We start from the raw sequence: 57,671 nt of genomic DNA, 5'->3' as shown, positions 1-57,671 counted from the left end.
CTCGACAACCCCGGCGGCTTCCTGTCCAACCTGATCGCCGCGGTCAAGGGCGGCTTCTCGGCCTTCGTCGGCAACATCTGGGGCCATCTCAAGAAAGGCTTCATGAAGTGGCTGTTCGGCGCGCTCAGCAGCGCCGGCATCGAGATCCCCGGCGACCTGTCGCTGGTCTCGATCCTCAAGCTGGTGCTCGGCGTGCTCGGCATCACCTACGACCGCATGCGCGCCAAGGCGGTGAAGCTGCTCGGCCCGACCGCGGTGACGGTGATCGAGAAACTGGTCGGTTACCTGCAGACCCTGATCGGCGGCGGCCCGGCCGCGCTGTGGGAACAGGTCAAGGGCGATCTGTCGAGCCTGAAGGACATGGTGATCGGCGCGATCCAGGACTGGATCGTCACCACCATCGTGCAGAAGGCGGTAGCCAAGGTCGTGTCGATGTTCAACCCGGCCGGGGCGATCATCCAGGCGATCATGATGATCATCAACGTGGTGATGTTCGTGATCGAACGCGCCGCGCAGATCATGGAATTCGTCGAGTCGGTGATCAACTCGATCCATGCCATCGCCACCGGTTCGATCGGCGGCGCGATCAGCAAGGTCGAACAGGCGCTGGGCAACGCGGTACCGATCCTGATCGGCTTCCTGGCCGCGCTGATCGGCCTGGGCGGCATCAGCGCCAAGATCAAGGGCTTCATCACCAAGGTCCAGGCCAAGGTCGATCAGGCGATCGACAAGGTGCTCAAGAAGGCCGCCGATTTCGTCAAGAAGCTGTTCGGCAAGTTGACCGGGAAGAAAGGCGAGCCGCCCGCGGAAGGCAGTGAAGAGCACAAGAAGGCGGTGGCCGCCGCGCTGGCCATGCTCGACAGCGAAACCCAGGCGCGCAGCAAGAAGCAGCGCATCGAGAAGAAGGAAGCGCAACAGGTCGCGGCCAAGGTCAAAGGTGCCCACAAGATCCTCAAATCGCTCACCGTCATCGACGGCAAGGACAACTGGGACTACGAATACGTCGCCAGCCCGCCGAAGAAGTACAAAGGCGCGCACAAGGGCTCGGGCGTTCTCAAGATCGTCAAGGTCAGCGTCAAGGACCCCAACACCAAGAGCCTGCTGGCCAAGGCCAAGGCGGCTGTGGTCAATCGCGGCGCGGCTTGGGCCAGCGCGGCCAAATTGCTGGTCGACAAACTGCTGCGGCCAAAGATCGAGAACCGGGTCGGCACGCCGATCGAGCCACGCGACCAATACAGCGGCAAGGATTCGGCGCAGTACCTGGCGCGATTGAACTACGAGAAGAACCTCAGCGCCGCCGCCAATCCGTTCAGCAACCGGCCCGACGCGACCGCCGAGATCATGACCCCGACAGGCACCCCGAAAGCGGTGGCCCAGGTGATCGTGTTCGAGTTCACCGTGGTCGAGGATTTCTATGCCACCGATGCGCAAGGCAAGCCGGACAAATTCGCCTTGCACAAGATCACCCAGTACTTCACTACGGTGTCCAACCTGATCAGCAAGTACGGACCGGATACGCCGATCACTTACTACTTCGTGGCGCCGCGCGAACCCACCGACGACACCAAGGACTACATCGTCGGCGTGCTGAGGGACAAGGGTGCGAAGAATGTAAAAGTCGTCTGGATCGTCAGTTGATGGACGCGAACCGGCAGTCGACCATATCCTCCATTGACGGCCTGCGGGCCTTCAAGGACAGGCACGAGGGTGTCAGCGCCGTGGTCTGCGGCTGCGGCCCCTCGCTGCTGGAACTGCCGCGCCCGCACGAGCTGCTGACCATCGGCGTCAACGACGTCGGCCGCCTGTTCGACCCGACCTATCTGGTCGTGCTCAACCCGCGCCAGCAGTTCAAGGGCGATCGCTACGCCTTCGTCGAGCGTTCCAATGCGCAGGTGCTGTTCACCCAGCTCGAACTGGGCGCGGTGCGGCCGCCGGTGGTGCGATTCCGCCTGGGCCAGTACGGCGGCGTCGACGCCGAGGCCGACGGCGCGCTGCATTACAGCCAGAACTCGCCGTATGTCGCGGTGCGCCTGGCCGCGCTGATGGGCGCGCGCCGGATCGGCCTGATCGGGGTGGATTTCACCGACGATCATTTCTTCGCCATGACCGGGCGGCATTCGCTGGCCGGCCGCTTGAAGGAAATCGATGCGCAATACGGCCGGTTGGGCGCGGCGTTGCGGCGCGGCGGCATCGAGTTGATCAACCTCAGTTCGATCAGCCGGCTCACCGCGCTGCCGCGCGGGCGTATCGACGACGCGGGCTGGTACGAACGCCCCGCACCGACGGCCTCGGCCGCCCACGTCGCCGCATCGACCGAGCCCGTCGCCCTCCCCGCACCCGCCCGCATCGCGCAGGCCCGGAGCCCCAGCATGAAAGTCGCGATCGAAAAACGTTCCGCCGGCCTGGTCGGCGATCTGCTCGACACCCTCGCCCGCTCGGCCGCCGAACTGGGCCACACCGTCGTGCGCGATCCGCGCGGCTGCGCGCGCAATCCGCGCGTACTGTCGATCGTCTGGAACGGCCGCGGTTACAGCACCGCCGGCCCGACCCTGTATTGCGAACACGGCTGGCTGCCGCGCTGGGATTATCAGATCAGTCCTCGCGGCATCAACGCCGACTCGCATGCCGCGCCGTTCGCGTGGGACGGCCAGCCGCTCGATGCCGAACGCGATGCGCAGCTCGAACGTCGCCTGAACGCGATCAAGTCGACCGCGTTCAGCGGCTACTACCAATACATGCAGGCCACCGGCCCGGCCGCGAGCAACCTGCCGGCGCAGTTCCTGCTGGTGCCGCTGCAGATCGAGTCCGACACCAACATCGTCCGCCATGCGCCGGCGCGGCTGCGCACGATGCAGGCCTTGATCGATCACGTCTCGCGCCTGGACCCGCCGTGGCCGGTGATCTTCAAGCAGCATCCGGCCGACGCGCGCACCGGCAATCGCCATCTGCGCCTGCAATTGCGTCGCAAACACGACCTGCTGTGGCCGCAGACGCGCGGCAACATCCACGAGATGCTGCGCGGCGGCGCATGCCGCGGCATTCTCACCCTCAACAGCAATGTCGCCCACGATGGCTTGCTGTGGGACGTGCCGGCGATCGTGCTGGGTCGCAACGTCTGGCCCAGCCGCGGTGCGAACTCGCCGCTTCTGACCGAGCCGTTCCTGAGCGAAGCGCCGCGCGATTGGTCGCAGTTGCAGGCCAGCGTCGACGAGCCGCAGGCGCGCGCCTGCCGTCGCGCGTATGCGCAGCATCTGATCGCGCATCAGGTCAGTCTGGCCGAAGCGGCCGATCCGCAACGCGTCGCCGGCCTGCTGGAACTGGCGCTGCGCGAACGGCCGATGCCGCGCACCGGTTCGGTGATCGTGCGGCCGCCGCCGCGCGCGATCGCGACCCGCACCGCCAAGCCGCAACCGCCCGCGCTGCCGGTGATCAACGTGGTCGCCGAACACAAGGGCTGGCTGTTCGAACATTGGAAACAGGCGCTGGCGGCGACGCCGCTACCGGGCCATCGGGTCGCGCCGAGCGAACGTCCCCTGGCCCAGGCCGATGCCTGGATCTTCCTGCGCGCGAGCGAATCCGGCCGCGCGCCCGATCCGATGCGCAGCCTGGTGCAGTTGCACGATCTGGGCGGCGCGGAGTTGTACCGATCCGGCGGCGTGCGCGCCGACGTGGCGCGCTGCGGCGGCCTGATGCTGGCGCACGCGGATCAGCAGCAGGTGCTCGAACAGGCCGGCATCGATCTGTCGCGGCGACGCTGGCTCATGCAGCCGGTCGGCTGGAGCGATGGCGCGCAGCTGTCGATCGGTCGTGACGGACCGGCCCAGATCGGTTGGGTCGGCCGACCCGGCAAGCGGTCGCTCAATGCCGCGCCGGACAGCGACCCCAGCGGCCTGAGCGAATTCATCGCCGCGGTGAAACTCGCGCGCCAGCCGCTGCGGGTGGTGCTGGCCGGCGAGCGGCTCGACGCGGCCGCGCGCGAACTCAAGCGCGCCGGCATCGACTGCATGCTGTGGCCGATGTCGCGCTATCCCCTGGCGCGCTGCGCGCAATGGATCGCGCGCCTGGACGCGGTGGTCGTCAACGGCCGCACCGATTGCAGCCCGTGGCCGCTGTTCGACGCGCTGCGCGCCGGTGTGCCGGTGATCGCGCCGCATGTGGGCTGGGCGCCGCAGTTGCTCGCCGACGGCGAACGCGGCCGGCTGGTCGACGATGTCGCCGCGATGGCGCGGGCGATCGATGACCTCCTCGTGCAGCGCGAAACATGGCAGCAACGCCGCCGACAGCTGCCGCCGCAATGCCCGCAGTTCGGCATGCGTGCCTGGCTGGATGCGAACCTGCGCCTGGCCGCTGAACTCGCGCAGGGCCAGGCCGGGGACAGACGGCGGGCGGTCGCATGAAATCGCTGGCCCGCCCCACGCGCGCCCGGCGGCTGGCGCACGTCGCCGCCAAACCGCCGGCGCCGCCGTGGCTCGGCGATCAGGCGCTGTCGTTGCTGCTGCGCGACTACGCCTTCGACAGCGTGCTCGACGTGGGCTGCGGCAACGGCCGTCAAGCCGAGCACCTGCGCGCCCACGGCAAACACGTCACCACGATCTCGTTCGAAGCCTACGGTGGCTTCGCGCCGGATTTCGTCGGCGATTTCGACGACTACGCCAGCGAGCGACGCTTCGATGTGGTGTGGTGCTCGCACGCGCTGGAGCACCAGCCCAACGTCGGCCGCTTCCTGCAACGGTTGCTGCACTTCGCCAAGCCCGACGGATGGCTCGCGATCACCGTGCCGCCGGCGCGGCCGCGCATCGTCGGCGGGCATCTGACCCTGTGGAACGCCGGATTGCTGCTGTACAACCTGATCGTCGCCGGCGTCGACTGCCGCGACGCGCGGCTCAAGACCTACGGCTACAACCTGTCGGTGATCGTGCCGGCGCGGCGCGCGCAGTTGCCGGCGCTGCGTCACGATGCCGGCGACATCGAACGGCTCGCGGCGTTCTTCCCCATGCCGGTGCGGCAAGGCTTCGACGGACGGATCGAACAGATCGGCTGGGATCGGGCGCCATTGCGCTGACGGTCGCGTCTCGCGGCGCATCGCGTCGCCCAACACCGCCGCCGATCACGCAATCGGCCATTGAATACGATTGCAGCGCTCCATGGTGCGCTGCGGCTACGCCGTAGAGTCGATCGCGCGCCACGCCGGGCGCGCAGCGGAACTCAGTGCGATGCACACTGCCAAACACGCATGGATCATGGCCGCCGGATGGATGCTCGCATCGCTGCTGGGTCTGCACGCGGGCGCGGCGCAGGCCGCCATCGACAGCCAGCAACTGGGCGCGCGCTACGACGCGGGCCAGGCCAATCTCGACTTCCGCGTGTATTCCTCGCGCGCCACCCGGATCGAAGTGTGGCTGTACAAGACGCCATCGGGCGCGCAGGAAGTCGCCAAGCTGGTGATGACCAAGGACGCGGCCAGCCAGGTGTGGTCGAAGTCGGTCGCGGTGACGACGATCAAGAACAGCTACGGCATCACCGGCACGGTCTACTACGGCTATCGCGCCTGGGGGCCTAACTGGCCGTACAACGCGGCCTGGACCAAGGGCAGCGGCAGCGGTTTCGTCAGCGATGTCGACAGCGCCGGCAACCGCTTCAATCCGAACAAACTGCTGATCGACCCATATGCGCGCGAGATCAGCCAGGACCCGAACACCGCCGCCTGCACCGACGGCACCATCTACGCCAGCGGCGCGACCCATCGCAACAAGGACAGCGGCGCCTGCGCGAGCAAGAGCGTGGCCTTGCTGGCCGACACCACGTCGTTCGGCAGCAAGCCTACGCGCGCGCTCAAGGACGAGGTGATCTACGAAGTGCATGTGCGCGGCCTGACCCGCAACGACGCCAGCGTGCCCGCCGCCGAACGCGGCACCTACCTCGGCGCCGCGCGCAAGGCCGCGGCGCTGGCCGCGCTCGGCGTGACCGCGGTGGAATTCCTGCCGGTGCAGGAAACCCAGAACGACCAGAACGATGTCGATCCCAACTCGACCACGGACGACAATTACTGGGGCTACATGACCCTGAACTATTTTGCGCCCGATCGCCGCTACGCCTTCGACAAGAGCGTCGGCGGCCCGACCCGCGAATGGAAGGCGATGGTCAAGGCGTTCCACGACGCCGGCATCAAGGTCTATATCGACGTGGTCTACAACCACACCGGCGAAGGCGGCGCCTGGGGCGGAACCGACGGCCTGACCGTGTACAACCTGCTGTCGTTCCGCGGTCTCGACAATCCGGCGTATTACTCGCTCAGCAGTGATTTCCAGCATCCGTGGGACAACACCGGCGTCGGCGGCAACTACAACACCCGCCATCCGATCGCGCAGAACCTGATCGTCGATTCGCTGGCCTACTGGCGCGATACGCTCGGCGTGGACGGTTTCCGTTTCGATCTGGCCTCGGTGCTCGGCAACAGCTGCCAGCACGGCTGTTTCAACTTCGACAAGACCGACAGCGGCAACGCGCTCAATCGCATCAGCGCCGAACTGCCGCCGCGCGCGGCCGGCGGCGGCGCCGGCATCGACCTGATCGCCGAGCCGTGGGCGATCGGCGGCAATTCGTATCAGGTCGGCAATTTCCCAGCCGGCTGGGCCGAGTGGAACGGCTTGTACCGCGACGCGCTGCGCAAGAAGCAGAACAAGCTCGGGGTCGAAGTGGTCACGCCCGGCACGCTGGCCTCGCGTTTTTCCGGTTCCAGCGATCTGTACGGCGACGATGGCCGCAAGCCCTGGCATTCGATCAACTTCATGGTCGCCCACGACGGCTTCACCTTGAACGATCTGTATGCCTACGACAGCAAGCAGAACAACCAGCCCTGGCCGTACGGCCCGTCCGACGGCGGCGAAGACCACAACCTCAGCTGGAACCAGGGCGGCGTGGTCGCCGAACAGCGCAAGGCCGCGCGCACCGGGCTGGCCTTCGTGATGCTCAGCGCCGGCGTGCCGATGATGACCGGCGGCGACGAAGCGCTGCGCACTCAGTTCGGCAACAACAACACCTACAACCTGGACTCGGCGGCGAACTGGCTGTACTGGACGCGCAGCAGCATCGAGGCCGACCACGAAACCTACACCAAGCGCATGATCGCGTTCCGCAAGGCGCATCCGGCGCTGCGTCCGGCCGGGTTCTATTCCGGCGTGGACAACAACGGCAACGTCATGGAGCAGCTGCGCTGGTTCAAGCCCGACGGCGCGCAGGCCGACAGCGCGTATTTCAACGGCAGCGATAATCATGCGCTGGCGTGGCGCATCGACGGCAGCGAGTTCGGCGACAGCGCGAGCGCGATCTATGTCGCCTACAACGGCTGGTCGGGCCCGGTGAATTTCGTCCTGCCGTGGGCGGGCAACGGCAAGCAGTGGTATCGGGTGACGGATACGGCGACGTGGAACGAGGGTCCGAATACGGTGGCCTTGCCGGGCAGCGAGACGTTGATCGGCGGGGAGAATACGACGTATGGGATGCAGGGGCGGTCGGTGTTGGTGTTGGTTGCCAAGGGCGGGGGTATTGGGTTGGCGTTAGGGGTTAGGAGGTAGGAGTTAGGGGTTAGGAGTTAGGAGTTAGGGGTTGGAGGTTGGAGGTTGGAGGTTGGAGGTTGGAGGTTGCACCTGGAACCTTGGACCTGGAACCTTGGACCTAGAACCTAGAACCTAGAACCTAGAACCTAGAACCTAGAACGTTGGACGTTGGACGTTGGACGTTGGAGGTCAGGAATTGGGCATTGGGTTTCAGTTGTCGGTTGTCGGGTAACCGGTAACCGAGAATCGTCCAGGGCTTCAGCACGACACCTAAATTCGTCATTCCCGCGAAGGCGGGAATCCAGTGCCTTTCGTGCGAGAACGCTTGAAGTCACTGGATTCCCGCCTTCGCGGGAATGACGTTCTGGTGGGGTGGCGCTGAAGCCTCTGGATGTTCGGCTCTACCGAAGAAAAGCAAAGCCGGCCTTCGCGGAAATGACAACCCAACGACATGACGCTGAAGCCACTGGATTCCCGCGTTCGCGGGAATGACGTTCTGGTGGGATGACGCTGAAGCCTCAGGATGTTCGGCTCTGCCGAAGAAAAGCAAAGCCAGCCTTCGCGGAAATGACAACCTAACGACATGACGCTGAAGTCACTGGATTCCCGCGTTCGCGGGAATGACGTTCTGGTGGGATGGCGCTGAAGCCTCAGGATGTTCGGCTATTCCGAAGAAAAGCAAAGCCAGCCTTCGCGGGAATGACGACCTAACAGCATGACGCTGAAGTCACTGGATTCCCGCGTTCGCGGGAATGACGTCATGGCGGGATGACGCTTGAGTCCCTGGATTCCTACCCTCGCGGGAATGACGTCAACAAGGAACGCCGCGTGTCTATTCCCGCGGCTTCCGGCAAACAGAAGTGAGCGAACCTCACTCGCCCACCCCGCTGTAACACCGCCATGACACCCCCGGCGCTACGTTGGGCGCCCCGCCTCCACGCACCCAAGGAGTTCCCTCATGTCCAGCAAACCCACCATCGTTCTCGTCCACGGCGCCTGGGGCGACGGCTCGCATTGGCGGCATGTGATTCCCCTGCTGCATCAGGCCGGTTATCCGGTCAAGGCCGTGCAGAACCCGCTGACTTCACTGGCCGACGACATCGACCGCACCCGGCGCCTGGCCGAAGCCCAGGACGGGCCGACGATCCTGGTGGGGCATTCCTACGGCGGCGCGGTGATCAGCGGCGCCGGCCATGCCGCCAACGTGGTCGCACTGGTCTATATCGCCGCGTTCGCGCCCGATGAAGGCGACAGCCTCGGCGGCATCTTCGGCCGCCGCGAGGCGCCCGCCGGTGCGGCGATCATCCGTCCCGATCAGGACGGCTTCCTGTGGCTGACCCAGGACGGTTTCCACGCCAACTTCAGCGCCGATCTCGACGAGAGCGAAGCGCTGGTGATGGCGGTGGCGCAAAAGCCGATCGCCGGTCGTTGCTTCGCCGACGCAGCCGGTGCGCCGGCGTGGAAGGCCAAGCCCAGTTGGTACCAGGTGTCGAGCCAGGATCACATGATTCCGCCGGCCACCCAGGCCGAGATGGCCGCGCATATCGGTGCGAAGAAGACCATCACCCTGGATTCCAGCCATGCCTCGTTGGCGTCGCATCCGCGCGAGGTGTTCGCTTTGATCGAGGAGGCGGCGAAGGCGACGGTGGGGTGAGGTCGTTGGTCTTTACGAGGTAATGCGGTTGGCGTCGTGGCCGCTGGTTCGCGGTCGCGGCTTGCGCCGCTCCTACAGGTAGGCCATGCGGCTTTAGCTTGAGCTCGAAGCCTCGCAGCGCTGGCAATGAAATCTGACTTCAGGCAAAAGCCGCATGGCCTACCTGCAGGAGCGGCGCGAGCCGCGACCGCGAATCCGCGACATCGACGCAACCACCATGTCGCGCGCTACCGCGCACCACGACGATTTCGCTGAAAACCGCGATAACACGCTATCCAACCTCACCCATCCAACCCCCGCATCGTCGCCCGCATCGGCACCGCCACGTCCCGCATCGGGTTCGACACCGCCAGATACCGGCTCGGCGGCATCCCGATCAGCCGCTTGAACATGGTGGTGAACGCCGACGCGCTCTCGTAACCCAGGTCCAGCGCCAACGCGGTGATCGCCTCGCCCGCAGCCAGCCGCGGTAAGGCCGCGAAGATCGCCGCCTGCCGGCACCACTGGGCGAAACTGGTTCCGGTTTCGGCGCGAAAGCGTCGAGTGAAGGTGCGCCGGCTCATCGCCAGATCCGCGCACCAGTCGTCGATGCTGTCGTGCGGCGACGGATGCGCCAGATAGGCGCGGCAACGCTTGGCCAGGCGCGGATCGGCCGGAAACGGAATGTCCAGCGGCAACACCGGCGCGCGTTCGATCTCATGCACGATCAACGAGTAGATCAAGTCCGGACGCGAGCCGCTGCCGGACTCGCTCTGCAACGGCAGGTCCAGCGTTTCCAGCAGCAGCTGCCGCATCAGCGGCGACACCCCGATCACCCGGCAATCGCGCGGCAGCGCGCCGCTGACCTCCGGTTCGATGTAGATGCTGCGCGTGCTGATCTGCGCCAGCACATGCACGTCGTGCGCCATCCCGGACGGAACCCAGGCCGCGCGCTCGGGCGGCACGATCCAGCGCCCGGTCTCGGTGCCGACCACCATGATCCCGTGCGCGGCGTACAGCAGTTGCGAGCGCCGATGCTTGTGGCGGGCGATGCGATGGTGGCTGGGGTATTCGTTCGAGGTCGCGACGATACGGCCCGGCAATTGGTCGGCAAGGGTCGCCTGGACGTTGCGCATTGGCCCGATCTCGCAGATTGTTGACCTGAATGATAGTGCGGGCAGTGTCGCGGCGGCGTCTACTGGTCGGCGCAGCAGGCACCTCGACGGCGACGGCAACTTCAGCGCCCTCGCCCGCAACGGTCGCCCAGCGCAGCCCCGCTCTCTCCTGGCCCCCGCCCATGACCACCCTGGATGCCCCCGCCGCGGCAACGTCCGACCTCGTCGACGCGCCGACGCCCGCCCACGTTCCGCCGTTCGAAGCCGCGCCCGCGCCGGCCGCCGAAACCGCCAACAAGATCGCTTTGCCGATCCTGGCGATGCTCAGCGTCTGTCACCTGCTCAACGACATGATCCAGTCGCTGCTGCCGGCGCTGTACCCGCTGCTCAAGCAAACCTTCCAACTCGATTTCGGCCAGATCGGCCTGATCACCCTGACCTTCCAGGTCACCGCCTCGTTGCTGCAGCCGCTGGTCGGCATCTACACCGACAAGCGCCCGATGCCCTACTCGCTGGCGATCGGCATGGGCTTCACCCTGACCGGCCTGCTGTTGCTGTCGCGCGCTACGACGTTTCCGATGTTGCTGCTGGCCGCGGCCCTGGTCGGTTCGGGCTCGTCGGTGTTCCATCCCGAATCCTCGCGGGTCGCGCGCATGGCCTCCGGCGGACGCCATGGCCTGGCGCAGTCGCTGTTCCAGGTCGGCGGCAACGTCGGTTCGGCGCTGGGGCCGTTGCTCGCGGCCTACATCGTCATGCCGCGCGGCCAGGGCAGCGTCGCCTGGTTCGCGTTCGCCGCGCTCGCCGCGATCGTGATCCTCAGCCGCATCGGCCTGTGGTATCGCGAACAGATCCCGGCCCACCGCAAGGCGCGCGCGCATGCGGTCGCGCGGCCGAGCTTGCCACGCAAGACCATCGCCATGACCCTGGCGGTGCTCGGCGTGCTGATCTTTTCCAAGTATTTCTACATGGCCAGCCTGTCGAGTTACTACACCTTCTACCTGATGGAGAAATTCCATCTGGCCGCGCGCGATGCGCAGCTGCACCTGTTCGTATTCCTCGGCGCGGTCGCCGCCGGCACCTTGCTCGGCGGCCCGATCGGCGACCGCATCGGCCGCCGCTACGTGATCTGGTTTTCGATCCTCGGCGTGTTGCCGTTCACCCTGATGCTGCCGCACGCCAACCTGCTGTGGACCACGGTGCTGACGGTGGTGATCGGGCTGGTGCTGTCGTCGGCGTTCGCGGCGATCCTGGTGTACGCGCAGGAACTGATCCCCGGCCGCACCGGCATGATCGCCGGCCTGTTTTTCGGCTTCGCCTTCGGCATGGGCGGGCTGGGCGCGGCGGCCTTGGGCCAGCTGGCCGACCACATCGGCATCGAAGCGGTCTACGGCCTGTGCGCCTACCTGCCGGCGATCGGTTTGATGGCGTGGTTCCTGCCGAAGCTGGAGAAGCATCCGGCCTGAATGCGCCGATCGCGACGCGCGGCTTGCAAGCCGCGCGCATGCCCATACCTCGAATCTCAGATACCGGGATTACCGCCGGGCACGATGGCGCATGCATCAGGCTTCCTTCTTCGACAGCGAACCGCAGCAACCGGTGCTCGACGCCGAGGGCGGCCTGCGCTATCTGCCCGGCGTGTTCGATGCGGATTGGTGCGAACGCCTGTTCGATATCCTGCTGACCCACGCCGCGTGGACCTCGCAGCAACGCATGATGTACGAGCGCCTGGTCGAAGTGCCGCGGCGCATGGCCAGCTACCGTCTCGATCAGGACGTGTTGCCGCCGTTGCTGGCCGACACCGCGCAGCGGGTCGCGCAGGTGCTGGACGCGCCGTTCAACAGCGTCGGTTTGAATCTGTATCGCGACGGCCACGACAGCGTCGCGCCGCACAACGACAAGGTGCATAACCTCGCGCCCGGACAGCCGATCGCGGTGCTGTCGCTCGGCGCGACCCGGCGCATGACCGTCCGCGCCAAGCGCGAGCCGCGCGAATGCTGGCATATGCAACTGGAAGCCGGCAGCCTGGTGGTGATGAGCCACGCCTCGCAATTCCACTACGATCACGGCATTCCCAAGGCCCCCGGCGTCTGCGACCCGCGCATCAGCCTGGCGTTTCGGGTGCGCAGGTTTTGATCCTGGCCCTGCGCGAACCGCGTCGCCACGAGGTCTTTTGTGGGAGGAGCTTCGGCCCTGATGCCTTTCGATCAGCTCGCCAGGCCGCTAGCGATCGCCGCACCTGACCGCGACAAGACGCTGAAGTCTCTGGATCCCCGCCTACGCGCGGATGACGGGCAAGAGCAAACGCCCTGCAAGTCGTGACTGTGTTGGGCGGGGCGCACCTCCAGGCCGGTATTCCGCGAACCAGGCTGTGCATTACTTCGGCGCAGCCGAACACCCGGCGCTGTCAATCCGCCGTCGACGCCTGCAGGGCCACCGCCAGCGCCGCATCGCCGGATACCAGATCGGTCCAGCTCAACGCCAATCCTTTTCGGTGGCCCTTGGCATTGAGCCTCAAGCCGTCGGGATCGAGGACCAGCGTGTAGGGTTTGCCGTCGATCTCCACTTCGCGTCGCAAGGGTCGGTCGAGTGGGGTCATGGTCGTAGGCTCCAATGAATGAGGCGACCGCGGTTCGGCGCGCTACGCCGGCCGATCGCCGCGGTACCAGTCCAGCAATGCCTGTGGCAGGCGCGGCTCCAGGTCGATCTCCAGCGCGGTATGCGCGTCTAACGCGTCGAGCAGATTGCGCCGCATGGAACCCAGCTCCGGGCGCCGCAGCCAATCCAGATCGCCCTGCAGCTGCGCCAGCAGCATCGAGGCGCGTTCGAACAACTGATCGCCCTGCGCCGCCAGTTCGCGCGTGAACCAGCCGCGCGCCGGACGATGCAGCGGATACCCCTGCGCCTCAAGCACGTCGGCCTGTTCGGCCAATGCCCCGTAGGCGCCGCGATACCACTCGCCGTGTCCGCCGGCTTCGCGGCGAACCGTCAACGGCGCCGGGGCGTTGTGTTCGAGCAGCGCGTGGCGAAGGCGAAGCTCCAGGTCGCGCGCATCGCGCACGGTCTCGGTCTGGATCAGGAAGGCGCGATCCAGGTCGAAGAATTCGAAATAGCGCGCCTGCAGCGCCTGCGCGCGCGACAAGGGATTGCGCGAGAACCCCAGCTTGAGCAGATCCTCGTACGCACACGGCAACACATAGACATGGCAGACGCCCTCGCTGCAACCCGGGCCGGTATCTGGATCGCTGGTGCGCAGGAACGACATGCCGGCATGATCGCGCGGCGGCGTCTCAGCGGCCGAGTTCGGCGCCGCGCCGTCGCTCGCCCCTCACGGCCGCCGCGGCGGTTGCGCGAACGTGCGTTCGTCGGAATGGATGGGGCGGATGTCGAGAATCTCGTCGACCCACAGATAACGGCTGCCGTTGGCGAGATCAGGATCGTCCAGCCGCACCACCGCGTTGACGCCTTCGTTGCCGTCGCCATCGAGAAAGGTCTGCAGGCTCGGACGCACGGTCACGACCGAGGACTGGCGGCTTCCGTCGATCAGCTCGATGTCGACCAGGCCCGCGTCCGGCAATCGCTCGATCAACCCGCGCAGTCGCTCGATATCGGCGGGGTCGGTGTAGACGCGATCGGCTGTCTGGGTCATCGCAGATTCTCCGCGGGCAGACCGGAGGATTCCGGCCTGCCCATTTCGCTGCACGCATGCTGAGCGAACGTACTGCTGAAGCGACTATCGCTGAAACGATCACCGTCCAGACGCGCCGGCGCGCAACAACAGTTCACGCGCCGGCGCTCAGGACATTAGGTCGAGCGACTTACTTCTTGGCGCTCTTGGCGCCCGCCATCAGGCCGCTGGTGTCGACGCTCTTGACGCCGTCGATGTTGTGCGCGATCGACTTGGCCTTCTCGGCCTGGGCCTTGCTCGCGGCGCCCGACAGCTTGACCACGCCGTTGACGGTTTCGACCTTGATGTCGGTGCCCGATACCTCGCTGGACGCCAGCAGTTCGGTCTTGACCTTGGTGGTGATCCAGGTGTCGCTGACCGGCTGCGCCGAGTCGTTCTTCGCCGCGTCCATCGCCGGATCGCTGCCGGTCGGGGTGCCCGCGCTCTGCGCGAAGGCGCCGCCCGACAGGGCCAGGGCGAGCACGGCGGTAGCGATGCGGATGGAGTTTGTCGTGTTGTTCTTCATCGGGGTATTCCTCATTGGCTGAGACGCGTGGGTCTCGAAAGGTGTCGCTGGGTGGTGCTTACACCGGTGGCGCGACAGCTTGCGCTTGGTGCAGTCAGTGATGCGTCTTGCGTCCGGATCCCGACTTCTTGCCGCCGTGATCGTGTTTGTTGACCGTGCGCCATGCCCGCTCTTCGGCTTGCTGCTTGGACACCCCTTGCTCCCGATAGCCTTGTTCGATGTGCTCGGCCTGACGCTTTTGCTTGTCGGTATACGAGGATTTGTCGCCGCGTGGCATGGTCGCTCTCCCTGGAGCCTGTGGGTACGCCACCGAACCTACGCGGGCACAAGTTAAGAGCAGGCCAGTACGGTGTTAGCGCGAGGTGTGCGGTTCATCGTCGTCGCGTCACGATGAATCCTTCAGCGAACAAGCCTTCATCGAACGCAGGCGCGGTCACATTCGAGTAACGACGCCGCCGTTATCCATGAATCTGCTATCGACGATCGGGCGGAGCGCATTCATGCAACTTATGGATCAGTTATGGGTGGTCGGCGGCGCCGCGTACGCGATGGTGCTCGGCGGCGCGATCGGTTTCGAACGCGAACTCAAGAATCGGCCGGCCGGATTCCGCACGCACATGCTGGTGGCCGGCGCCTCGTCGCTGCTGGTCGGCATGGGCCAGCTGGTGATGATGGACCCGCGTTTCCGCCTGCCCTTCATGATCACCATGGACCCGATGCGTCTGGTCGAGGCAGTGATCGGCGGCGTGGCGTTCATCGGTGCGGGCACCATCTTCGCCTGGCGCGGCGGCCGCGATGTCGCCGGTATCACCACCGCGGCCTCGCTGCTGATGGTCGCGGTGATCGGCGCCTGCACCGGCCTGCGTTATCACGTCCTCGCCGTCGCCGCGGCGGTGCTGACCTTGCTGGTGTTGACGGTGTTGAACTGGAGCGAGCGCCGCTTCGGGATCAAGCGCATGACGCCAGCGCGGGCCGAGGGTGATGGCGATGCGCCATCCGATCAGACTCGGGGCCGGCGCGGCGAGTAACGCGCGGTGATCGGCGCGACTTGATGATTGCGTATCGCGGGTGCCCTCACCCCGGCCCTCTCCCGCAAGCGGGAGAGGGAGCGAAGCAGAGCGGGAGAAGCGGAGAGATTTGGCGATGGGGTGGGCTGGAGGTCAGATATCCCGACGATTTCGTACTACGCGTGACTGTTAGAGCTTGGGCAGTCGTTGCCTGCTTGAGGCGTAGCCTTCCCAGGGATCGCTACGCAGCCGCTTCGCCCGGCGCAGGGCCTTATGCAGATCGAAGTCGGTCGACGCGCGGCTGCGCGCGAATTCGTCCCAGCGCAGCGGCATCGCCACCGGCGCGCCCTCGCGCGCGCGCAGCGACCAGCCGGTCACGCTGGTCGCGCCACGCGCATTGCGCAGCCAGTCGATGAAGATGCGGTCCTTGCGCACTGCCTTGGACGCGGTGGCGACATAGCGCAGCGGCGAGTTTTCCACCATCGCGTCGGCGAAGGCTTCGCAGAAGGCCTTGACCTGCGGCCAGTCCGGCCCACGCTGGATCGGAACGCACACATGCGCGCCCTTGCCGCCGGACAGACGCACCCAGCTGTCCAGGCCGATCTCGGCCAGGCGATCGCGCACGTCGCGCGCGGCGCGCTTGAGTTCGCTCCAGGCGATGCCTTCGGCCGGATCGAGATCGAAGATCAGCCGATCGGGCTGGTCCGGCTTGTCGCGCCGCGCGCCCCAGGGATGGAACTCCAGGGTATTCATCTGCACCAGCGCCAGCACGCCCTGGATATCGTCGACATAGACGTAGTCGGCCTGGCCCGCGGATTCGCGCAGGCTCACCGGATGCACGTCGGGACCGAAGCCGTCGCTGTGATGCTTGTGGAAGAAGCACTGCGAACCGATGCCGTCGGGACAACGCAGCAGCGACACCGGGCGATCGACCAGCTCCGGCAACAGCCAGCGTTCGACCGCGCGGTAGTAGTCGGCGACCTCGCCCTTGCTGATGTTCGCATCCGGAAACACGATGCGCTCGGGATGGGTGATGCGTTGTTCGGACATGCCCTGCTCCTCGGCGGTTGCTGCTTTCGCGGATGACTTCACCGGCAACTGCGCGGTGGACTTTTTACCCGCTCTGGTGCGCAGATCGGCAGCCGCGGCGGATGTCCGTCCGATGCGGTCCTTGCCCTTACCCGCGCCTGCGCTCGCGGGCGCGGCACTCAGATCGGCGGCGCTCTTGTCCTCGCGCAACCGCGCGAAACTGGCCTGGCGAATCAGACCTTCCTTGCCGCGGCCGCGCGAATGCACGTCGATCACGAGTTGGGGTTCGACCCAATGCACGCTGCGCCGCGAAAACGGAACATGCTCGGGCAACTCGACCGCGGCCTGCTCGGTGTGCAAGCCACGCAGGCGCCGGGTCAGACTGCGCAAGGTGTCGTCGTTGAACCCGCTGCCGACCCGGCCGACATACACCAGGCCACCGTTCTGCGGACGGGCGAGCAACAACGAACCGAAGCCCTGCCGGCTGTTCTTCGGCGGCGTGTAGCCGACCACGATGAATTCCTCGTCGGCCTTGTGCTTGAGCTTGATCCAGGCCTGACTGCGGCCGCCGCGGTACGGCGCATCGGCGCGCTTGCTGATGATGCCTTCCAGCCCGGCCCGGGCGCTCGCCGCGAGCACCTGGTCGGCCGGGCCTTGCACGTGCTCGCTGAAGGCCAGCGGCGAGGCTTCGCCCGCGGCCAATACCTCGCGCAGCAGATCGCGGCGCGCCGACTGCGCGGCGCCGCGCAGGTCGATCCCGTCGAGGTACAGCAGGTCGAACACGACGTAACGCAGTGCATCGACCCGTCCGGCTTCGAGCCGCCGCTGCAGTTCGCCGAAATCGCTGTGGCCGGCGCGATCCTGCGCGATCAGCTCGCCGTCCAGGATCGCGCTGCGCAGCGGCAACGCGCTCACCGCCTCGGTCAGGGCGGGGAAACGTCGGGTCCAGTCGAGGCCATTGCGCGATTCCAGACGAGTGCTGCGCTGGCGATAGGCGACCAGGCGATAGCCGTCCCATTTGATCTCGTGCAGCCAATCGCCGCCGACCGGCGGATGCTCGCGCAAACTCGCCAGTTGCAGCTCGATCTGTTGCGGCATCGCGGTCGCCACCGCGCCCGCCAAGGCCAGCGCTTGCTTGCGCCAGTCCGTGCTTGCCGCCGATCCCTTCGCGACCGATCTTTTCGAACCGGAGTCGGCCTTCGCACCCCCAGCGATGGACGCCGACGGTTTTTTCTTGATTGCTTTCGCGGCCGATTTTTTCGCGGCCCGCGCAGTCGCTTGCGTTGTCTTCGTGGTTTTCGCCGTTGCCCGCGCCGCGCCGCGCGAGCGCGCAGAACCGCCGGTCGCGTCGAGACCGGCGCCCGTCGCCTCGACCATCGCATCGGCATCGCTGTCGCGCACATGCTCGTCGCTGCGCTTGATCAGCAGCCATTGCCGCTGCCTGCCCGAAGGTTTCGTCCGCACCAGGGTGAAACGGCCGTGCAAGCGCTCGCCGTCGAGTTCGAAATCCAGCTTGCCGGCGGCGATCTGCTCCAGCGCGTCGCCGTCGCTTTGCCAGGTGCCGCGGTCGAAGATATCGACATGGCCCGCGCCGTAGTGGCCTTGCGGGATGTCGCCTTCGAAACCCGCGTAGTCGAGCGGATGGTCCTCGACCTCGACCGCCAGCCGACGCTCGCCGGCGCGCAACGACGGGCCCTTGGGCACCGCCCAGCTCTTCAGCACGCCGTCGGCTTCCAGGCGGAAGTCGTAATGGCGGGCTCGGGCCTGATGCAGTTGCACCACGAAGATCGGCGGCGCGCGGGTACGCCGCGATTTGGCGCCCGCTTTAGCGCCTGTCCGCTCGACCCCGGGTTCCGGGGTCGCGTCGAGTCGGCGTTTGCGTACGTAGTCGCGCAGGCTCATCGGCGCCGGTCCAGTCGGTCGACGCTAGCCATCTATCAAGCCGACTTGCGTGCGCGTTTCTTGGCCGGCGCCTTGCCGGCGGTTTTCTTCGCCGTCTTCTTTGCGGTTTTCTTGGCGGTCGCCGCAGTGTCGCCGCCCTTCTTGCTCAGGCTGCGCTTGAGCAGTTCGGCGAAGTCGATGACGTTGGTCGCGGCGTTCTCGGGCAGTTTTGCTTCGTCGCTGTCCTTGCCGCGCACCACCTTCTTCGACTTGACCCGCTGCTCGATCACCTTGTGCAGGCGCTGGCGGAAATCGTCCTTGTAGCCTTCAGGCTGCCACTGGCTGCTCATCGACTTGATCAGCTGCTCGGCCATTTCGATCTCGCGCGGCGAGATCTTCCATTTCGCCAAGCCACCTTCGGGCAGTTTGTAGTCGGACGGATCGACCAGTTCCTGGGCGTAGCGCAGGATCATCAGCAACAGCGCTTCCCCGTGCGGCATCACCGCGGCCAGGTATTCGCGGGTGCGGATCACCACCCGGCCGATCCCGACCTTGCCGCTGCGCTTGAGCACCTCGCGCAGCAGCACGTAGCCTTTCTCGGCCTTCTTGCCCGGCTCGAGGATGTAGGGCTTTTCATAGAACTCGGCCCCGATCGAATCGGCATCGACGAAGGTGTCGATGTCGACGCTCTCCTTGTTGTCCGGCGAGGCCGCGGCGATGTCGGCCTCCTCGATCACCACATAGCTGCCCTTGTCGTATTCGAATGCCTTGACGATCTCCTTCCACGGCACTTCCTCGCCGGTTTCCTCGTTGACCCGCTCGTAGCGGATCGGCGCCTTGTTGCGGCTGTCGAGCATGCGGAAATGCAGGTCGACGCGGCGCTCGCCGGTCATCAGCTTGACCGGGATGTTGAGCAGGCCGAACGACAGGGTTCCGGTCCAGATCGGGCGGGCCATGGTCAAACCTCGTCTTGGGGATTGGAGCGGCGATCGCGCTCGTGCGTGTCGGCGCCTTGCCGATCGGACCGCGACGGATCGCTAGCGTCATCGTCGTCCATGCCGAACGAAGGATCCTCGCAGGCCGCCCTCGCCCCGCCGTCGCGCGCCTTTTTCGCCAGCGCTTCGTAGCGATTGCGGAACTGTTCCAGCGTGGCCTCGTCGAGTTCCTCCATATCCAGCAAGGTGTTGTCGGCGCGGCGCACCGCGCGGATCAGTTCGTCTAGCTTGATCTGCACCGCGGCGGAATCGCGGTTCTGCGAGTTCTGGATCAGGAACACCATCAGGAAGGTGATGATGGTGGTGCCGGTGTTGATCACCAGCTGCCAGGTATCGCTGAAACCGAACAAGGGACCCGACACCACCCACACCACCACCACGCCGACCGCGAGCCCGAAGCAGGTCGGATGGCCGGTGAACCGCGCCGCGGCCTTCGCGCCGCGCTCGAAGGCGTGGCGCAGGCTCATGCGTGGTGGCTGCCGCGCGGCCGCAGGCGATCGCGTTGTTCCAGGCGATGCCAGGCCGCCTCGACCATCGGCCGCGCCTCGTCCCAGTCCAGTTTCGATACGCCACGCACGCGCTTGTAGCAACGGATCAGGTCGTCTTCCATTTCGCGGAAGCCACGGCCGTGCGAGCGCATGTAGGCGTCGAGGCCGAGTTTCACCGCCGGTTCGTAATCGCTGTAACGCAGGCCCGGCCGGTCGACCAGGACGCGGTACTGGCCGCGCCAATAAAGCAGCTCCGAATCCATGTCGACGACGTCATGCGCCAAGACCGAAAGCGAAGGTCCGGCGGCGATGCACGAAGCGTCGGCGGAGGCATGGGCCACGGTGTTCAAAGCGAGTGATTCGGAATCGCTGGTTCGGTAGCTGTCTATGGGCATGATCGAATCCTCTTGGCGAGCGGGAGCGCAGGCGGTTGACGGCTGCATGTGATCGCGAGAAGCGCGCGATGTTCGCTGGATCGGCGACATCGGTGACGCGCTGCGCGGATCGGTGTGTGCCGTACCTTGCCACCGGGACGCGCGAAGATTGTGTCAGTGCGTTAGCGCACGATTGCGCTTTCGTTCATCAAGCTGCCTGGGGCTGAGAACGCCGTAACGCGGCAGCGATGAAGCATTCAGTCGCTAACTGTGACGCACTTCCGAAGTGCTGCGTCGACGAAACACGCCGCGCTCACACGAACGAAACGCCGAAGCTGACAGACACGCGCCTAACCCGAGATTCATCCATCGAACACGCGCGCTTAACTCGTCGCACGAGTGATATTCACGCGATCGAGCGCGTCGATGCCGATGAATGCGGCTCGCACCGTTGGTCGGATCGGCACCTATTCATGCCGTTCGAACGGGGCAAGGCGCGAACGAGTGCGTGCGCTGCGCGAAGCGACGCCGCGCTTGCGACGACGCGCGACGATGAGACGCGGTGATGAGACGCGGTGATGCAGCATCGCGATATCGCCAAGCGACAGATGCGCAACGCGATCGGATCGGACTAAATCCGACCCAGGTTGCGCAACACCTCGTCGACCGTCGACTCCACCGCCGCCGCGGCGCTGCCGGGCCGGCGCATCAACAGGCGATGCACCTCGCGTTGCGCGTCCGCCGGTAAGGCTTCGATCTCCTCGACCTGCCCGGCCAGCAGGCTCGCCACCGCGACGCCGTCGCGAAACGCGATGCGCGCGCCGGGAATGCGCGGCACCTTGGCGCCGGCGAGCACGCTGCCGGTGAGGTTCAGCGGATCGGCGGCGGAAATGCAGATCACTTCGCCGCTGTGCTCGCGCTGGCGAACCTGGCGCAAGGCGTTGACCGCATCGGGCAGCGCGTACTGTTCGCCGGTCATGCCGGCGATGAAACGGCCGCCGCGGATTTCGCCGCGCGCTTCCAGGCGCCGGTACACCCGCAGCAGATCGCGCCACGGCGGCAGCCACGCCGCCTCGCGCTGGATCAATCGCCAGAACACCACGCCGTAGCGTTCGAGCAGGCGCCAGGCGATGTGTTCGGTCGCCTCGGTGCTGCGCGCCGCGGCCTGCGCCGGCGTCGCGGTCGTCGGCTCGGCCGACGCGTCGAGTGGCCGGGTCAGCGACCAGCGTCCGGCGTCCTGCAGATCGGTCAGCATCGCCCGGCGTCGGCGGCTGCCGTGCGCCGAGGCGCGCTTGGACGGCGGCACCAGCAAGGCGCGCAGGCCGGCGAAGCTGTCGCAGGTGATGCGGCCGCGGGTCACCAGTTCGCCGAGCGCTTCTTCCAGTTCGGTGCGCAGCAGGTGCGCGGAGTGTTCGAGTTCGTCGAAGAACGAGGCGCCACGCGTTTCCAGTGCGGCCAGCACGCGCTGCGCGCGCGAGGACACCGGCGCCGGATCGGTGTTGCGCACCGCGCTCAGGCTCCAGTCGGCCAGGGCGCGACGCGGCAGCAGCACGATCGGGGTCTGGCGCACGCTCGGCACGCCTTGCGGCGCGGCCGGGTCGGTGCCGCCGGCGTTCGGACGCAGCCGCGCCCAGGTCACGCGGCCGGCGGTACACAGCTCGTCGAGCCAGGCCGAATCGTAGTCGCCGATGCGCGCCGGCAGCAGTTCGCTTTCCCACACCGAAGCCGGCGCTTCAAAGCCTTCGAGCTGTTCCAGCACCGTGCGCAGCGCCTGCGGGCCGCTCATGCGGGTGGGCTTGGACAGGTGCTGCCAGTCGAACAAGAAGCGCGCGTAGTCGCGTGGCGCGACCGGTTCGATCTCGCGGCGCAGGCGCCCGACCGTGTAGCGATGGATACGCGCGAGCAGATGGCGTTCGCACCATTCCTCTTCGCCGGCGAGCAGGCTGGCGCGGCTGAAGCGCCCGCGCATCACATAGCCTTCCTGCTCCAGGCGCAGCAAGGCGAGTTCGATTTCGGCCGCTTCGCGGCGGCTGTCGCGCGCCAATGCGCCGATCGTGGTCGGGCCCAGCCCGGTCAGGCGCGAGCGCAGCAGGTCGATCAGCGCGTCCTCGGCGCTCCACTGCACTTGCGCGTATTCGCGCGGCACCTCGACTGCGGGTTCGGCCACGGCCTGAGCGAACATTGCGCGGGCTTGCGGCAGGGTTTCGGTCGCGACCCACCACGACGGCGACGCGTCCTCGGCGTGCAGGCGCAAGGCGGTGGCGCGGCCGGCGGCGGCCAGCGCGCTGAGCCAATCGGTCCAGGTGTTGGCCGTTGCTTCGTCAGCAGTGACGAAACCCAGCCCCATCAGCGCTTCGTGCATTTCATCGGGATCGCGCGCTTCCGGCCAGGCCTCGGCGCGCACCGCGTCGATCGCTTCCAGGTCGAGCCGGCCGAGGTCATCGGCGCTGTCGGCTTCGGCGTAACGCCGCGCCATCACCGCCTGAGTGCGACGTTCCTCCAGCGGCGCATCGTCGAGGAAGGCGTACGGCTTGGCGTTAAGCGCCTCGGCCGCGATCGGCGACGGACCGGTCACGTCGCGCCCGATCACCCGCACCTCGCCCGCTTCCAGGCGTCGCAGCATGCGCAGCCAGCCGGCGCTGTCCATCGCTTCGTACAAGCAGTCCTGCAGGGTCTGTTCGACCAGCGGATGGTCGGGCACTTCGCGCTCGCCGACCAGGTTTTCCGCGCACGCGACCTGATCGGGAAACACCGTCGCCAGCAGATCCTCGCTCTTCATCCGCTGCAACTGCGGCGCGACCTTGCGCCCGCCGACGAAACGCGGCAACGCCAACGAGGTGGTCGCGTTCCAGCGCCAGCGCACCGCGAACAACGGCGCATCGAGCAAGGCCTGGGTCAGTACATCCAGGGCCGAGGCCGAATGCAGATAGCGCGCGACATCTTCGAGCGGGAAGCTGTGGCTGGTCGACAGCGACAGCACGATCGCGTCCTCGGTCGCGGCGGCCTGCAGTTCGAAATTGAACTTGCGGCAGAAGCGCTTGCGCAGCGCCAAGCCCCAGGCGCGATTGATGCGGCTGCCGTAGGGCGAATGGATCACCAGCTGGGTGCCGCCGGATTCGTCGAAGAACCGCTCGAACACCAGACTGTCCTGGGTCGGCACGATGCCGAGCGCCTGACGGGTGCGGCCCAGGTAGTCGACCACTTGCAGCGCGCTTTCCGGATCGATATCGATTTGTTCGCTGAGCTTGCGCGCGGCGCCGCCGGCATCGATCGCGCCGGACGGACCGGCGGTCTCGCCCAACAAGGCATCGACCGCGCCGCGCAGGCGCGACACGCTGGCCGACAGTTCGTCGCTGCGGCCGGGCGCTTCGCCGAGCCAGAACGGGATGTTCGGCGGCTGGCCCTGCGCGTCCTCGACCCGCACCCGCCCCGGCTCGACCCGCAGGATGCGATAGCTGGCGTTGCCGAGCTGGAACACGTCGCCGGCCAGGCTTTCGATCGCGAAGTCTTCGTTGACGTTGCCGATCGTGTGGTTTTCCGGCTCCAGCACGACCGAGTAATCGCCGGTGTCGGGGATGGTGCCGCCCGACATCACCGCGGTCATGCGGCTGCCGCGACGCGCGCGCAGCCGCGCGTTGACCGCGTCGCGATGGATGTAGGCCGCGCGCGGGCCGCGCCGGGTGGTGAAACCGTCGGCGAGCATGCGCACGACCGCATCGAAGTCCTTACGCTGCAGTTGCGCATACGGCCAGGCGCCGCGCACCAGCGCGTACAACTCGTCCTCGCTGCACTCCTGCGCGGCCACTTCGGCGACGATCTGCTGCGCCAGCACGTCCAGCGGCGCGGACGGAATCTGCAGCGCATCGAGTTCGCCGCGACGCACGCTGTCGAGCAGCGCCGCGCATTCGACCAGGTCGTCGCGCGACTGCGGGAACAGGCGGCCCTTCGGCACGCCGCCGACATGGTGGCCGGCGCGACCGACGCGTTGCAGGAAGGCGGCGATCGCGCGCGGCGAACCGAGCTGGCAGACCAGGTCGACATCGCCGATGTCGATGCCCAGTTCCAGCGACGCGGTCGCGACCAGCACCCGCAACTGTCCGCTCTTGAGCCGCTGTTCGGCGTCCAGGCGCAGTTCGCGCGACAGGCTGCCGTGGTGCGCGGCGACCACGTCCTTGCCGAGCCGGTCGGCGAGATGGCGCGCGGCGCGTTCGGCCATGCGCCGGGTGTTGACGAACACCAGCGTGGTGCGGTGTTCGCCGACCAATGCGGCCAGCCGTTGGTAGACCTCGTCCCATTGCTCGTGCGACATCACCGCCGACAGCGGCGAGCCCGGCAGCTCCAGGGCGAGATCGCGCTGCTTGGCGTAGCCGATGTCGACGATCGCGCAATCGGGTTGGCCGTCGGCATCGACCGCGTCGCTGCCGACCAGGAAACGCGCGACTTCGATGATCGGTTTCTGCGTCGCCGACAGGCCGATCCGCAGCGGCGGTTTGGGACACAGGCCGCGCAGGCGTTCCAGGGTCAGGCTCAGATGGCTGCCGCGCTTGTCGTCGGCAACGGCATGGATTTCATCGACGATGACCGAGCGCACGGTCGACAGCATGGCGCGCCCGGATTCCGAACCCATCAGCACGTACAGCGACTCGGGCGTGGTCACCAGGATGTGCGGCGGCCGCTTGCGCATCGCCACGCGTTCGCCTGCGGGCGTATCGCCGGTGCGCACCGCGGTACGGATGCCGGGGTCGGCCAGGCCCATGCGCTGCAGGTGCTCGGCGATGCCGGCCAGCGGCGCTTCCAGGTTCAGATGGATGTCGTTGGACAGCGCCTTCAGCGGCGAGACGTAGACCACCGCGGTTTCGTCGCGCAATCCGTGTTCGAGCCCTTCGCGCACCAGTTCGTCGATCGCGGCCAGGAACGCGGTCAGGGTCTTGCCCGAACCGGTCGGCGCGGCGACCAGGGTGTTGCGCCCGGCGCGGATGTTCGGCCACGCCAGCACCTGCGCCTGGGTCGGCGCCGGAAACGTCGCGCCGAACCAGGCGGCGACGGCGGGATGGAAATCGTCTAGCACCATGAGCGGGGACGGCCTGCCGATTGGGAGCGGTGACTGGGGACCGTTCGTAGATGGGGGCGATTGTGGCATTGGCTAGCGTGCGGGCGGCGTGTCTCAGTGTGTGCGACTGAATTGTTCACGGCGATGGGGGGAGGCGCTGCTTTGTGAATAGGCCGCCTTGTTGGTGATGACCGCGACCGACGCGTCTTCTTGCTTACGACGCAGTTGCGATGGCGACGTCGCGGCTCACGCCGCTCCTACAGGGAGAAACGAAGCCGCGGCCGCCCCCAGTAGGAGCGGCGCGAGCCGCGACCGCGAACTGGCGGCCTGCGGCGCCACTCAGGCGTCAGAACCACGGCGCCCGAGCGGTCGATCGGCCCTCCCGCTCACCTCCCAGCCCCAAGCTTGACCTTACCATCATGGGAACCCCCAACCTGCCCGGCATCGAGTCCCCCGGGAACCCCCATGAACGCCCCTCTCCAAGTCGCCCCCCTCCCGCAACGCCTGCGTCTGCACGTAGCCGGGATGACCTGCAGCTCCTGCGCCGGCCGCATCGAGCGGGCCGTGAGCGCCCTGCCCGGCGTCGCCGAGGTCAACGTCAATCTGGCCACCGAAACCGCCGAGGTCGCCCACGACGCCAGCGTCTCCGCCGCGCAGATCGAACGCGCCATCGCCGCGGCCGGTTACAGCGTCCCCAGCGAGGACCTCGTGCTGGCGCTGCGCGGGATGAATTGCGGCTCCTGCGTCGGCCGGATCGAGAAGGCGCTGACCGCAGTGCCGGGCGTGCTGGAGGCCTCGGTCAATCTGGCCACCGAGCGCGCCAAGGTGCGCATGCTCGCCGGCACCGACACGGCCGCGCTGATCGCCGCGGTGAAACGCGCCGGCTACGAAGCGAGCCTGCCCGATTCCGACCCCGACAACCCATCGGGCGGCGGTGCAAGCAACCAAGCCGCTGGCGACAGCAGCAACCCGCCGCGCACCGACAACGGCAGCGACACCGCCACCACCGCCCGCAGCAACGCGAAACCCGCTCTGTCGCGCGAAACCCGCCATCTGCTGATTGCCGCCGCGCTGTCGCTGCCCCTGGTCGCGCCGATGCTCGGCCTGTTGTTCGGCCAGCACTGGATGCTGCCGGGCTGGTTGCAGTTCGCGCTCGCCACGCCGGTGCAGTTCTGGCTCGGCGCGCGCTTCTACCGCGCCGGCTGGAGCGCGCTGCGCGCGCGCAGCGGCAACATGGACCTGCTGGTCGCACTCGGCAGCAGCGCCGGTTACGGCCTGAGCCTGTATCACCTGCTGCGCGGCGATCAGATGCAGCTGTATTTCGAAACCTCGGCGGTGATCATCACCCTGATCCTGTTCGGCAAGTGGCTGGAAGCGCGCGCCAAGCGCCAGACCACCGCGGCGATCCGCGCCCTGCAGGCGCTGCGCCCGAGCAGCGCGCGGGTGCTGCGCGACGGCGTCGAACACGAATTGCCACTCGCGCAACTGCGGGTCGGCGACCTCGTGGTGGTGCGCCCGGGCGAACGCCTGCCGGCCGACGGCCGCATCGTCGAAGGCCTCACTCACGTCGACGAATCCCTGCTCACCGGCGAATCCCTGCCGGTCGCGCGAGAGCGCGGCGACCGCGTCACCGGCGGCGCGATCAACGGCGAAGGCCGGATCGTGGTCGAAACCGTGGCGGTCGGCGCGGAGAGCGCGCTGGCCCGGATCATCCGTCTGGTCGAAGACGCGCAGGCCAAGAAAGCGCCGATCCAGCATCTGGTCGACCGGGTCAGCGCGGTGTTCGTGCCGGTGGTGATCGCGATCGCGCTGCTGACCCTGATCGGCTGGGGCCTGTATGCAGGCGATTGGAGCCAGGCCGTGCTCAACGCGGTCGCGGTGCTGGTGATCGCCTGTCCGTGTGCGCTGGGCCTGGCGACGCCGACCGCGATCATGGCCGGCACCGGCGTGGCCGCGCGCGCGGGCATCCTGATCAAGGACGCCGAAGCGCTGGAAATCGCGCACCGGATCGACGTGGTCGCGTTCGACAAGACCGGCACCCTGACCGAAGGCAAGCCGGTGCTGAGCGAATGGACCGCGCTCGACGGCGATCGCGACGCGCTGCTGCGTTTGTCCGCGGCCTTGCAGTCGGGCAGCGAGCATCCGCTTGCGCGCGCCACCCTCGATGCGGCGCGCGCGCTGACCCTGCCGCCGGTGTCGCAACTGCGGGCGCTGGCCGGACGCGGCCTGCGCGGCGAGGTCGAAGGCCGCAGCCTGCTGCTCGGCAGCACCCGCATGCTCGAAGAAGCCGGCGTCGATCTGCAACCGCTGCGCGAGGCCGCGCAACGCCTGGCCGACAGCGGCCACAGCGTGTCGTGGCTGGCGCGCGACGGCAGCGATGGCGCGCAGTTGCTCGGCCTGCTCGGTTTCCGCGACACCCCGCGCGCCAACGCCCGGGCCGCGATCGAACGCCTGCACGCGCTGGGCGTGAGCACCGCGATGATTTCCGGCGATCACATCGGCGCGGCGCGCGCGGTCGCGGCCGAACTGGGCATCGACCAGATCCGCGCCGACGTATTGCCCGAACAAAAGGCCGCCGCGGTCGCCGAACTCGGGCAGTTCCGCACCGTGGCGATGGTCGGCGACGGCGTCAACGACGCACCGGCGCTGGCCGCGGCCGATGTCGGCATCGCCATGGGCAGCGGCACCGACGTGGCGATGCAGGCCGCCGGCATCACCCTGATGCGCGCCGAACCGGGGCTGGTCGCCGACGCGATCGAGATCTCGCGCCGCACCAGCCGCAAGATCCGTCAGAACCTGTTCTGGGCATTCGGCTACAACGTGATCGGCATCGGCCTAGCGACCTTGGGCTGGTTGAACCCGGTGGTCGCCGCCGCGGCGATGGCCTTCTCCAGCGTCAGCGTGATCGGCAACACTCTGCTGCTGCGACGCTGGAAACCGGCATGAACGCGCCGCGCATGAACGCTTACGCACCCTTCGTTACCGGAAACAGGAACCGCGCCATGACCCGCAACGCGCCCGAACTCGCCCAGGCCAAGGCCGACGGCCTGCACAACATCGGCGAAGCCGCCCAGCTCAGCGGGGTGAGCGCGAAGATGATCCGCCATTACGAGAGCATCGACCTGATTCCGGCCGCGGGCCGCAGCATCGCCGGCTATCGCCTGTACCGCGACAGCGACCTGCATCGGCTGCGTTTCATCAAGCGCTCTCGCTCGCTGGGGTTTTCGATCAAGCAGATCGAGACCTTGCTGGGGCTGTGGGACAACCGCTCGCGCGAAAGCGGCGAGGTCAAGCGACTGGCGTTGGATCACGCGGCGGAACTGGCGGCGAAGATACGCGAGATGCAGGCGATGCAGCACACGCTGGAGCAGCTGGCGCGGCGGTGCCAGGGGGATGATCGGCCGGAGTGTCCGATTCTTGAGGATCTGGCTCAGGATGAGTGTTGTGGGGGATCTGGAGATTCGGGGTCGGGTGATGGGGTGTCGGCCGGCAATGCATAAAGCAGCGAAGAAAGGTGGATGAGCCGCGAATGATTCGAGAGTGATTCGCGGGTGATTCTCGAGTCGCCGCGCATCGCCAAGAACGTCATTCCCGCGAAGGCGGGAATCCAGTGCCTTTCGTGCGAGAACGCTTGAAGTCACTGGATTCCCGCTTTCGCGGGAATGACGTTCTGGAAAGTTTCGTCGTAGCCGAAGATTCGCGGTCGCGGCTCGCGCCGCTCCTACAGGTAGATAGCGAACATGCATATGCGTCGGATGCTACGGCGCTCCCCTGTAGGAGCGGCGCAAGCCGCGACCGCGTCACCACGCCTGCGTCGCAACCTGCATGGCAACCCGTATAGCAAGCTACGGCCGCGCCACAACGACCGCGACGATCGCAACGGCTGCAACGACTGCAACGACTGCAACGACTGCAACGACCAAAAAGGCTACGACCCAACCCTCGCCGCAGATCGCAATTCGCGGTCGTGGCTCGCGCCGCTCCTACAGGGGGCCGGCGAAACCACGCGAACGCTTGCGCATGGTCAATTGAGCTTCGCCACCCACGCCAACGGCAACCGCTTCATCAACCACCCCAACGGCGCCCACGGCCACCACGGCACATAAGCCTTGGCTTTCTCCTTCTCGATCGCCCGCACCAGCAAACGGCAACCGGTCGCCTCGTCGATGATGAAAGGCGTCTGCTTGGCCGGCGCGCCGTCGTTCATTTCGGTGCGGATGTAACCTGGGTAGATCGTGCTGATCTTGATCGAAGGCTTGCGCAGCATGTCGGTGCGGATGCCTTCGGCCAGCGAGGCCACGCCGGCCTTGCTCGCGGCGTAGGCGGTCAGGCCGCCGCGCATGCCGCGCATCGCGCTCATCGAGGAAATCAACACCAGATGCCCCTGGCCGGCGGCGCGGAAGATTTCCACCGCCGCTTCGCACTGCGCCAGCGCGGCGAGGAAATTGGTCTCGACGATGCTGCGGTTCAGGGCGAACTGGCCCTTGCCGACCGGCGCGCCCTGGCCGATGCCGGCGTTGACGATCACCCGGTCCAGGCCGCCCAGTGCGTCGCGCGCGGCCGCGAACACCGCGAACACCTGCTCGTGATCGGTCACGTCCAGGCTGTGGATGCTCACGCGGATGGCCGGATGGGCCGCTTCCAATTCGGCCTTGAGCGATTCCAGTCGGTCCAGGCGCCGCGCGCACAGGGCGAGGTCGCTGCCGGCGCGGGCGAACTCGCGCGCCATGCCGCGGCCAAGTCCGGAACTGGCGCCGGTGATGAGGATACGTTTGCGCATGCGGCGAACTCCGGTCGAGGCGCGAGCCTCAGCGATAAGTGATCAGGTCGGCGCGTCCGTACAGATGGGCGTGGCCGTTGAAGGTGGACAGGCGCAGGCCGCCGCGGGCGACATGCACTTGAGTGACGCCGGCGTTGACCAGGGTCCAGCTGAGTTTCATCGCCTGCGCATCGGGCGCCTGCAGCAAATGCTGGACGATCGCGGCGATCGGGCCGCCGGAGGTGAACACCCAGATATTCGAGGTCGACGACGGCGCGGCTTCGGCCGCGGCCTGCAAGGCATCGCGGCAGCGCTGGCCGAACGACGGCCACGGTTCGCTGTACTCGTGATCGAAATGTCCGCCCGACCAGCGCGTCATCGCCGCAGCGAACAGCGTCTGGAACGCACGGCGTGGATCGGCGGCGCGGCTGAATTCGGCGACCAGATGTTCGTGGTCGCTGTATTCTGGGGCGTGGCGGGCAATGATTTGCTGGTGGTCGAATTCGTTCCAGCGTGGGTCGATTTGGGGGGCGGCCCTCACCCCAACCCCTCTCCCGTCAACGGGAGAGGGGCTTGCATCCGCGGGGTCGTGTTGGGGTGCGTGTGTTGGATACATCGCCGCCAGACATTCGTCGGCGGTCTGCCGATGCCGGCGCATGCCGCCGCAGATCGCGATATCGCCTTCGCCTGCGAGCGGCGCCAATGCGGCACCGAGCAGGCGCGACTGTTCGCGTCCGCGCTCGCTGAGCTGATCGTAATCGGCCGCGCCGAATGCGGCCTGGCCGTGGCGGATCAGATGGATCGTCGCGGCCATCTCACGGCCCTCGCCGGTCTTGCGCGATCGCCTTGCGGCAACGCCAATGCAGGTAATTCACCGACAGCCAGAAACGCTTGAACGCCGGGTTGCGGGTCTGCCGGTGGTGATAGCGGTAATAGATCTGCTGGGCGATCGCCGACAGGCGAAACAAGCCGTAGACCTCGTAGAACGCCCAACTGCGCGGCTGCATGCCGGTGCGTTCGCTGTAGTACTGCATCACCTCGCGGCGAGTGAACATGCCGGGCAAGTGGGTCGGTTGCCGCCGCGTATCGCGGGCGATGAAGTCGTCGCCGGCCTCCACCCAATAGGCGAGCAGATTGCCGACATCCATCAACGGATCGCCGAGCGTCGCCAGCTCCCAATCCAGCACGCCGATCACCCGGGTCGGATCGTTGCGGTCGAGTACCACGTTGTCGAACCGGAAGTCGTTGTGGGTGAGGCAGATGCGTTCGTCGCGCGGCAGGTTCGCCTTCAACCAGGCCATGATCTTGCCGCCAGCGGGAACGTTCCAGGTGCGTGCGTCGGTATAGCGCTTGCTCCAGCCGTCGATCTGGCGCTGGCCGTAACCGGCACCCGGCGCGAGATGTTCCAGGCCGGCGGCGCGATGGTCGACCTGATGCAATGCGATCAAGGTATCGAGGACATGCAGGCACAAGCTGCGAACCTGATCGCGGCTCAGGTCCAGCCCGGACGGCAGGTTCTTGCGCAGGATCAGCCCGTCGAGCCGCTGCATCACGTAGAACTCCGCGCCGATCACCTGGGTGTCTTCGCAATGCGCGTACATCGCCGGCACGAACGGGAAAACGGGTTTGAGCGCCTGCTGGATGCGGAATTCGCGGCCCATGTCGTGCGCGGACTTGGCTTTCTTGCCGGCCGGCGGGCGACGCAGGATCAGGTCGTCGTTGTCGTAGTGCAGGCGATAGGTCCAGTTCGACGCGCCGCCGGCGTACTGGGTGACCTGCGGCGCGCCGTGCAGATGCGGCAGGCGCGGCTTGAGCCAGGCGTCGACCGCAGCGACATCGAGTTCCTCGCCCGCACGCACCGCGCGCGAGCCGTCGTTGCTGCGTTCGTCCGCCGCGCTCATGCCTTGCGGCCGACCGGCGCCGGCTTCTTCTTCGCCCCGCCCTGGCCGGCGCGACGCATCGCCGCTTCGTACCAGCTGTACGGCAAGCATCGCTTGAGCATCCAGAACCGCCGCGCCGAGGCATGAGTGAGAATGCGAAACTCGCCGCGCGCCACGCCGGCGCGGATCATCGCGGCGATCTCGTCGGCGCCGATCGTGGATTCGTCGACCAGCTTGCGCATCCAGCGCGCATAGCGCGGGTCGGTGCTGCGCAGGCTCTCGCTGAGGTTGGTGCGGAAGAACGCCGGGCAGACCACACTGACCTCGATCCCGGCCGATCCGAGTTCGGCCTTGAGCGTTTCCGACAGCGCCACCACCGCGGCCTTGGTCGCGTTGTACGCGCCCGCGAACGGCGGATGGATCAAACCGGCCATCGAGGCGATGTTGACCAAGCGGCCGCTGCCCTGCTTGCGCAGCAACGGCGCGAATACCTTGCAGCCGCGCACCACGCCGAGCAGGTTGATGTCGATCATCCACTGCCAGTCGGCGATCGGCATGGCCTCGACCGGCCCCATGTCGGCGACGCCGGCATTGTTGAACACCAGATCCACCCCGCCCCACTGCGCCAGCAGCCAGTCGGCCGCGGCCTGCAGGTCTTGCTCGCGGGTCACGTCGCAGTGCAGATAATGCGCGGTTGCGCCCAATGCGCGCAGCGCCGCGAGGGTTTCTTCGCCGCGCGCCGCGTTGACATCGCCGATGCACACGCGCGCGCCGTCGCGGGCATAGCCTTCGGCAAGGGCGCGGCCGAGCCCGGAGGCACCGCCGGTGATGAAGACGCGGGTTGCGGTGGTCATGCCGGTTCCTTGTGAGCGCGTTCTTTCTGGTGTTGACGGTTCTGGCTGGAACTCAAACCGTACTTGGCCAGTTCCATGCGCGCGACCATCGCACGATGCACTTCGTCCGGGCCGTCGGCAATGCGCAGCGCGCGCGCGATCATGAACAATCCGGTCAGCGGCAGATCGTTCGACACCCCGGCGCCGCCGTGCATCTGGATCGCCTGGTCGACGATGTCCTGCAGCATGTTCGGCGCGACCACCTTGATCGCCGAGATTTCGGTCATCGCCGCCTTGACCCCGAAGTGCTCGATCTTCCACGCCGCGTACAAGGTCAGCAGACGCGCCTGATCGATCGCCATGCGCGCCTGCGCGATGCGTTCGAGATTGCCGCCCAGGCGCAGGATCGGCTGGCCGAACGCCTGGCGCGAGGCGCCACGGCGGATGGTCAGTTCCAGCGCGCGCTCGGCCGCGCCGATCGCGCGCATGCAGTGATGGATGCGGCCCGGGCCGAGCCGCCCCTGCGCGATCGCGAAACCCTGGCCCAGGCCGAGGATCAACTGGTCCTTGTGGACGCGCACATTATCGAACACCACCTCGCCGTGACCGTAAGGCGGATCGTACTCGCCGAAGGTCGGCAGCATGCGTTCGATCCGCACCCCCGGCGCATCCAGCGGCACCAGTACCATGCTGTGGCGCTTGTGCGGTTCGGCGTCGGGATCGGACAGGCCCATGAAGATCGCCAGCTTCGCGTCGGGGTGGCCGATGCCGGTCGACCACCACTTGCGCCCGTCGAGCAGCAAGTCATCGCCGTCCACGCGCACGGTCGCCTGCATATTGGTCGCATCCGACGACGCCACGTCCGGCTCGGTCATGCAGAATACCGAGCGGATCTCGCCGTCGAGCAGCGGCCGCAGCCATTGCTGTTTCTGCGCATCGCTGCCGAAGTGATGCAGCACTTCCATGTTGCCGGTGTCGGGCGCGTTGCAGTTGAAGATGTCCGCGGCGAATTCGTAATGGCCCATGGCCTCGGCCAGCGGCGCGTAATCGAGCACCGACAGGTCCGCGCCGAGCTGCGCATCGGGCAGGAATAGATTCCACAGGCCCGCCTCGCGCGCCAGGCGCTTGAGTTCGGCGATGCGCGGATGCACCCGCCACTGGCGCCAGTCGGCGCCGGCGTTGGTGTTCGCATTCTCGCGCCGATACGTGTCTTCGAACGGCGCGATGTGTTCGGCGATGAAGGCTTGCAGGCGTTGCAGATAGTCGGCGCTGCGCGCGCTGGGTGCGAAGTCCATCACGAATTCCCGATGCCGGCGAAGGCCCGGCCCGTCTGCATCCTAAGCGCCCGGCCAGCATGAATGAAGTGATCTTTGCTAACTTCGCATCATGAACCAGATTCATAACCGGATCGACCAGCTCGACCTCAACCTGCTCAAGGTGTTCGAGGCCGTGTACCGCGAGCAGAACCTCAGCCGCGCGGCGCAGTCGCTGTACCTAACGCCATCGGCGGTGAGCCATGCGCTCGCGCGCCTGCGCCAGCAGTTCGGCGACCCGTTGTTCGTGCGCGACGGCCGGCGCATGAGCCCGACCCCGGCCTGCCAGCGCATCGCGCCGCTGCTGACCGACGCGCTCAGCCGCCTGCGCGAACTGCTGCAGCAATGGGACCGTTTCGACCCGGCCCAGGCCCGCCAGGGCTTCCGCATCGGCATGCCCGACGCGACCGAGACCGCCCTGTTGCCGGCGCTGGCGCAAACGCTGCACGCGCAGGCGCCGGGCGCGACCTTGGCCAGCGTGGCGGTGGCGCGACGCGAACTGGGCCGCGAACTCGCCGCCGGCCAGGTCGATCTGGCGATCGACGTGGCCCTGCCGATCAGCGAACCGGTGCGGCACCAGCCCCTGTTTCAGGACGGCTTCTGCGTGGTGATGCGCGCCGGTCATGCGTTGGCGAAGCGGCTGACCTTGAAGCAGTACCTGCAGGCGCGGCATGTCGCGGTGTCGACGCGCGCGAGCGGTCAGGTGATCGAGGACATCGCGCTGCTCAACCTGGGATTGCAGCGGCCGATCGCGCTGCGATGCCAGAACTATCACTCGGCGTGCGAGGTGGTGTCGCAGTCCGATGCCTTGTTGACGATGCCCGCGGGGCTTGCAGGGCGGATCATCGGTCGTTCGCGTTTGTTGCGGGTGGCGGTGCCGTTCGCGTTGCCGGCGGCGCAGTTGCATTTGTATTGGCATGCGAACAGTGAGTTCGATCCGGCCAATCGGTGGTTGCGGGAGGTGGTGGTTGGGGTGTGTGAGCGGGGGTTGTTTGGGTGATTCGGTTTTTTTCGCTGCGTGTTTCGGTTGCGATTGATTGCAACGAACACCGGAAATTGCGTTTCGCAAAAACCCCAGACGTCGCGTGACCTGCCGTAGCCCCTGTAGGAGCGGCGCGAGCCGCGACCGCGGGAATACGCCTATGACGAAAATCGCGCCGTTGCCGTGATGGCGCGGTCGCGGCTCGCGCCGCTCCTACAGGGAGGCCATGTGGCTTTCGCCCCAATTCGCGCAGTTCATCCAGCGCTACGACGCTCGTAACTCGCGAGAACAAAAGCACACCCGGAGGGCGGCGCACATGGATGTGCGCCGTGCGCCACCGGGACAGGATGTCCCGTGTGGCGCATGCCTGCGTCGGCACCGATCGTGCGGGCCTTTGATTCAAAGAAAAGCGTTTTTCTTTGGTTACCTTTCTTTTGTCGCTTTTGACAAAAGAAAGTAACTCGGCCGCTTGCGGACGAAAGCTGTTGATCTTGCCTTGGGCTTCATAAGCTCCAAAGCTTTAGGGGCTGCAAGCAAGATCAAAAGCTTCCGCCACTAAAGCGGCGGGTAACTTTCTTTTGTCCAGAGCCACAAAAGAAAGTCACCAAAGAAAAAGGCGTTCCTGTTTCGAATCAAAAGCCGCACGATCGGTGCTTGCGCAGGCATGCGCCACACGAGACATCCTGTCTCGGTGGCGCACGGCGCACATCCATGTGCGCCGCCCTCCGGGTGTGCTTTTGCTAACGCGAGTCAGCGGCCTCGCAGCGCTGGATGCGACGATTGAAACGAGGCGAAAGCCACATGGCCTACCTGTAGAAGCGGCGCAAGCCGCGACCGCGAAATCGCATTAACGCCGCAACACGCGTCACAGCGGCAGAGCAACGAAAAGCGGAAGACAGCAACCTCCACATCTCATCACCCCCTCAAAACTCCCAACCCACCAGCAACGTCACCTTGCCATCGGCCAACTTCGCATCATCCAACGCCTCCGACAACTTAGGCCCATAACTCGACGTGTCGGTGTACTGCAGCTCCGCCTTGACCGGCCCGAACTCGCGGGTCAACCCGAGCAGATAGTCGTTGTAACTGTCGCCGGCCGCGTCCTGCAGATCGTAGTGGCCGACCTGCGCCTTCAATCCGAAACCGCTGTCGCCCAGCGGCCATTCGCCGCCCGCGGTCCAGTAATACCCCTTGCCGCCCAGGCCGAAGATGTCCGGCGAATACGCCAGGCCCGCGTGGTAGTACTGAGCGAAACTCAAGGTGCCTTCGAGTTCGGTGTAGTCGTAGTCGAAGCCCTTGCGCGCGCCTGGGTACGCGGCGCGGGTGAGGACGAGGTCGAGTTCCAGGCCCGGACGCAGTTCGCCGGACCAGCCCAGGTAGCCGTCGAGTTCGTAATCGATGCCGTCGTCCTCCTCGCCCGCGCCGGTGAAGTCGATGCTCGACGCCCATAGGCCAACGTAGAAGCCGCTGGAGTGCTCCAGGTTGATCTCGGCCTGCACGGCGGGATCTTCCTGGGTCTGGGATACGCCGCGCCAGACGTAGTCGCTCATCGCGGTGACGCTGCCGCGGACCGACCACGGGGCGTCGGCGCTCGCCGGGTCGGCGGGCGGGTCGTCTTGGGCCAGTGCCGGCAGCGGTAGCAGCAGCGATGCGAGTGCGATGGACCGCGCCATGGTGGCGAAGGGGGAACGGTTGTGCGGGCGAATCGGCATCACAGTTCTCCCCGAACGGTGGTGGTGGCATGGACAGGTGCTGAGGCAGACGATAACGCAGGCGCTGGTGTGCATGGGTGGGGCACGGTGGGGATTTGAGCGGGCGCCGCGTTTCGCTGTGGCGTTGTGCCCTCACCCCAGCCCTCTCCCGCAAGCGGGAGAGGGGGCTGTTACGTCGGGTGCGTGGCGAGCCAGGCGGTTGAGGGCTCAGGCCGCGCCCTCGCCGACACCATCTACCCGAATCGCATTGACACCGTACGCCCCCGCTCCGAACATCCCCGCAACGCCTCGTTGCTCCGGAGTTCGCCGTGATCCTGCGCCTCGCCCCGCTCGCCTGCGCCCTGCTGCTGACCGCCTGCGGCGGCGGCAAGCCGTCCGATGCCCCCGCGGCCGCCACGCCGGCCGGCGCGGAGGAGAAGGTGCTCAACGTCTACAACTGGTCGGACTACGTCGCCGACGACACGGTCAAGAACTTCGAGACGGCCAACGGCATCAAGGTCAACTACGACGTCTACGACGCCAACGAAACCCTGGAAAGCAAGCTCAGCGCCGGCGCCTCGGGCTACGACGTGGTGTTCCCGTCGGCGCGGCCGTTCGCGCAGCGCCAGGTCAAGGCCGGAATGTACGCCGCGCTGGACAAGGGCAAGCTCAAGAACTGGAATCACCTGGACCCGCAGTTGCTGCAGAACCTCGCCGCGATCGATCCGGGCAACGCCCACCTGGTGCCGTACATGTGGGGCACCACCGGCCTGGGCATCAACATCGACAAGATCAAGGCCGCGCTCGGCGCCGACGCGCCGCTGGATTCGTGGTCGCTGCTGTTCGATCCGGCCAACGCCGCCAAGTTGCAGAAATGCGGCATCACCGTGCTCGACGACGACCAGGAAGCCTTCGGCGCGGCGCTGATCTGGCTCGGCCGCGATCCCAATGCCGGCGCCGCCGACGAGATCGACGCGGTGCGCAAGGTCTACAGCGCGATCCGCCCGTTCGTGCGCACCTTCAACAACGCCGAATACAAGGACGCCTTCGCCAACGGCGACGCCTGCCTGGTGATGGGCTATTCGGGTGACATCGCCCAGGCCAGCACCGACGCCTTCGATGCGGCCAAGAAAGCCGGCCAACCGGCGCCGAACCTGCGCTTCGTGATCCCGAAGGAAGGCGCGATCCGCTGGGTCGACGTGATCGCGATTCCCAAGGACAGCAAGCACGCCGGCAACGCCCACGCCTTCATCGACTACTTGCTCGACCCCAAGGTCGCCGCGGCGATCAGCAACCATGTCGCCTACGCCAGCGCCAACAAGGACGCGACCGCGCTGGTCGATCCGGCGATCGCGCAGGATGTCGGCGTGTATCCGCCCGAAAGCGTGCGCGCCAAGCTGATCGATCCCAAGAGCCTGCCCGAAGACGTGCAACGCCAGCGCGTGCGCGCCTGGACCAGCATCAAGAGCGGGCACTGAGCGCGTGAGCGTCCCGCCGCCCCGCTCCGCCACGACGCCCGCCACGGTCGAACCCTGGCGCGATCCGGCCGCGCAGCCGTTCGTGCGCATCGAGGGTGTGACCAAGACCTTCGGCAAGGTCTACGCCTGCGACGATATTTCCCTGGACGTGTACCGCGGCGAGTTCTTCGCCCTGCTCGGCGGCTCCGGTTCCGGCAAAAGCACCCTGCTGCGGGTGCTGGCCGGGTTCGAATCGCCCGATCGCGGACGGGTGCTGATCGACGGCGTCGACGTGACCGACCTGCCGCCGTACCAGCGGCCGGTCAACATGATGTTCCAAAGCTATGCGCTGTTCCCGCACATGAGCGTGGCCCAGAACATCGCCTTCGGGCTCAAGCATTCCAGCGGCGCGGACCGGCTCGGCGCGGGCGAGATCCGCGATCGCGTGCAGGCGATGCTGGAACTGGTGCGGATGCCGCAACTCGGCAATCGCCGGCCCGATCAGTTGTCCGGTGGCCAGCGTCAGCGCGTGGCCTTGGCGCGCGCCCTGGCCAAACAACCGAAGTTGCTGCTGCTCGATGAGCCGCTGGGCGCGCTGGACAAGAAGCTGCGCGAGCACACCCAGTTCGAACTGGTCAGCATCCAGGAACGCGTCGGCACCACCTTCATCATGGTCACCCACGACCAGGAAGAAGCGATGACCATGTCCTCGCGCATCGCGGTGATGGACGCCGGCCGCATCGTCCAGGTGTCGACCCCGGCGGTGCTGTACGAATACCCGTCGACGCGTTTCGTCGCCGAGTTCATCGGCGGCATCAACCTGCTCGACGGCCGCGTGCTCGGTCACGACGAAAACAACCTGCGTATCCAGTGCGACGAGGTCGGCGGCGAACTGCTCGCGCGCCATCCCGATCCGCTGCCGGAAGGCACGGCCGTTGGAATCGCGGTGCGTCCGGAGAAGATCGACGTCCACGAGACCCGGCCCGAGGGGATGGAGAACGTGGTGGTCGGCAAGGTCCGCGATATCGCCTATCTGGGCGATGTGTCGATCTACCATGTGCAGACCGAGGCTGGCGCGATCGTGCGGGTGCAGGAAACCCATGTCGCGCGCAGCTCGCAGCCGCATTACGACTGGGACGACACGCTGTGGCTGTCGTGGGATGCGGCCAGCGCGGTGGTGTTGACGTCGTGAGCGCTCGCGAGCAGAAGCGCGACTCGGGGGCCTGGGGCTTCTGGGCAGATGTCGTCTACAACCTGTTCGGGTGGTTCCGCGCGGTAGGCGACGAGTTCCGTACCCGGCGCGGACGTTTCGTGGTCACCGCGATCCCGATGCTGTGGCTGGCGCTGTTCTTCTGCGTGCCGTTCCTGATCGTGCTGAAGATCAGCTTCGCCCAGGCGGTGTTCGGGCAGGTGCCGCCGTATACGCCGTTGCTGGAAACCAGCGCCGACGGCGCGACTTCGCTGCGCCTGCACGCGTCCAACTACGCCGCGCTGCTGGCTGATCCGCTGTATATCGCGGCCTATCTGAAATCGCTGCTGTTCGCCTCGGTCTCGACCTTGTGCTGCCTGCTGCTGGGCTATCCGATCGCCTACGGCATCGCGCGCGCGCCGCGCAGTCTGCGTCTGTTGCTGCTGGTATTGGTGATCCTGCCGTTCTGGACCAGTTCGCTGCTGCGCACCTATGCGCTGATCGGCCTGCTGCGCGCCAACGGCGTGATCAGCCAGGCGCTGGCCGCGGTCGGCATCATCGAGCCGGGCCAGGCGGTGCTGCATACCGATCTCGCCGTCTACATCGGCATCGCTTACAACTACCTGCCCTTCATGATCCTGCCGCTCGCGGCGACCTTGATCCGGCTGGATTTCACCTTGCTCGAAGCCGCCGCCGACCTCGGTGCGAAACCCTGGCAGGCGTTCGTGCGGGTGACTTTGCCGCTGTCGTTTCCGGGCATCCTGGCCGGCACCTTGCTGGTATTCATCCCGGCGGTCGGCGAATTCGTGATTCCCGACGTGCTCGGCGGTCCCGACGCGCTGACCATCGGCCGGGTGTTGTGGACCGAGTTCTTCACCAACCGCGACTGGCCGCTGACCGCGGCGATCGCGGTGGCGATGCTGCTGTTGATCGTGCTGCCGACCTTGTTGTTCGAATACGTGGAAAACCGGCGCGTCGCGCGCGAGGCGCAGTCGTGAGCCGGCGGCCGTTCGCGCTGTACACGCTGATGGCGCTGGGCTACGCGTTCTTGTACCTGCCGATCGTGTCGGTGATCGTGTACTCGTTCAGCGGCTCGGACCGCGCGACCACCTGGGGCGGGTTCTCGCTGCAGTGGTACGGCGCGCTGCTGCGCAACGAACAGATTCTCGAAGCCGCGCAGCGCAGCCTCACGATCGCGGCGATCTCGGCCACCGCCGCGGTCGCGCTGGGCACCGCGAGCGGACTGGCCTTGTCGCGGTTCGGCCGGTTTCCCGGGCGCGGACTGCTGAGCCTGATGAATTCGGCGCCGATGGTGATGCCGGACGTGATGCTCGGCCTGTCCTCGCTGCTGTTGTTCGTCGGCCTGCAGCAGATCTTCGGCTGGCCCGAGCGCGGCATGACCACGATCACCCTCGCCCACATCACCCTGACCGCCTGCTACGTCACCGTGGTGGTGCGTTCACGCATGACCTCGATGGACGCCAGCCTGGAAGAGGCGGCGATGGACCTGGGCGCGAAGCCGTGGCGGGTGTTCTTCGTGATCACCCTGCCGTTGATCGCGCCGGCCCTGCTGGCGGGTTGGCTGCTCGCCTTCACCTTGTCGCTGGACGACCTGGTGATCGCCAGCTTCACCTCCGGCCCGGGTTCGACCACCCTGCCGATGCTGGTGTATTCGAAGGTCAAGATCGGGGTGACCCCGGAGATCAACGCACTGACCACGATCATCGTGGTGCTGGTGGCGATCGGCGTCAGCCTGGCCGGCGTGCTGATGCACCGGCGCGAGCGCAGCTTGGCGCGGTTGCGCGATTGAGCCTCGGGCTCGCCCTGTAGGAGCGGCGCGAGCCGCGACCGCGATACCGCAACTACGACGAAACTCGCGACGTAACCGGAATCCCGCGGTCGCGGCTCGCGCCGCTCCTACAGGGCGAGTACGGAGCCACGCAATCACTCTGTAGGAGCGGCGCAAGCCGCGACTGCGACATCGCAGCTACGACGAAACCTTCGAGGTAACCGAAATCCCGCGATCGCGGCTCACGCCGCTCCTACAGGGGGCTTGCGTGGTTTCGTGGCGAGCGGGCTTAACGCTCCAGGCCGCCCTACCCCGAATCACACAAATGAATCCTTGCGCCGGCACCCGATTCACGCGCATGCAACAGCGCCGACACGTGAAGCTGTTCTCCTATCGATGGGGAAAGGAACGCCCGCGACACTTTCTGCTCCGCAGGCCGCCGCCGTCCGGCACGACGCGCGCCTTGGCCGTCCATCTGCATTCGATCACCGGCCGCTGCATTCGCGCCCGGCTGTACACGGCGTCTCCTCGACCCGCGGATGTCGCACATCCGTGCCGGATTCATCCCACCCTTGATGCATTCATGGAGAGACTCAAATGGATTACCTCAACCGCGCGATCGGCGCGAAACTGCTGTTGACCGCCGCGATGCTGGCCGTGAGCGTGTTCGCCGCGCCGCAGGCCCGCGCCGAAGGCACCTGCAACACCGTCAGCTTCTTCCCCGGCGTCGTGCAGCTGTACGGCAACGTCAACGCCAATGCCGGCGCGTCGGAATCGAAGTTCTGCACCACCTCGTTCGCCTGCCCCAAGAGCTCGCGCAAGGTCGAAGTGTTCGGCGCCGGCCTGGCGTCCTCGCCCGAGTCGGTGGTCGCGGTCGACAACAGCGCGCTGCTGAGCACCGGCGACGAGATCTCGGCCAACTGCCAGACCGCGACCGTGCGCAGCGGCCGCAAGGGCACCGTCAGCACCTGCAACGCCAGCGCGCAGAGCACGCCGACCCAGGGCAGCAGCGACACCTCGCAGTGCTCGCTGTTCATCGACACCCCGGCAGGCACTCGCGCCGGCGCCAGCGCGACCTGCTTCTGCGGTACCTGATGCCGCACGGGTTCAAGGCGATACCGAAGTACGCGACAACGAAGTAAGCGGCAAGCAAACGTGCGACCAAAGAAAAAGCTCCCCGATGCGACCGGGGAGCTTTTTTTATTGCGTGACCACCCATGCGCGGCGGCGGACTCCTTCCGCCGCCGCGCCCGCGATCAGTTGATGCAGCTGTTGATCGAGGAAACGACCGAGCTGCGGAACAGCGCGTTGCCGTCGACGTAGGCGTAACCGGTCGGCAGGGCCGGACGGTTGGTGGTGTCGTAGAACAGCTTGAACAGGTTCTTGATCGGGGTGACGTTGGCGGCCGGGTTGCCCGCGTAGTAACCAGCGACGTAGGTGATCGCGACGATCGGGTAGGCGCTGGAGATCGGCGCGGTCGGGCTGACCAGACGCAGGCAGTTCTTGGCGGCGGCCGGCGCCGAGCCCGGAACGGCGGCGGTGGTGGCGCCGTTGAGCACCTGGCCGGACAGCAGGTTGGCCGGGGTGATGCTGATCGAGGCCGGCAGCGCGGCCGGGTCGAAGCCGTTGACGCTGGCGTACATCACGCCCTGCGACAGCACTTCGGCGATGTCGGCGTAGCCGAGCGCGTCGGTGGTGGTCTTGACCTTCGACACCACGCCGCTGTTGCCGCTCTGCGGCGAGACCGCGGCATAGGCCGGCAGGCTGCCGGCCTGGGTGACGGCGGCGGCGAAGCTCTGGTCGGGCTTGAAGTAACCGGCGACGACGCCGAACTTGCCGTTGCACTGGGCGGCCAGGTAGCTGGTGAACGCGAACGAGGTGCCGCTGCCTTCGCTGCGGTAGACGATCGTGATCGGGTGCGGCGAACCGCTCAGGGTCAGGCCCAGGCGCGAGTCGGCCCAATCGGTGATCTGCGCCGAATAGATCTGGCAGACCTGCTGGGTGGTCAGCGCGACCGAGGTCAGACCGGTGGTGGCGTTGTCCTTGAACGGCAGGGCGATGGCGCCGGCGATGGTCGGGATCTGCACGATCGCGGTGCGGGTCGAGGCCATGTTGGTGTTGAAGGTGTTGTAGTCCGCGGTGCTAATCGGCGAGTCGGTGCCGATGAAGTCCGGGGTGGTGCTCAGCGCGGTGAAGCCGGTGGCCGCGGCGCTGGAGGCGTCGCCGCAGTTGCCGTTGGCGAACACGGTGTCGTTGTTCAACACCTTCTTGCCGGTGCCGCTGCCGGTCTGGCAGTAGGAGACCGCGTCGCTGGGAAACAGGGTGCGGTACTTGGCGAACACCGGAACTTTGCTGCCGGTCGAGTTGCCCAGACCGGCAACGCTGAAGCCGACGGCCGGCGCGGTGATCGCGGCGTCGCGCGACAGGCGCGCCTTCGGGCTCAGCGAGTTGTACAGGTCGCCGACATAAGCCGGCGCCGGGAAAGTGGCGCCACCGGCGTACAGGTCGGCCGCGGTCGCCGAACCGGCGGCGGCCATGAGAACGCTGACAGCCAGCAGGCTGATATGAAGCTTGTTGCGATGCACGAGACTTCTCCTTGTTGGGTTTACGGGCACTTGCCCGCGAATCAATCCAATCGATGCGGTGCGTCCATCGAACTGCTCGACGCCAGCACACGATGCGCGCGGCGTGTGCCATGGCGACGACCGCGCAAGTAAGAATTTGTGACATCGCACAAAGGCATGCGCGACGCGGAGTTAGCCGCGCGAATTCGTTTCGGATTCGCAAGTGCTAAGCATTTGTGTCGATGCGAATGTCGCGGGTTACCCAGATGACAGGCGCGATGCGCAATGCATCACATTGCATTCACGCGTATCGCTGCGTTGGATGCGACTGTCATGTCTTGCTGCGTTGAGATGACAGCATGCGCGATTGAATTCGATGTCATCGAAGGTGGAATGCGCTGTGTGCGTCTTGGTTTTTTGGTTCGCGATGGTGGCGCGATGATGCGGATGTGCAACGCTGTGCAGGTGTTGTCGATCGTGTGGCGTTGATGTAATCGACGCATGCATTGCGGCTGCACCAAAGCGAATGTCGCGATGCCTCCCTGTAGGAGCGGCGCGAGCCGCGACCGCGGGATCACATCTACGCCGAAGGTTGCGCCGTAGCTGCGTTTTCGCGGTCGCGGCTTGCGCCGCTCCTACAGGGAGGCATCGAAACGTTCGTTCTATACCGAGTTTGCGCGTGTTGTGATCGCGCATCACGCTTGCAACGAGAATTGTGTCGCAGTTGTATCGCAGCAGTTGCGCGGTCGTCGTCGCGACTCACGTCGCGCTTATCCATAAATCGAAAATCCTCGCGCAGCTATCGCATGCCCCCATGTAGGAGCGGCGTAAGCCGCGACCGCGATACCACATCTACGCCGTAGGTTGCGCCGAAGTTGCGTTGTCGCGATCGCGGCTCACGCCGCTCCTACAGGTCGGAATCACCGCTTTCGTTTTGGCTGGGCGGCGGCGAAACAGCGATGGCCTGCGCGCACGCAAAGCGGTTGTCGATCACACAAACAAAAAGGGGCGGCCTGCCGGCCGCCCCACTCCATCGCACGATCACCTCACCGCAAGCGATCCGCTCGCGGCCACGCGGCCCTCATCGCTACGGCGAATTCACACAACGCGGATCATCCACCCCGCAGGTGCCGAAGCCGATCACCTGCACCGAGATCAACGCCGGGATGTCGCGGGTCGCCAGCGCCGGTCGCTGGCCGGCCATGTCCTGCGCGACGGCGTTGACGCCGGAACTCGCCGAGGACGCGGCCGACAGGGCGCCGGTGTCAACGCCGCGCGCGACCGGGATGCCGATCGAATCGCCGTCGACCTGGATGTTGTCGGCGTTGGCCACCGTCTGCGCGGCGACGATCAGGTTGCCGCTGATGCGGATGCCGGCGTCGCCCGCGTCGATGGTGCCGCGCGGCGCAACCAGCACCGCGTCGCCGGCCTTGGCGCCGGGCACCGTCTGCAAGGTCGCGATGCCGGCGCCGCTGACCAGGCCCTTGGCGTCGATCCGGCAGTTGTGGTCGATGTCGCACACGTAGCGCACCGGCGGTTTGTCGGACGAGGTCTTGGCGCCCTTGCCGGCGTTGATGTCGCCGTTGGAACTCCAGATCAGCAGGTCGCCGCCGCGCTGGGTGAAGATGCGGCTCTGCGCGAGCAGCACGCTGCGGTCGGCGAACAGGCCGATGTCGCCGATGTCCAGGGTCAGGATGCCCTGCTGGTTCGGACCGATCACCACCGCGCCCTGGTTGTTCACCACCATCGGCGGCGCGGCCACGCTGCCGACCTGGATATCGCCGCCCGGGCCGAGGATGCGGATGTCGCCGCCCTGCTGGGTCTGCAAGGTCGAACCGCGCATGTCGAGCTGGCCGGTCGAGACCGGTTTCTCGGCGCCGTTCTGCCCGCCTTCGAGCTGATTGGCGGTGTAGCCCAGCGCGGCCGGGAACAAGGTGTTGATCGCGCGATAGCCGGCGGCGTACTTGCCGAACTCGGGGCTCGCCGGGTCCTTGTTGTCGCGGCCGGCGCGCTTGAGCACGTCGAGGAAAACCTTGTCGACCAGGCGCTGCTGCACGGCTTCGGGCTGCTGCGCGAACGCCTGCCAGGCCTGCTCGGCGTTGAGCGCGGGCGCATCGCCGCCTGCCGCGCCGTTGCCGGTCCCGCCGTTACGAGCGATGTCGTCCTGGCGCAGTTGCTGCATGTAGGCGATCAGCAAGGCCGAGTACGAGGCCGCATCGGCGCTGGACGGATCGAGGTAGCGCTGCGCGAACGCACGCGTGTTGACGCCCGGCGCGACGCCGAAGCGCACCACCAGGTCCGCGCCCTGGAACGGCAGGCCGGCGTTGTCGCGGTTGCCGATGCTGCGGATGCCGCCGCCGTCGGGCTTGAGCTGGTTGTTGGCATAGGCTTCGTTGGCCGAGGTCAGCGGGCCGAGGTCGCGACCGGTCTGCACTTCGAAGGTACCCGGCCCACCGATCTGCAACCACGATTGCGAGGTCTTGAACGCGCCGTTGCCGCGCGCCAGCGGCCGGTAGTAAAGATCGCGGCCGGCGAGGATGCGGGTGGCGTCGGACGCGCGGTAATTCTGGCCGCGGAAATCCAGGTCGACGATGTCGCGGCCGGCGCGCACCGTGGCCGGCTTGGGCAGATCGATGCGTAGCGTGTTGAGGCTGGAGCGCTCGCTCTGGATGCCGCCGAGGATGTCGCCGAGCGCGTAGATCCGCACCAGTTGCGCATCGTCGCGATGCAGGTTGGCACGCTGGTTGCGATCGGGTTCGAAGCGATCGATCAAGGCGTAGTCGAACGCGGTTTCGCCCGGCAGGCTGGCCAGTTGCCGGAACGGCGACGGCATCCAGTCCGGATCGATATCGAGCATGCGCAAGCTGTCGACCAGCGGGAACTGATCCGACAGCAGATGCAGATCGCCGCCGGCCAGCAGGCTGAGCTGGCTGTTCACCGACGGGAACAACTGGCCGCCGTTGTGCAGGCTCAGATCGCCCGCGGCCGCGCTCAGCGACAGCGTCGAGGGCAGCACCTGGGCGAAGATCGGGTTGTCGTGGATCTCGTACGGCGCCTGCGCGCGCGAGGTGCTGCGGTTGCCGTAGGCGAACAGCACATCGCCGAGGCTGAGCGTGTCGAACGACAGATCGCCGGCCACCGAGGTCACGCTGAGCTGGCTGTCGCGGCCGTAGGACTGCGAATCGGCGACGTTATCGGGCAGACGCGCGTACGACGGATTGAGCACGCGGCCGATTTCCACGTCCTGCGCGCCGGTGACCCGCCAGTTGGCGTCCTGCATCGCCAGGATCGGCGCGACTGCGCTGCGCATGCGGCTGGCGACGGCGGAGATGTTGTCGATGAACACCAGCGCATCCAGGTCGAAGGCCGAACCGATGCGGCCGCCGGCGTTGATTTCGCCCTCGCCCTTGGCGACGAAGAAATCGCCGCCGAGCAGATCGCGGCCGGCGTCGACGCGGATGTCGCCGCCGCCGAACAAACGCAGCGCGTTGTCGTCCTTGACCCAGGTGGTCGGCGCCGAGGCCGACACTTCGCGAATGTCGCGTCCCGCGCTGATGTCGATATCGCCGCCGACGCTGAGCAGGCCCTGGGCGAAGCCGCCGAAGTTGATCGAGGTCGACAGCACCGTGCGCTGATCGTCGGCGAGCACGTTGCCGGTCTGCATCCACGGCCACCAGTACTGGCCCAGATAGCTGCCGGCGTTGCCGCTGCGGCTGCCGGCCGCGTCGTCGTAGATCTGCCGGTTGCCGACGATGTCGCGGCCCGCGCGCAGGCCGATGTCGCCGGCCGCTTCGGGATTGACCGGGCCGGTGACGATGATGTCGAGCGCGGTGTTGGAGGCGGACTGATTCGAATCCACGGTCGGACGCGAACGATCGGCCGTGGTGCCTTCGCCCGGACGGCCGGCGGTGTAGACGCTGGCCGGCGCATCGCGATCGGCGAAACGGATGTCGCGCGACGAAGCCAGCTCGATCGCGCCGGTACCGGTGCGCAGCATGTTCGGCATCAGCAGTTCGCGCTTGCCGTTCTGCAACAACGTGGTGTGACCGTCGAACTTCAGGTCCGCGTTCTGATCGCCGCGCACCGAACCCGGGGCGACACTGGAGAAATCCGCGCCGGCGATGAAGCGATAGCTGCTGCTGTCGCCGCCTGCGAGAATCTTGTCGGCGAACGGCATCGGCTTGAGCGCTGACGCCTGCAGGCTCGGGGTGCGGTCGGCCGCGGCCGGCACCGGCCCGAGCACCGGCAACACCGGGCGTTCGTTGACGGTCGGAATGATGCCCGGGTCGAACACCTGCTGGGTCAGGCGCAACAGGTAATCGCGATAGCCGCCGACGTAATCGGTGTAACCGGCCGGCGAGGTCGGCGGCGCCGGGCCGAGGATCGGCGGATCGGGATCGACCGGGCCGCTGAGCAGGAACTGTTCGATCGCCTTGAGGAAACTGGTGCCCGGGCCGAACACGTCGGTGAGCTCGGGCGCCGGATCGGTCAGCATCTTCAGCAGTTCGTCGTACTGGCCGTAGTACTGGCCGATTTCCTCGGAATCGCCGTCGTACTGCACCGGTTCGGGCAGGTAGTCGTAGGCGATCGGATCGATCGCGCTGAGCGCGTCGGTGTAACGCTGGTGCGAGACCGGATACGAGCCGACCGCGCCGCCGCCGCTGGCGTTGTAGTTGTAGAAGCCGTCGGAGATGGTCGCGGCGACTTCGACGTCGCCGTCCGCGCGCAGGGTCAGCACCGGCGCGGCGCCGTTGTAGCGGAAATCCAGATTGCCCAGTTCGCCGGAGTTGAGGTTCCAGTTGGTCAACACCCGGATCGCGCCGCCGTTGATGGTCGGATCGGGATTGCGCAGTTCCACGCCGGGCCGCGCGCGGAAGTTGGCGACGCCGGCGAAACGATCGCCGAAGGCGAAGCCCGGATTGCGCACGAAACCCATCAAGGTGCCCGACTGATGCGCCTCGGCGTTGCCGTCGACATAGCCGTAGAAGGTCTGGTGCGCGCGGTTGGCCTGATCGGGCGCGAAGAAGTGGCGGTTGAGGTATTGCTTGAGTTGTTCGGGCGTGGTCGGCGGCGCCAGGACCACGCCGTTGACGTCGGTCCAGGTGCCCGGCAGCAGTTGCCCCTGCGCGTCGTACCAGCCGGCCGGATCGACGATGCCGTCGAAGTGCTTGCCGGCAGTGCTGTCGTCGTGCGCGTCGGTGGTGCTCCAGACCGCATACGCTTCCAGCCCGACTTCGCGCGCGCCGACGATGCGCTGGCCGTCCTCGATCACCACGTTGACATCGCCGCCCTGCAGCAGCGGCGCGCGCAGGTCGACGCGTCCGCCCGACAGGCCGCCGGCGCTGCCGCCGCGCACGTCGATCAGCGCATCGCGGCCGATCCGGATGATGCCGGCGTCTTCGCCGCGCACGTTCTGATAACCGTAATCGGCGTTGAGCGTTCCGTCGCTGGCGCCGCCGGTGCCGATCTTCACTTCGCCGCCGCGCTTGTTGGCGGCGCTGCCGTTGGCCAGCAAACGGCCGTCGATATCGACGCCATGGCGGCCCCACAGCTCGATCTTGCCGCCGGACGTGCCCGAGGCATCGAGGGTGCCGACGATGCGGACGTGGCCGTTGTCGGGATCGCGCGTGGTCGCATCCGCGCCGCCGTCGGCGGTGAGGCTGATCTCGCGCGCCTTCAGCGTATGCCCGGCCGACAGTTGCAGATCGCCGCTGCGGGTGCGCACCGCGACGCGTTGGTTGATGCCGCCGTCGTTCAATCGCTGCGACAGGCCGTCCAGATCGAGCGCGGCGCCGACATCGATGTCGATGCGGCCGCCGCGCCCCTTCGGCGCCGAGCCCTTGAGCGCGCCGAGCAGTTCGGCCTGGCGTTCGGGCGCGACGATGCGCAGTTCGCCGGCATCGCCGCCGCCTGCGTCGGCGGATACATCGAGGCTGGCGTTGCTCGCCAGGTGGATCGCGCCATGATCGGCCTGCAGTTCGATGCGGCCGCCCGGCGAGTACACGGTCTGGTCGAAGATCGCCTTCGGCACCGCCGAGGTGTCGATCGCCGTGCCGTCGTCCAGGCGCAGGTCGCCGGTGCGCGCGTGCAGGCCGACCTTGCCGGAATTGGCGCGGATCAGGGCATTGCCGCTGATGCTGGCGCCGTCGAGTTGGATCGCGCCGCCTTGCGGACGCGCGCTGCCGGCATCGCCGGCGCTACGCGCGAGCACGATCGCGCCGGTCGTGCGCAACGTGTTGTCGGCGCCGGCATCGGCCTGGATCAGCGGTGAGCGCAGGCTCAGCGAGGCGGCGCCGAAATCGAAGCTGCCGCGTTGCTGGACCGCGATCGAACGGTTGGCGTCGACGCTGACCGCGCCGAAGCCGAGCAGACGCTTGTCGCCGCCGCCGAACACCACTTCGCCGCCGCGCAGCTGCAACACGCCGCTGCCGGATGCGTCGGCATTGGTGGTGCTCGCCGCGCCCAGGTCGTTGCTCAGGCTCAGGCGGTCCGCGCGCAAGGTCACCGTGCCGCCGTCGCCGACGAAGCGGCCGGCGCTGAGGCTGAGCTGGCGATCGGTATCGACCGAGATGTCGCCGAAGAACGCCATGTCGCCGTAGCTGCGCAGGCTCACCCGTTCGGCCGCGGCGAACTGGTTCAAGGTGTTGCGGCCGATCACGAAGCCGTCGTAGTTGCCGTTGTCGTCCTGGGTGAAGGCGATGCGGCCGCTGTTGGCCTGGATGTCGCGGCCGCCGAGCGAGGCGCTGGCGTCGACCACGGCCTGGCCGGTGCTGTCGAGCGTCAGCGACGCGCCGCCGTCGAGCCGCGCGCCTTCGCCGACCCGCAGCAGGCCGCGCGATTGTTCGAACGCCGGCACGTTGCGGCGCTGCACGTCGACCGCGCCGGCGTTGGACACGCGCAGCAACGCGCCGTCACCGCTGACCGCGGCCGTGTTGCTCGCACTGTCGGCGACCGCGCCGATCAACAACGGGCGATCGCTGGCGCCGGCCAACTGGCCGCGCGCCTGGATCACGCTGCCGTCTTCGATCTGCAAACCTTGCGCGCCGTCGCTGGCGCGCGCGACCAACACGATCTCGGCGCCTTGCAGCGGCGCGGACGCATCGTTGGACACGATCAGGTCGCGGGTGCGCGCATCGATGCGCGTGCCCTCGCCGGTCTGGCTGCGCACGCCGCCGATCAGCAGGCTGCCGGCGCCGAGCGCGCTGAGCTGTTTGGCGTCGAGCTGCACGTAGCCGTCGCGTGCGGCCTGCGCATCGCCGCGGATCTGGATCGCATCGGCGACGATGTCGACCTGCGCCGCCGCACCGCCGGCCGCCGCGGCCACATCCAGGCGCGCGCCGAGTTCCAGCGCGCGCTGCGCGCTGAGCACCAGTTGCCCGCCGTCGCGCGGCAGGTTCGGCGCGATCAGCCCGGCCTTGGCCGCGCGCGCGGCGAAGAACGTGTTCGCGCTGCTGAGCTGGTACTGTGAGTAGCGGCCCCAGACTTCGCGCGACTGCACTTCGAAGCGATTGCTGCGCGCATCGCGCGCGCCGCTGAGCGAATCGACGTAGTAACCGGCGACCACCTGGGTGCCGTCGGGTGCGGTCAGGTTGCGGCTGCTCAGGCTGTCCTGGCCGCCGCTGCGCTGAACCACCCGGAATGCGCCGGGCAAGGTCGCGTAACGGCCCGGCAGCAAGGTGTAGACACCATCGGCGAGACCTTTCACGCCGCTCAGATAAACCGACTTGCCGACTTCGCTGCCGACCTGGCCCTGGCTGAGCAGCGGATCGCTGGCCGCCAGCGGCGATTGCACGCCGGGCACGACCGCGTATACGCCGCGCTGATCGGGATACAGATACGCCGCGCTGCCGCTGCCGCCGTCGGCATAACTGGTGCCGACCGCGGACAACACATCGCGGCTGCCGCCGGTGCCGGCGATCCATTCGAACGCCTGCAGATCGCCGCCGCCGGATAGATCCACGCGCGCGCCGTCGTCCAGGGCCAGATCGGCGCCGTCGATGCGCACCTGCCGCGCCGACGGCGCGTTGAGGTTGACTTCGATATCGCTGGCGTTCCATTGCAGGCCGTCGACGGTCTTGCCGTAGGGCAGCACGCGACCGTCGAGCGATACCGAAGTCAGGCTGCCGGCGCCGAGTTTGACGCTCTGGGTCGGCGTCAACGCGAGACCGCCGAACAAGGCGAGCGTGTCCGGATCGGTGGCCGCGCCGGCGCCGAGCACGATGCGTCCGCCCGGTGCGCGCACCACGCCGGCCTGTTCGATGTGGCTGGCGTCGAACAACAGCCGCCCGCCGGCCGACAACGGCAGCGCCGCGGCGTTGCCGTTGCCTTCGATGCGGATCGTGGTTTCATCGCGCGGCGCGGTGGCGCCGGCGCCGTTGCGCGTACCGAGCGCGCGCACGATGAAGGTCTCGCCGCTGGCCGGATACACCTGCGCGGCGGACAAGGTCAGATCGCCCGAGGTCAGCAGTTCGCCGGGGACCTGGCGGGTTTCGCCGGCCACCGCGACGCTCTGGTACTCGGTCGGCGTGTGCAGGCGCAGATCGCCGCGGCTGGCGAAGCGCGCCTCGCCGAAGTTCTGCAAGGTCACGCGACCGCCGATATCGATGAAACCGGCCTCGACCGACAAACGCGCATCACCCGGACGGCCCGGCTCGGCCAGCGCGCGACTGCGCTCGCTGCCGGGCAACAGGCCTTGCAGCGACACGTACGCCGCCGACAACTTCGCTTCGCCGCTGTTGCTGCCGGCCACGAACGCGCGTGCGTTCATCATCAAGGCGCGCGACAGCGACAGGTTGACCGCGCCGTCGAACACGACCGGCGTCACCAACGGGCCTTGCGGCAATCCGTCCTCGCCGATGCCGACCAGCAAGGTGTCGACGCCGGAACCGTGGAGACGATCGGCGGCGAAATACATCTTGCCCGATGGCGTGGCCGCGCCCGGCTCGATCGTTTCGCCGGGCTTGGCCGCTGCGTTCAAGCGACTGCCGTCCTGATGGAACACGATCGCGCTGGTCGCCAGCGGCGCGCGGCCGCCGCTGTTGTCGAGCGGCCGCGTGCTTTGCGCCGCGAGCAACTGCACGCTGCCGCCGCGCGCCTGCGCATCGCCGCCCGCGGCATGGATATCGCCATCGAAATACAGACCGGCCGCGGACGACAGCATTAGGTCGCCGCCGGCGCTCCACACCGGGCGCGGCGCCAGCCGCGCATCGCCGAGGCCGGCACCGTCGGCCGGCAGATCGAACACCGCGCGCGCGCCGGACAGATCCAGTCGCGCGCCCTGCTCGACCACCACGTAACCGCTGTCGCTGCTCAATGTGATGCGGCCGCCGTCGAGCACCTTGCCGTCGCGCGGCACCGCGCCGCCTTGCGGCAACGGGGTCTTGAACGGATCGAGCAAGGCCACGCCGGACACGTCCAGCACCGCATCCTGGCCGACCCACACCGACTTGGAACCGCGCCAGTAATCGATCGGCGCCGGGCTGTGCGAGGGCGACAGGCCCTGCACCGAGGTATCGCCGGACAGCGCGATGCTGCCGCCGTGCGCGGTCACGCTGCCGAGCACGGTGAGCTGACCGCGCGAGCCCAGGCGTGCGTCGCCGCCGGCATCGAGTTGCAGCTGCGCGCCTTCGTCGAGCAACAAGGTGTCGCGCAGTTGTCCCAGTTGCGGGTGGTTGGGCAAGGTGCGGCCGGTCGCGGCGCCGGCTTCGAGAGCGAAGTCGGCGGCGGTGCGGTGGAAGGTGTCGATCAGGCCGAAGGCGCCGTTGTCGCCGCGGCCGTCGAGGTTCAAACCTGCGTAAAGATCCGCGCCGGTCGGCAGCAGACGCAGCGCTTCGCGGTTGGGGACGAAGTTGCGCTGCGAGACCCGCACGGTGGTGTCCGCGGCGATGGTCGCGTCGTGCTGGGCGACCAGATCGTAGCTGCCGAAGTCGCCTTGTTCGAAGAAACCCGCATCGAGTCGCAGGGTGCGCGCATCGTCGGACGCTGCGGTCCCGGCCGCGCCGCCGATCCGGATGTCGCGCGCCTGCAGGCTCAAACGCCCGCCGCCGGCCAGACCGCCCGCATGCACGGTCGCGTCCTGGAAGCGCAACTGCCCCGCTTCGCCGTCGGCGGCGTAGAACGACGCCGGCAGGTTGCCGTTGAGCGAATTCTCGTCGCCCGCGGCCGGTTGGTAGGTCAGCAGCGCGATGTCGCCGCCGCGGCCGAGCGGCACGCCGTTCTTCTGCGCAAGGCTACCATCGGGCAGGATGCGGCCGCCGCCGGACACGTCGAGCACCGCGCCGCGTTCGAGCACGATCGCGCCGCTGGCGTCGCGCAATTCGCCGCCGTTGTTCTGCAGGCGCGAGGTCGTGCTCAGGCGGATGCTGCCGCCATCGATGTTGGCGCCGCCGCTGCGTTGTCCGGCGATGCGGTCGCCGTCGTTGACCCACTGCCCGCGGGTGGACAGGCGCGCGCCCGAACCGACGGTGATGCCGCGCCGTTCGCCGGCCTTGAGGTCGTTGTCGAATTCGGCCGCGGCCGACAGCACGATATCGCCCGATTCGGCCTGCAAGCTGCCGTCCACGTTGATGCGCGAACCGCTCAGGGCGATGCGTCCGCCGGCCTGCACCTGCAACTGCGCGTCGGCGGCGACTTCGATATGGGCGCGCGGATCGTTGATCTCGACCGCGCCGAAGCCGGCCGCGTTGAGCAACTGCGTCGACACGTTGGTGACGCGCGAACCGTCGGCGGCGAAGGTGTGCGGCAGCGCGGTGTTCATGCCGAACCCGGCCGGCGCGTCCTCGCTGCGCGCCGATTGCAGGCGCCAGTCGGTGAACGGGCCGTTGTCGACCGACAGCTTGAATACGCCGCCGCGCGCGAGTTCGCCGCGCTCGATCTGATGACGGCCGGATTCGGCCTCGGCATGGATGTCGCCGGCGAGCAGCAGCCCGCTTTCGACGCCGTTGGCGCCGCCGCTGGCGTCCTGCTTCAAGCGGATGCTCAAGGTGCCAGCGTCGCCGCCTTCCAGATAATCCGACTCAAAGCGGCGCTCGCGCCCGCCCAGCGGCGAGCCGAACACTTCCTGCACGTCCCAGCGCTGATGGTCGAGGGTGTAGGCGTCGGCGAAACCCAGGTAACTCTGGCTCGGATCGGCATCGGCGAGGCTGTAGCGGCGGCCGTCGGCGCCGAGCAGGCGGCGCGATTCCACCATCCCGCCGAGGTAATGCACGTAGCCGGCGCCCAGTTCCATGGTCGAGCCCGAGCGCGCGACGAAGTCGCGGCCGATGACGTTGATCGAACCGCCGTCGACCAGCATCTGGTCGATCTTGCGCGGCACCTGATCGGCGTAACCGGCGGCGTTGAGCAAGGGGCTGCCAACCCAGGCGCGGCCGTCGTCGGTGACGCCGTGCTCGCGGATGCCGAGCTGCACTTTCTGCCGGAACAATCCGCCGCCGCGCAGCAGCGGCGAATCGGCGAGTTCGTTTTCGCCGATGCGTTCGATGGTGACGTAGTTGTCCGACATCGGACGCTGCACATCGGTCAAGCCGGCGACATTGAGCGTCGCGCCGTGTTCGAGCAGGATGCGTCCCGGCGGCGGCTTGACTCCGGCCTGGCGCAGCACGTCCATGCCGACCAGATCGAGGTTGGCGCCGGGCATCAGCACCAGCGAATTTTCCTGGAAGCGGATCTGCGCGCCGGCCAGGGTCGCGCTCGGCGGTTGGAACGCTTTGTCGGCGCTCGGCGCGGAGGTGGTGGTTTCGCCGTCGCGCTCGGGCAGGATCACGGTGGCCGAATCGCGGCCGAAACTCAGCGAACCGCCGATGCGGTCGGCGAGTTCGGCGGCGGTGTTGGCGTCGCTGGCGCGGGTGTGGTTGGCGGCGACGATCGAAATCTTGCCGGGCCGGCTGACGCCGGTGGTGGTGCCGACATAGCCGTCCTGGCGGATGTCGTGGCCGGTCAGAGTCACCTCGCCACGCTTGCTGGCGATGATGCCGGTGTTGTCGAAGCGGCCGTAGCCCAGCGCAGCCGGATCGGTGCCGGCGACCGTGCCGATGTCGCCGTAGCGCAAACGCAGATCGTTGCCGCCGCTGGGCTGGCCGGCGCGCGCGCCGATCACCGCGGCCATCTGCACCTGCCCGTCCTCGCCCTGCACGCTGCCGGCGTTGCTGATGTTCGGCGCGGCGATCAGCGCGTAGCCGCCGGCCGCGGTCTTGATCTGCGCGCCGGCTTCGATCTTGATGTCGCCCGGCTGGCTCGGCAACGCGCCGATGCCGCTGTAGTCGACCCGTTCGGAGGTCAGCACGAACGCGTCCTGGGTGTCCTGCCGGGCGCGCTGGATGCCTTCGTTGATGAAGATGCGATTGCTCTTGGCGACGTCGTTGTCGAACAGATTCAGCGACGAAGCCACCAGCGAACGCGTATTGACCTGACTGCCGCCGCCGAACACCACGCCGTTGCGGTTGAGCAGGTACACGCTGCCCTCGGCCTTGACCCGGCCGAGAATCTGGCTGGGCCGGCCGCTGGGATCGTCGATGCGGTTGAGCGCGATCCAGTCGTTGCCGCTGCTCTGGTTGCCGCCGCGCTGGTCGAAATACACCGTGGTCTGCTTGCCGACGTTGAAGCTTTCCCAGCTCAGGATGGCTTTCTTCTGGGTCTGCTCGATGGTGACCGTGGTGTCGGCGCCGTCGACGCGCTGGGTCGGGGCCTTGGCGCCGAGCCACAGCTTGGATTCGCCCAGGCGCGGATCGTTGGCGAGGATCGCGCCGGGTTCGATGCGCACGCCGGCGGCGATCTTCAAACCGCCCTCGCCCAGGCCGTTGGGCACGTTGTTGCCGATCTGCGAAGCCGCCGCCGCGGCGCGCGCGGCGACCTGCGCCGCATCGAGCGCGCTGCGCACCTGCGCGGCCCGACCGAACGCGGCCAGCGATTTCTGCGCGGCCCGTTGCGCGCGCACCGATTGCAGCCCTTGCTGCTGCACCGCGCGCGCGGCCTGCGCGGACGGATCGAGCCCGCGCCGCGCGAACGGATTGGGATCGGCCTGCGCCGTACCGCCGATCAAGGCCATCGAGATCGCCGCGCTCAGCGCGAGCACGCGCAGCGGACTGGTACGGAAACCACGAACGGGCTTGCGGGTCATGACGGCTTCCTTTGCATACGGCGTGACGGCGCGGCGGGGGTCTCGCGGCGATGGGGATCGGGGGGCGTGGTTTGGGATGTGGCGGGCGATGGCGGTTGCGATTGCATGAGCGCGCGCCATCGGCAACCCGGCGCAACCTGCTGTTGCCCCCTTTGAAAAAGGGGGCGGCGACCGCGCAGCGGACGCGGGGGATTTGCTTTTGCTTTTGCTTTTGTTCTTGTCGTCGCCGTGTACGCCTGCTCAAAGCAAAAGCAAATCCCCCCCAGCCCCCCTTTTTCAAAGGGAGGAAAGGCGGGGTCGCTGACAGGTGACGTGGGCGTAGTCATGACGATCAGCGCACCGGCCTCAACGCGGGCGGCGCGAACTGCCGCGCGGGACGCTGCGGTACGACCGAACGGCCGTATTGATCGCCCAATCGCTGCCGAGTCGCGGCCGGCGTCGCCAAGCCCAGTCCGATCGGAGCGATGCGATCGCCGGGCGGTTCGTCGGCGATCACCGGCGCGACCTTGTCGACCTCGGCCTTGAGCGCCTGATTGAGACACGACCAGCGCCCCGCTTCGTCGTTGCCGATGCGCACCTGCACGCACGGCGCCGTGACCGGCTTGGACGCCGGCAACAGACGCTGCTGCGCGCCCGCCGACCCGGCGGCCAGCATCACGGCTGCGACGAGGGCGCGCCGACAATTCATCCGCCGCCCGACTTGCCTGTATCGCCGGCCATGCGATCGCCGCTCGTGCCGCGATCCACCGCCGCACCGGCATCCGCGCCCGCCGAAGCATCGG

The 57,671-nt window shown here is 67.3% G+C and carries 36 protein-coding genes and 2 pseudogenes (2 of these 38 running past the window's edge); 17 read left to right on the top strand and 21 right to left on the bottom strand.

The window, feature by feature from the left end:
- The 5 genes from KME82_RS12420 to KME82_RS12400 form a co-directional block, all read left to right on the top strand.
- Positions 1-1,638 carry the 3' portion of a phage tail protein gene (locus KME82_RS12420; protein ID WP_215498780.1) on the top strand. The gene continues 1,539 nt to the left of window position 1, outside the view, so 1,638 of the gene's 3,177 nt are visible here — the last part of the coding sequence; the start codon falls outside the window, past its left edge; the stop codon is at positions 1,636-1,638.
- The gene (locus KME82_RS12415; RefSeq protein ID WP_215498779.1) at positions 1,638-4,397 is read left to right on the top strand and encodes a glycosyltransferase; all 2,760 of its coding nucleotides are present in this window, start codon (positions 1,638-1,640) and stop codon (positions 4,395-4,397) included. Before KME82_RS12420 ends, KME82_RS12415 begins: the two co-directional genes overlap by 1 nt.
- Positions 4,394-5,062 (top strand): class I SAM-dependent methyltransferase, encoded by a 669-nt coding sequence (locus KME82_RS12410; RefSeq protein WP_215498778.1) that lies wholly within the window; start codon positions 4,394-4,396, stop codon positions 5,060-5,062. Before KME82_RS12415 ends, KME82_RS12410 begins: the two co-directional genes overlap by 4 nt.
- A gap of 151 nt (positions 5,063-5,213) precedes the next feature.
- Complete coding sequence (locus tag KME82_RS12405) at positions 5,214-7,574, top strand: isoamylase (protein ID WP_215498777.1); 2,361 nt, start codon at positions 5,214-5,216, stop codon at positions 7,572-7,574.
- A gap of 940 nt (positions 7,575-8,514) precedes the next feature.
- Positions 8,515-9,210 carry an alpha/beta fold hydrolase gene (locus KME82_RS12400; RefSeq protein ID WP_215498776.1) on the top strand — a complete coding sequence of 232 codons (696 nt, stop codon included), beginning with the start codon at positions 8,515-8,517 and terminating at the stop codon, positions 9,208-9,210.
- A gap of 281 nt (positions 9,211-9,491) precedes the next feature.
- Here KME82_RS12400 and KME82_RS12395 read toward each other — a convergent pair whose 3' ends face one another.
- A complete protein-coding gene (locus KME82_RS12395; RefSeq protein ID WP_215498775.1) occupies positions 9,492-10,325 on the bottom strand; it encodes an AraC family transcriptional regulator in 834 nt (277 codons plus the stop codon).
- Between the two features lie 161 nt (positions 10,326-10,486).
- Between KME82_RS12395 and KME82_RS12390 the strand changes: the two genes are divergently transcribed.
- Both KME82_RS12390 and KME82_RS12385 read left to right on the top strand, forming a co-directional pair.
- Positions 10,487-11,767, top strand: a complete 1,281-nt coding sequence (locus KME82_RS12390; protein ID WP_215498774.1) for an MFS transporter — start codon at positions 10,487-10,489, stop codon at positions 11,765-11,767.
- 91 nt (positions 11,768-11,858) lie between these two features.
- Positions 11,859-12,437 carry an alpha-ketoglutarate-dependent dioxygenase AlkB gene (locus KME82_RS12385; protein WP_215498773.1) on the top strand — a complete coding sequence of 193 codons (579 nt, stop codon included), beginning with the start codon at positions 11,859-11,861 and terminating at the stop codon, positions 12,435-12,437.
- Positions 12,438-12,708: 271 nt separating this feature from the next.
- On the opposite strand, the gene KME82_RS12380 is transcribed toward KME82_RS12385, so the two are convergent.
- The 5 genes and pseudogenes from KME82_RS12380 to KME82_RS12360 all read right to left on the bottom strand — a co-directional run.
- Positions 12,709-12,900, bottom strand: a complete 192-nt coding sequence (locus KME82_RS12380) for a hypothetical protein (RefSeq protein WP_215498772.1) — start codon at positions 12,898-12,900, stop codon at positions 12,709-12,711.
- A 42-nt stretch (positions 12,901-12,942) separates the two neighbouring features.
- The gene (locus KME82_RS12375; protein ID WP_215498771.1) at positions 12,943-13,566 is read right to left on the bottom strand and encodes a GIY-YIG nuclease family protein; all 624 of its coding nucleotides are present in this window, start codon (positions 13,564-13,566) and stop codon (positions 12,943-12,945) included.
- Between the two features lie 63 nt (positions 13,567-13,629).
- Positions 13,630-13,950, bottom strand: coding sequence for a DUF3247 family protein (locus KME82_RS12370; RefSeq protein ID WP_215498770.1), 321 nt, complete (start codon positions 13,948-13,950; stop codon positions 13,630-13,632).
- A 169-nt stretch (positions 13,951-14,119) separates the two neighbouring features.
- Complete coding sequence (locus tag KME82_RS12365; RefSeq protein ID WP_215498769.1) at positions 14,120-14,494, bottom strand: BON domain-containing protein; 375 nt, start codon at positions 14,492-14,494, stop codon at positions 14,120-14,122.
- Between the two features lie 106 nt (positions 14,495-14,600).
- A pseudogene (locus KME82_RS12360) lies at positions 14,601-14,771 on the bottom strand (HupB); the annotation flags it as partial.
- Between the two features lie 223 nt (positions 14,772-14,994).
- Between KME82_RS12360 and KME82_RS12355 the strand changes: the two are divergent.
- Positions 14,995-15,522 carry an MgtC/SapB family protein gene (locus KME82_RS12355; RefSeq protein WP_215498767.1) on the top strand — a complete coding sequence of 176 codons (528 nt, stop codon included), beginning with the start codon at positions 14,995-14,997 and terminating at the stop codon, positions 15,520-15,522.
- A 168-nt stretch (positions 15,523-15,690) separates the two neighbouring features.
- Here KME82_RS12355 and ligD read toward each other — a convergent pair whose 3' ends face one another.
- From ligD to KME82_RS12330, 5 genes and pseudogenes are all read right to left on the bottom strand, one after another.
- Positions 15,691-18,432, bottom strand: a complete 2,742-nt coding sequence (gene ligD / locus KME82_RS12350) for a DNA ligase D (protein ID WP_215498766.1) — start codon at positions 18,430-18,432, stop codon at positions 15,691-15,693.
- Between the two features lie 35 nt (positions 18,433-18,467).
- Positions 18,468-19,367 (bottom strand): Ku protein, encoded by a 900-nt coding sequence (locus tag KME82_RS12345; RefSeq protein ID WP_215498765.1) that lies wholly within the window; start codon positions 19,365-19,367, stop codon positions 18,468-18,470.
- A gap of 119 nt (positions 19,368-19,486) precedes the next feature.
- Positions 19,487-19,873: pseudogene (locus tag KME82_RS12340) on the bottom strand (low affinity iron permease family protein); the annotation flags it as partial.
- Positions 19,870-20,157 carry a hypothetical protein gene (locus tag KME82_RS12335; RefSeq protein ID WP_215498763.1) on the bottom strand — a complete coding sequence of 96 codons (288 nt, stop codon included), beginning with the start codon at positions 20,155-20,157 and terminating at the stop codon, positions 19,870-19,872. The pseudogene KME82_RS12340 and the gene KME82_RS12335, both read right to left, overlap by 4 nt.
- Positions 20,158-20,899: 742 nt before the next feature.
- A complete protein-coding gene (locus KME82_RS12330) occupies positions 20,900-25,339 on the bottom strand; it encodes a DEAD/DEAH box helicase (RefSeq protein WP_215498762.1) in 4,440 nt (1,479 codons plus the stop codon).
- Between the two features lie 444 nt (positions 25,340-25,783).
- Here KME82_RS12330 and KME82_RS12325 point away from each other — a divergent pair, with 444 nt between their 5' ends.
- Together KME82_RS12325 and cueR are read left to right on the top strand one after the other, a co-directional pair.
- Positions 25,784-28,264, top strand: a complete 2,481-nt coding sequence (locus tag KME82_RS12325) for a heavy metal translocating P-type ATPase (RefSeq protein ID WP_215498761.1) — start codon at positions 25,784-25,786, stop codon at positions 28,262-28,264.
- Positions 28,261-28,818, top strand: a complete 558-nt coding sequence (gene cueR, locus KME82_RS12320; protein ID WP_252255719.1) for a Cu(I)-responsive transcriptional regulator — start codon at positions 28,261-28,263, stop codon at positions 28,816-28,818. Before KME82_RS12325 ends, cueR begins: the two co-directional genes overlap by 4 nt.
- Positions 28,819-29,342: 524 nt before the next feature.
- Here the strand turns inward: cueR and KME82_RS12315 are convergent.
- From KME82_RS12315 to KME82_RS12295, 5 genes are read right to left on the bottom strand one after another with little or no spacing between them, the layout of a single operon-like run.
- Positions 29,343-30,098: an SDR family oxidoreductase gene (locus KME82_RS12315; RefSeq protein WP_215498760.1), complete on the bottom strand. Its 756-nt coding sequence runs from the start codon at positions 30,096-30,098 to the stop codon at positions 29,343-29,345.
- Positions 30,099-30,126: 28 nt separating this feature from the next.
- The gene (locus KME82_RS12310; RefSeq protein ID WP_215498759.1) at positions 30,127-30,891 is read right to left on the bottom strand and encodes a histidine phosphatase family protein; all 765 of its coding nucleotides are present in this window, start codon (positions 30,889-30,891) and stop codon (positions 30,127-30,129) included.
- A gap of 1 nt (position 30,892) precedes the next feature.
- A complete protein-coding gene (locus tag KME82_RS12305) occupies positions 30,893-31,978 on the bottom strand; it encodes a phosphotransferase family protein (protein WP_215498758.1) in 1,086 nt (361 codons plus the stop codon).
- Entirely contained in the window at positions 31,975-32,811 is an 837-nt protein-coding gene (locus KME82_RS12300; RefSeq protein WP_215498757.1) for an SDR family oxidoreductase, read from the bottom strand. Before KME82_RS12300 ends, KME82_RS12305 begins: the two co-directional genes overlap by 4 nt.
- Entirely contained in the window at positions 32,808-34,085 is a 1,278-nt protein-coding gene (locus tag KME82_RS12295; protein ID WP_215498756.1) for an acyl-CoA dehydrogenase family protein, read from the bottom strand. The genes KME82_RS12300 and KME82_RS12295 overlap by 4 nt, the downstream gene beginning before the upstream one ends.
- 91 nt (positions 34,086-34,176) lie before the next feature.
- Between KME82_RS12295 and KME82_RS12290 the strand changes: the two genes are divergently transcribed.
- Positions 34,177-35,103, top strand: coding sequence for a LysR family transcriptional regulator (locus tag KME82_RS12290; RefSeq protein WP_215498755.1), 927 nt, complete (start codon positions 34,177-34,179; stop codon positions 35,101-35,103).
- Between the two features lie 905 nt (positions 35,104-36,008).
- Here the strand turns inward: KME82_RS12290 and KME82_RS12285 are convergent.
- Positions 36,009-36,797, bottom strand: coding sequence for a TorF family putative porin (locus KME82_RS12285; RefSeq protein WP_215498754.1), 789 nt, complete (start codon positions 36,795-36,797; stop codon positions 36,009-36,011).
- Between the two features lie 308 nt (positions 36,798-37,105).
- Here KME82_RS12285 and KME82_RS12280 point away from each other — a divergent pair, with 308 nt between their 5' ends.
- From KME82_RS12280 to KME82_RS12260, 5 genes are all read left to right on the top strand, one after another.
- Entirely contained in the window at positions 37,106-38,254 is a 1,149-nt protein-coding gene (locus KME82_RS12280; protein WP_215498753.1) for a polyamine ABC transporter substrate-binding protein, read from the top strand.
- Between the two features lie 4 nt (positions 38,255-38,258).
- Positions 38,259-39,425, top strand: coding sequence for an ABC transporter ATP-binding protein (locus tag KME82_RS12275; protein WP_215498752.1), 1,167 nt, complete (start codon positions 38,259-38,261; stop codon positions 39,423-39,425).
- A 137-nt stretch (positions 39,426-39,562) separates the two neighbouring features.
- Positions 39,563-40,420 carry an ABC transporter permease subunit gene (locus KME82_RS12270; protein WP_057923543.1) on the top strand — a complete coding sequence of 286 codons (858 nt, stop codon included), beginning with the start codon at positions 39,563-39,565 and terminating at the stop codon, positions 40,418-40,420.
- A 29-nt stretch (positions 40,421-40,449) separates the two neighbouring features.
- Complete coding sequence (locus tag KME82_RS12265) at positions 40,450-41,232, top strand: ABC transporter permease subunit (RefSeq protein WP_046656545.1); 783 nt, start codon at positions 40,450-40,452, stop codon at positions 41,230-41,232.
- 576 nt (positions 41,233-41,808) lie between these two features.
- Positions 41,809-42,306 carry a hypothetical protein gene (locus KME82_RS12260; RefSeq protein ID WP_215498751.1) on the top strand — a complete coding sequence of 166 codons (498 nt, stop codon included), beginning with the start codon at positions 41,809-41,811 and terminating at the stop codon, positions 42,304-42,306.
- A 161-nt stretch (positions 42,307-42,467) separates the two neighbouring features.
- On the opposite strand, the gene KME82_RS12255 is transcribed toward KME82_RS12260, so the two are convergent.
- The gene (locus KME82_RS12255; protein WP_215498750.1) at positions 42,468-43,796 is read right to left on the bottom strand and encodes a PstS family phosphate ABC transporter substrate-binding protein; all 1,329 of its coding nucleotides are present in this window, start codon (positions 43,794-43,796) and stop codon (positions 42,468-42,470) included.
- Positions 43,797-44,060: 264 nt separating this feature from the next.
- Between KME82_RS12255 and KME82_RS12250 the strand changes: the two genes are divergently transcribed.
- On the top strand, positions 44,061-44,264 hold the full coding sequence (locus tag KME82_RS12250; protein ID WP_215498749.1) for a hypothetical protein: 204 nt from the start codon (positions 44,061-44,063) through the stop codon (positions 44,262-44,264).
- A gap of 598 nt (positions 44,265-44,862) precedes the next feature.
- Here the strand turns inward: KME82_RS12250 and KME82_RS12245 are convergent.
- The 3 genes from KME82_RS12245 to KME82_RS12235 all read right to left on the bottom strand — a co-directional run.
- Entirely contained in the window at positions 44,863-56,889 is a 12,027-nt protein-coding gene (locus KME82_RS12245) for a filamentous hemagglutinin family protein (RefSeq protein WP_215498748.1), read from the bottom strand.
- A gap of 331 nt (positions 56,890-57,220) precedes the next feature.
- On the bottom strand, positions 57,221-57,544 hold the full coding sequence (locus tag KME82_RS12240) for a hypothetical protein (protein ID WP_215498747.1): 324 nt from the start codon (positions 57,542-57,544) through the stop codon (positions 57,221-57,223).
- Between the two features lie 29 nt (positions 57,545-57,573).
- Positions 57,574-57,671 carry the 3' end of a hypothetical protein gene (locus KME82_RS12235; RefSeq protein WP_215498746.1) on the bottom strand. The gene runs 622 nt beyond the window's last position, so 98 of the gene's 720 nt are visible here — the last part of the coding sequence; its start codon lies off the right edge, out of view — the gene reads right to left on this strand; its stop codon occupies positions 57,574-57,576.

It is taken from the genome of Lysobacter capsici (genome assembly GCF_018732085.1).
Classification (GTDB): domain Bacteria; phylum Pseudomonadota; class Gammaproteobacteria; order Xanthomonadales; family Xanthomonadaceae; genus Lysobacter; species Lysobacter capsici_A.
The sequence above is the reverse complement of the archived record's forward strand: the minus strand, read 5'-3'. Positions and strand labels throughout refer to the sequence as shown.

What these genes read in the sequence shown, in the direction of transcription:
- KME82_RS12415 (WP_215498779.1), top strand. Translation starts at nt 1,638, where the DNA reads ATGGACGCGAACCGGCAGTCGACCATATCCTCCATTGACGGCCTGCGG.
- KME82_RS12410 (WP_215498778.1), top strand. Translation starts at nt 4,394, where the DNA reads ATGAAATCGCTGGCCCGCCCCACGCGCGCCCGGCGGCTGGCGCACGTC.
- KME82_RS12405 (WP_215498777.1), top strand. Translation starts at nt 5,214, where the DNA reads ATGCACACTGCCAAACACGCATGGATCATGGCCGCCGGATGGATGCTC.
- KME82_RS12400 (WP_215498776.1), top strand. Translation starts at nt 8,515, where the DNA reads ATGTCCAGCAAACCCACCATCGTTCTCGTCCACGGCGCCTGGGGCGAC.
- KME82_RS12395 (WP_215498775.1), bottom strand. Translation starts at nt 10,325, where the DNA reads ATGCGCAACGTCCAGGCGACCCTTGCCGACCAATTGCCGGGCCGTATC.
- KME82_RS12390 (WP_215498774.1), top strand. Translation starts at nt 10,487, where the DNA reads ATGACCACCCTGGATGCCCCCGCCGCGGCAACGTCCGACCTCGTCGAC.
- KME82_RS12385 (WP_215498773.1), top strand. Translation starts at nt 11,859, where the DNA reads ATGCATCAGGCTTCCTTCTTCGACAGCGAACCGCAGCAACCGGTGCTC.
- KME82_RS12380 (WP_215498772.1), bottom strand. Translation starts at nt 12,900, where the DNA reads ATGACCCCACTCGACCGACCCTTGCGACGCGAAGTGGAGATCGACGGC.
- KME82_RS12375 (WP_215498771.1), bottom strand. Translation starts at nt 13,566, where the DNA reads ATGTCGTTCCTGCGCACCAGCGATCCAGATACCGGCCCGGGTTGCAGC.
- KME82_RS12370 (WP_215498770.1), bottom strand. Translation starts at nt 13,950, where the DNA reads ATGACCCAGACAGCCGATCGCGTCTACACCGACCCCGCCGATATCGAG.
- KME82_RS12365 (WP_215498769.1), bottom strand. Translation starts at nt 14,494, where the DNA reads ATGAAGAACAACACGACAAACTCCATCCGCATCGCTACCGCCGTGCTC.
- KME82_RS12355 (WP_215498767.1), top strand. Translation starts at nt 14,995, where the DNA reads ATGCAACTTATGGATCAGTTATGGGTGGTCGGCGGCGCCGCGTACGCG.
- ligD (WP_215498766.1), bottom strand. Translation starts at nt 18,432, where the DNA reads ATGAGCCTGCGCGACTACGTACGCAAACGCCGACTCGACGCGACCCCG.
- KME82_RS12345 (WP_215498765.1), bottom strand. Translation starts at nt 19,367, where the DNA reads ATGGCCCGCCCGATCTGGACCGGAACCCTGTCGTTCGGCCTGCTCAAC.
- KME82_RS12335 (WP_215498763.1), bottom strand. Translation starts at nt 20,157, where the DNA reads ATGGATTCGGAGCTGCTTTATTGGCGCGGCCAGTACCGCGTCCTGGTC.
- KME82_RS12330 (WP_215498762.1), bottom strand. Translation starts at nt 25,339, where the DNA reads ATGGTGCTAGACGATTTCCATCCCGCCGTCGCCGCCTGGTTCGGCGCG.
- KME82_RS12325 (WP_215498761.1), top strand. Translation starts at nt 25,784, where the DNA reads ATGAACGCCCCTCTCCAAGTCGCCCCCCTCCCGCAACGCCTGCGTCTG.
- cueR (WP_252255719.1), top strand. Translation starts at nt 28,261, where the DNA reads ATGAACGCGCCGCGCATGAACGCTTACGCACCCTTCGTTACCGGAAAC.
- KME82_RS12315 (WP_215498760.1), bottom strand. Translation starts at nt 30,098, where the DNA reads ATGCGCAAACGTATCCTCATCACCGGCGCCAGTTCCGGACTTGGCCGC.
- KME82_RS12310 (WP_215498759.1), bottom strand. Translation starts at nt 30,891, where the DNA reads ATGGCCGCGACGATCCATCTGATCCGCCACGGCCAGGCCGCATTCGGC.
- KME82_RS12305 (WP_215498758.1), bottom strand. Translation starts at nt 31,978, where the DNA reads ATGAGCGCGGCGGACGAACGCAGCAACGACGGCTCGCGCGCGGTGCGT.
- KME82_RS12300 (WP_215498757.1), bottom strand. Translation starts at nt 32,811, where the DNA reads ATGACCACCGCAACCCGCGTCTTCATCACCGGCGGTGCCTCCGGGCTC.
- KME82_RS12295 (WP_215498756.1), bottom strand. Translation starts at nt 34,085, where the DNA reads ATGGACTTCGCACCCAGCGCGCGCAGCGCCGACTATCTGCAACGCCTG.
- KME82_RS12290 (WP_215498755.1), top strand. Translation starts at nt 34,177, where the DNA reads ATGAACCAGATTCATAACCGGATCGACCAGCTCGACCTCAACCTGCTC.
- KME82_RS12285 (WP_215498754.1), bottom strand. Translation starts at nt 36,797, where the DNA reads ATGCCGATTCGCCCGCACAACCGTTCCCCCTTCGCCACCATGGCGCGG.
- KME82_RS12270 (WP_057923543.1), top strand. Translation starts at nt 39,563, where the DNA reads ATGCTGTGGCTGGCGCTGTTCTTCTGCGTGCCGTTCCTGATCGTGCTG.
- KME82_RS12265 (WP_046656545.1), top strand. Translation starts at nt 40,450, where the DNA reads ATGGCGCTGGGCTACGCGTTCTTGTACCTGCCGATCGTGTCGGTGATC.
- KME82_RS12260 (WP_215498751.1), top strand. Translation starts at nt 41,809, where the DNA reads ATGGATTACCTCAACCGCGCGATCGGCGCGAAACTGCTGTTGACCGCC.
- KME82_RS12250 (WP_215498749.1), top strand. Translation starts at nt 44,061, where the DNA reads ATGCATCACATTGCATTCACGCGTATCGCTGCGTTGGATGCGACTGTC.
- KME82_RS12245 (WP_215498748.1), bottom strand. Translation starts at nt 56,889, where the DNA reads ATGACCCGCAAGCCCGTTCGTGGTTTCCGTACCAGTCCGCTGCGCGTG.
- KME82_RS12240 (WP_215498747.1), bottom strand. Translation starts at nt 57,544, where the DNA reads ATGCTGGCCGCCGGGTCGGCGGGCGCGCAGCAGCGTCTGTTGCCGGCG.